The organism is Pseudomonas putida, from assembly GCF_016406145.1.
Classification (GTDB): domain Bacteria; phylum Pseudomonadota; class Gammaproteobacteria; order Pseudomonadales; family Pseudomonadaceae; genus Aquipseudomonas; species Aquipseudomonas putida_E.
The window spans coordinates 5,422,360-5,478,843 of the sequence record NZ_CP066306.1 but is presented as its reverse complement, the minus strand read 5'-3'; the positions used below and the strand labels follow the sequence as shown (position 1 = coordinate 5,478,843).

Sequence of the window (56,484 nt, the reverse complement as noted above, 5' to 3'; positions counted from 1 at the left end):
CAAGCCAACAACACCGTGTACACCGACCTGAGCGTCGATGAGCTGGTAAAAGAAGCGCTGCAACGCGGTGAAGGCGTGCTAGCCGATACCGGCGCACTGGTCGTCGAGACCGGGCACCGTACTGGCCGTTCGCCGGCTGACCGTTTCATCGTCGAAGAACCTTCCACCCAGGACGCCATCGCCTGGGGCCCGATCAACCGCAAGTTCCCGGCCGACAAGTTCGATGCCCTGTGGGACCGCGTCGAGGCGTTCAACAACGCCCAGGATCACTTCGTTTCCTACGTTCACGTAGGGGCTGCCGCCGAGCACTACCTGCCGGTGAAGATGACCACCCAGACCGCCTGGCAGAACCTGTTCGGCCGTTGCCTGTTCATCAACCCTGAGCAGTTCAACCCGGCAGGCCGCGACCAGTGGCAGGTCCTCAACGTTGCCAACTTCGAGTGCGTGCCTGAGCGTGACGGCACCAACTCCGACGGTTGCGTCATCATCAACTTCGCCGCCAAGAAAGTGCTGATCGCGGGCATGCGTTATGCCGGCGAAATGAAGAAAGCCATGTTCTCGGTGCAGAACTTCCTGCTGCCGGCTGCCGACGTGCTGCCAATGCACTGCGCTGCCAACATCGGTGAAGAAGGCGACGTCACCCTGTTCTTCGGCCTGTCCGGCACCGGCAAGACCACCCTGTCGGCTGACGAGAGCCGTTACCTGATCGGTGACGACGAGCACGGTTGGGGCGAAGGCGTTGTCTTCAACATGGAAGGCGGCTGCTACGCCAAGTGCATCGACCTGTCCGAGAAGAACGAGCCGGTCATCTGGAAAGCCATCAAGCATGGCGCCGTGCTGGAAAACGTCGTCCTGGACGGCAACAAGCACGCCGACTACGCCGATGTTAGCCTGACCCAGAACAGCCGCGCCGCCTACCCGCTGGAGCACGTCGCCAAGCGCGCCGAAGCCAACCTGGGTGGCGAGCCTAACGCAGTCATCTTCCTGACCTGCGACCTGACCGGTGTTCTGCCGCCAGTTTCGATCCTGAACAACGAGCAGGCGGCCTACCACTTCCTGTCGGGCTACACCGCGCTGGTCGGTTCCACCGAAATGGGTTCGGGCGGCGGCATCAAGTCGACCTTCTCCACCTGCTTCGGCGCACCGTTCTTCCCGCGCCCGGCTGGCGAATACGCCGAGCTGCTGATCAAGCGTATCAACGCCTTCGGCTCCAAGGTCTACCTGGTCAACACTGGCTGGACCGGTGGTGGCTATGGCGTCGGCAAGCGTTTCAGCATCCCGACCACCCGTGGCGTGATTGCTGCCATCCAGAGCGGCGCCCTGGTAGGTACCGAGACCGAGCACCTGGACATCATCAACCTGGACGTGCCGAAGGCCGTTCCGGGCGTCGAAACCGAGCTGCTCAACCCGCGCAACACCTGGGCTGACAAAGCTGCCTACGACGAAGCTGCAAAAGGCCTGGCCAAGCTGTTCACTGAAAACTTCAAGAAGTTCGAAGTGTCCGACGCCATCAAGGCTGCCGGCCCACAGCTGTAAGCTGTCGCCGGTTGCAACGAGAAAGCCGCCCCCAAGGGGCGGCTTTTGTGTTTCAGGGCCATTGCTGCCTTGCATGCAGGATGCGGATGATTTCCACGGCTTCCCTTGTAATCCGATAGACCATCACGTAGTTGGGGTGGATGATGATTTCCCGGGTCCCCGGATAGCGCCCGGGTTTGTACATGGAAGGAGTCTGCGCAGCGAGCCTGGCTTTTTCGGCAAATTTTTCGTCTAGTGAAATGGCGGCAGCGGGATTGTCCTGGGCTATATGGTCCATAATGCGAAAGCGATCATTGCGGGCCATCTCACGCCAAGCCAGGCGCATCAGCGGACTCTGGCTTTGAGTTCGCTGCGGCGAGCCGCGAACAGCAGCTCTGCTTCTTCATCCTCCATCGCGGGCGACGAATCATTCAGGCTTGCTTCGACTTGTTCTGCGAACCACGCCTCGTAAGCGGCTGCTTCATGAGCCCGCTTCAACGCTTGAGCGCGATCAGGACGTTGGTAAGTGCTCATCAGGCCAGGGTCAAAGGCTGAGGTGTCCACCTCGAAATGGTCGATGCCCATCTCACGCAGGTAGATGACCAAGGTTTCAAACTTTTTGAAAAGCCTTACATTGCCGCTACGTTGGGCAATCAGCAGGTGCTCTTGCTGATTGATATCGACCTGGATGGCCCAGCCACCTGGCTGGCCGACGATGTGCGTAGCGTTGATTCGGCCTGATTCCACCAGTCGGCTCAAGTTGGCATGATCTAATTGATGAGTTGGCATCGGTGTCTTTCTCAGTTTCATCAGATACACCATGGTATGCAATCTATAGTTGATTGCGACTATAGTCCTTCCTGTCTTGGTGTGGGAAGCTTCCTCACGGTGTAACCAATTGTGGATATCTCATGACCGAATCCCCTCAGCGCAGCGCGTTCTCCCACTTCCACCCCATCCTCACCCGCCCCCAGGACAACGACCATAACGGCCACATTGCCGGTGCCACGGTGCATGGTTTCTTCGAAACCGCCATTCAGGCCTTTCTGGTCGAGCAAGCTGAATTCGACCTGCGTGAAGGTGAGCTGGCGGCGTTCGTGGTCAGTTCGGCAGCAGACTTTTTCGCGCTGCCGGGCTTTCCGGACGTTCTAGAGGTGGGTCTGGGCGTAACTCGCCTTGCAGGCAGCACGGTGGAGTACCGGCTGGCGCTGTATCGCCCGGGGGAGGCCGATGCTTGTGCAGCAGGGACCGTGGTGCAGGTGTTCATCGAGCGAGCCAGCGGCCGGCCGGTACCGCTGCCGGAGGCGCTGCAAGTCATTTTGTCGGGCCTGCAGCTCGGTCCGCAGGCATGAAAAAGCCCCGCTGGTGAGGGCGGGGCTTTTGCTGCCTGAGGATGGTCTCAGGTATCAGTCGCGCCAGTGGCGCTTGTGCTTGCGGTGGCCGTAGTGGCGGCCACGGTCGTAATGACGGCGGTCGTCGTAGCCGCGACGGTAGCGGCGGTCGTCGTGACGGTCGTCATCATCGGCCTTGTTGCCCAGGTAGTTACCGAGCGCGCCACCGGCGCCGCCGCCTGCGGCTGCACCAATGTAGCTGCCGGTGGTACCGCCCACCGAGCGACCGACCACGTTACCGCCTGCAGCGCCCAGTGCGCCGCCGATAGCGGCCTCACCACGCTGGCGCTTGTCGGCACCCAGGGCACCACCGGCCGCACCGCCCAGGCCGGCACCAATGGCGCCGCCAGTGCTACCACCGATGGAGTTGCCCACTACGGAGCCGAGTACCCCACCCAATGCGCCGCCAATGCCGGCCTCGGTATTGCCACCGGCCATGGCAACGCCGCTGAGCAAGCTGAAAGACAACAACAGAATCGAGGAGTACTTCTTCATCAAGAGAGCCTCATAAGGATGACGAGGGCGAATTTGCAGTTCCTTGAGGCGGCTGGCAACGAAAATCCGACGAGTAGCACGAGTTGTACACAATTCTCTAAGTTACTGTTTTCACGATGAAACTTTATCGATTTTCGTGTGTCTGAGGTAATTGTGACAAAGCCCTGAACCCCTGTGGAACAGGGCTTTTTTGTTTTTACCCGTACGGTTCGATTACACGATTCGCCCGTCGTCGCGCGCCCGCTCCAACTTGATGGCGACGAACTTGGAGGTCGGTGTATGGCTGCCCTCACCGATGCTTTCCAACGGGATCAGCGGATTCACTTCCGGGTAGTACGCCGCCGCCTGCCCAGCCGGGATATCGAAAGCCAGCAGGGTGAAGCCCTGCACACGGCGCACATGCGAATCGCCCCACAACGAGACGATGTCGACCTTCTGCCCCGGCTGGAAGCCCAGGCGAATGATGTCGGCCTCGTTGACGAACAGCACGTCACGCTGGCCGCGCACGCCACGGTAGCGGTCGTCCAGGCCATAGATGGTGGTGTTGTACTGATCGTGCGAGCGCATGGACTGCATGATCAGGTCCGGTACCTGGCCGCTGGCGCGAACCCGCTCGTCGAGCAGGGTGTCCGGCAGCAGGTTGGCCTTGAAATTGGCGCGGCCGTTGGTGGTCTTCCACTGGCGGCTGGCTGCACTGTTGCCCAGGTAGAAGCCCCCTGGGTGGCTCAGGCGCTGGTTGAAGTCGGCAAAGCCTGCAATCGTGTCGCCGATCAAGTCCCGGATACGGTTGTAGTCGGCCACAAGCCAGTGCCAGTCGACCGGGTTTTTGCCAAGTGTGGCAGCGGCGATGCCGGCAACCACTGCCGGCTCTGAGCGCATCTGGGTCGATAGCGGCTTGAGCTGGCCGTTGGAGGCATGGACCATGCTGAAAGAGTCTTCAACGGTGACCGCCTGCGGCCCGTCGGCCTGCAGGTCGATATCGGTGCGGCCCAGGCACGGCAGAATCAGCGCCTGTTTGCCGTGGATCAGGTGGCTGCGGTTGAGCTTGGTGCTGATGTGCACGGTCAGCGCGCAGTTGCGCAGGGCCTGGGCGGTACGCTCGGTATCCGGGGTGGCCTGGGCGAAGTTGCCACCCAGCCCGATGAACACCTTGGCGCGGCCGTCGAGCATGGCGTGGATCGCTTCGACGGTGTTGTGGCCATTGTGCCGCGGTACCGGGAAATTGAAGCGTTTTTCGATGGCATCGAGCAGCGCCACCGGCGGGCGTTCATTGATACCCATGGTGCGGTCGCCCTGCACGTTGCTGTGGCCGCGTACCGGGCACAGCCCTGCGCCAGGCACTCCGATGTTGCCGCGCAGCATCTGCAGGTTGACGATTTCCTGAATGGTCGGCACCGAGTGGCGGTGCTGGGTGATGCCCATCGCCCAGCACATGATCACCCGTTTGCCACGGCAGTACATGCGTGCAGCCAGCTCGATGTCAGCAAGCTCAAGGCCCGACTGCTCCTGAATGTGCGCCCACGAGGTGGCGTCCACTGCAGCCAGGTACTCATCGACACCGTGACCATGCTCGGCGATGAATACGTGATCGAATACCGCCGGCTCGCCTTTGGCCTGCGCCTCACGCTCCCACTGCAGCAGGAATTTGGCCATGCCGCGCAACAGCGCCATGTCGCCGCCCAAGGCCGGGCGGAAGAACGCCGTGTTGGTCGGCCGGTCGCTGTTGGTCAGCATTTCCAGCGGGTTCTGCGGGTGCTGGAAGCGCTCCAGGCCGCGCTCCTTTAGCGGGTTGATGCACACCACCTGGGCGCCACGCTTTACGGCATCGCGTAGCGGGTCGAGCATGCGGGGGTGGTTGGTGCCGGGGTTCTGGCCCCAGACGAAGATCGCATCGGCGTGCTCGAAATCATCGAAGGTGACAGTGCCCTTGCCCACACCGATGCTTTGCCCCAAGGCTACGCCGCTAGCCTCGTGGCACATGTTCGAACAGTCGGGGAAGTTGTTGGTGCCGTATGCACGCACGAACAGCTGGTACAGGAACGCCGCTTCGTTGCTGGCCCGCCCGGAGGTATAGAACTCGGCCTGATCGGGGCTTGCCAGGTTGTTCAGCTCTCGGGCGATCAGGGCAAAGGCTGCATCCCAGGCGATCGGCTGATAGCGGTCGCTGGCCGGGTCGTAGACCATCGGTTCGGTCAGGCGGCCTTGGTATTCCAGCCAGTAGTCGCTCTGCTCAAGCAGCGCGCTGACGCTGTAGCGGGCGAAGAAGGCCGCATCGACTCGGCGCTTGGTGGCTTCCCAGTTGACCGCCTTGGCGCCGTTCTCGCAAAACTTGACCATGCCGCTTTCGGGCGAGTCGCCCCAGGCGCAACCGGGGCAGTCGAAGCCGCCATTCTGGTTGGTCTTGAGCAGGGCGCGAAGATTCTTCAACGCATTGTCGCTGCCGACCCAGGCCTTGGCCACGCTGCGCAAGGCGCCCCAGCCACCAGCGGGGCCGTGGTAGGGCTTGTAGCGTGGTGGGGAGGCTGGGGCGTTGTCTGGAAGAGGCTGGTACGAGGTCACGGCTATTACGACTCCGCCGCTGGGCTATAGACCCGCGGTGCACTGTGTTTGGGCAGATGAATGAGGTTGAGGTTGTGCTTGCGCGCCCATTGCAGGGCAAGCCCGGTAGGGGCCGAGAGGCTGACCAAGGTCTGGATGCCGGCACGCAGGACTTTCTGGATCAGCTCCAGGCTGCAGCGGCTGGTGACGATCGCCAGGCCGCCTTCGGTGGCGATGCCCTGGCGCAGCAGGGCGCCGATCAGCTTATCCAGGGCGTTGTGGCGGCCGATGTCTTCGCGGCCGAGCAGCAGTTCGCCCTGGGCGTTCATGAACAATGCCGCATGCACGGCACCACAGTGCTGGCCCAGAGGCTGGAAGGCATCGATACGCTCACGCAGGCCCACCAGCCACTGCGCCGGTGGCAATGGCGCGCCAGGCAGCTCGGCCAGCTCCGGCAGCGCCTGCTCCAGGGCTTCGACGCCACACAGGCCGCAACCGCTGGTGCCGGCCAGTTGGCGGCGCTGGTTTTTCAGGTTCCAGAATGCGCGGCTGGAAATCTCCAGGTCGGCGTACAACGCCGAGCCGCTGCCGGAGAGCTTCAGGTCGTAGATGTCCGCGGTACCTTCGACAATGCCGCTGCCAACGCTGAAGCCGACCGCAAAGTCTTCAAGATCGGTGGGGCTGACCAGCATCACGGCCTGGTTGAGGCCGTTGTAGACGATGGCCAGGGCGACTTCTTCGGCCAGCGGCGTGCTGGCGCGCGCAGCGTCGTCGAGCTGGACGTAATCGTAGGTGTTGCTGGCGGCAGGTAATGCCAGAGGCGTCGAGGCCGCGCAGACCGGAGGCTTGCTGTTCATCGGGGCTGGTTGTTCATCGGTGCTGACTACCGGCGGCTTTTTGATAGCACCAGCCTAGGCCTGTGGGCCGGTCACGTCTAATCGCTAGGGTCTATGCCTTGATAGACCGCGTCGATTGGTCGCAGTGGGGCGGGGTAGGAAATCCTGGCCTAGACTCGTGTTTCCGAGGTTATCGTCAACATGGAGAACGCAATGAGCCTTTTCAGTTTCGTGAAGGAAGCCGGCGAGAAGTTGATCGACCTGCTGACCCCAGGCAATGCCAATGCCGAGGAGCAGTTGAAGAAACACGTGGAGAGTGTCGGCCTGGGCAACCCGAACATCACCGCTACGGTCGAGGGTGACAAGATCATCCTCAAGGGCGAGGTGGCCAGCCAGGAGGAGAAGGAGAAAATCATCCTCGCGGCCGGCAACATAAGTGGTGTGGCCAGCGTTGATGATCAGATCACTGTAACAGGGCCGGTGGTTCAGGCTGCGCGGTTCGTAACCGTGAAAAAGGGTGACACGCTGTCAGCCATTGCCGTGGTCGTGTATGGCAACGCCGGCCAGTACAACAAGATCTTCGAAGCCAACAAGCCGATGCTCAAGCACCCGGACAAGATCTATCCGGGGCAGGTGCTGCGGATTCCGGACTGACAGATTTCTATCGTTTGCTCCGGCCAATCGCCGGCAAGCCGGCCCCCACAGGACAACCACAGCTCTGAATAGGTGTGGAGTACCTGTGGTAGCCGGCTTGCCGGCGATCTGGCCTTAAAGGCCTACCAGCAACTCCCGGTAATCCTCGACTGCCGCAAACTCCTGGGTATCGCGCGGCGCCGCCTGGCTATCGGGCTGGCGCACGGCCAGCAAATGCCCCACGCCAAACCGCCGGGCACTGCGCAGAATGGCCAAGGTGTCGTCGATGAACAGGCTGCGCCCAGGCTCGAACCCGATATCAGCCTGCAACGCATCCCAGAACTGCGGGCTCTCTTTCGGGTAGCCGTAATCATGGGAACTGATCAGCCGCTCGAAATACGGCGCCAGCTCCACCCGCTCCAGCTTCAACGACAGCGAATCGCGGTGCGCATTGGTGATCATGACCACGCGCTTGCCGGCCTGGCGGATCGCTGCCAGGAAGGTATCGGCGTCTGGGCGCAGGGCGATCAGGTCGGCGATCTCGCGCTTGAGTTCGCGGATCGGCAAGTTCAGCTCGCGGCTCCAGAAGTCCAGGCAGTACCAGTTGAGCGTGCCGGCATTGCGTTCGAACAGCGGCTGCAGCTCCATTTCGGCCATCGCCCGGCTTACGCCGTGCACCTGGGCGTAGCGCTGGGGCAGGTGCTCCAGCCAGAAGCGGTTGTCGTAGTGCAAATCGAGCAGCGTGCCGTCCATGTCCAGCAGGACAGTATCGATGGCAGACCAGGGAAGAACAGGCATGGGAAACTCTCGTTCAGTCGGCAAGCCACGGTATAGTAACCCGTTCACGCCAAGGAGCCGCCCCATGCGCCAGAAACCCACCGTTCTCAGCCGCGAGATCGTCGCCAGCAGCCGCTTGTTCCGCGTAGAGGCCGTGCAGTTGCGTTTCAGCAACGGCAACGAGCGTACCTACGAGCGCCTGGTCGGGCGCGGCAATGGATACGGCGCCGTCATGATCGTGGCCATGCTCGATGCCGAACACGCGGTGCTGGTGGAGGAGTATTGCGGTGGTACAGATGAATACGAACTGTCCCTGCCCAAAGGCCTGATCGAACCGGGCGAGGATGTGCTGGCAGCGGCTGACCGGGAGCTCAAGGAAGAAGCCGGCTTTGGCGCGCGTCAGCTGGAACACCTGACCGAGCTTTCGCTGTCCCCCGGCTACATGAGCCAGAAGATCCAGGTGGTGCTGGCCACCGACCTTTACGAAGAGCGGCTGGAGGGCGACGAGCCGGAGCCGATGCGGGTGGACAAGGTCAACCTTCGCGACCTCTCGGCGCTGGCCATGCACCCCCAGTTCAGCGAGGGGCGGGCGCTGGCGGCGTTGTACCTGGCGCGTGACTTGCTGATTCAGCGGGGGCTGCTCGAGGTATGAACGACCAGCAACTGATGCATGAAGTGGTGAAACTGGCCGGCTTGGCAGGGCAGGCGATCCTGCCGTTCTGGCGCGCCGACGTGGCGGTGACCAACAAGGCGGATGATTCGCCAGTGACCGCCGCCGACCTGGCCGCACACCGGGTTATCGCCGACGGCCTGCAGGCGCTGGCGCCGCAGATCCCTGTGCTGTCCGAGGAAGACTGCAATATCCCGTTGGCCGAGCGCCAGGGCTGGCAGCGCTGGTGGCTGGTCGACCCTTTGGACGGTACCAAGGAGTTCATCGCGGGTAGCGAAGAGTTCACCGTCAATATCGCGCTGATCGAAAACGGCGAAGTTGTGTTTGGCGTGGTTTCGATGCCGACCAGCGGCCGCTGCTATTTCGGTGGCCAAGGCCTGGGCGCCTGGCGGGCAGAGGCAGGCGGCGAGCCGCAACCGGTCCAGGTCCGTAACGCGCCACCTGCCGATGGTCGTTTCACCGTGGTGGCCAGCCGTCGCCATTCCAGCCCACAGCAGGAAGCGTTGCTGTCTGGGCTCGGCGCTGCTGTCGGTGAGCTGGAGCTGGCCAATATCGGCAGCTCGCTCAAGTTCTGCCTGCTGGCCGAAGGCAGCGCCGACTGCTACCCGCGCCTGGCGCCGACCTCGCAGTGGGACACCGCTGCGGCGCAAGGCGTGCTGGAAGGGGCAGGCGGCGAAGTGATCGGCGTGGACGGCCAGCCGTTCCGCTACCCGCCACGCGAATCCCTGCTCAACCCCTTCTTCCTCGCCTTGCCCGCAGCTGCCAGCTGGCGTCAGGCGCTAATCCAGCTCGCCTCAGCGATGTAACACATACTGCCCGCTGAACCTTACGGCGGGCTCGTCGCTGCCAGCATTGCAAACCGTGGTGTCCAGCGTCAGCCGCGCACGGCCGCGGCGCTGATACATCGCAATGAAACGCCCCCAGGTTTTTTCGTCCGGTGCGGCGCAGCGCGCCACTGCCGTGCCGGTGACCGGTAGCGGATAGCTGATCTGGCCTTCCTGAATGACGATATGCCCGTCGTCGATGCCCAGCTCGCGCAGGCGCAGGTGCAACCAGCCCCAGCCCACCAGCACGGCGGCGCAGTACAGGCTGCCGCCGAACATGGTGCTTTTGTGGTTGACGTTGGCGGCCAGCGGCAGCTGCAGGCGCAGGCTCTGGCCTTGCCAATCGATGACCTGCAGGCCCATTTCACGGGTCAGGGGAATGTCGCTGTGCAGGACGCCCTGCAGGTACTGGCTGTCGCTGTTCATGGGCGGTTGTCCTCGTGGTCGTCAGGCCCGCTGTGGCCACCGTCAAAACTGAGGCCGTGCTTGCGCAGCTTGTCATGCAAGGTTTTGCGCGGGATACCGAGTGCCTCGGCCAGGCTGCGCATGGAGCTGTGCGGCTGGCCCAGTTCGGCGGCAATCAACGAACGCTCGAACTGCTCTACCTGTTCGCTGAGGTTGCCCAGCTGAAGCGGGGCTGTGGGTGCTGCGGCAGCGGGGGCCTGGTGATCGAGCGCCAGCTCCAGGCCAAGGGCGAAACGCTCGGCGGCGTTTTGCAGTTCGCGCACATTGCCTGGCCAGGCATGGCGCAGCAGCATGGCCCGGTGCGCCGGCTGCAGGGTTTGCGGTGGCAAGCCGTGGCGTTGGCTGGCGGTATCGGCGAAATGCTGGAACAGCACCAGGATGTCATCCCCTCGCTCGCGCAGCGGCGGGATGCGCAGCGGTGCCACGTTCAGGCGGTAGTAAAGGTCGGCACGGAAGCGGCCTTGGTCGGCGGACTGGCGCAGGTCCTCCTTGGTTGCGGCAATGATGCGGATGTCCAGCGGGATCAGCTGGTTGCCGCCCAGGCGCTCGACTACTCGCTCCTGCAGCAGGCGCAGCAACTTCACCTGCACGTCCAGGCTCATGCTTTCGATTTCGTCGAGGAACAGCGTGCCGCCATTGGCGAACTCGAACTTGCCGATGCGGCGCTTCTGCGCGCCGGTGAAAGCGCCGGGCTCATGGCCGAACAGCTCGCTTTCGACCACCGACTCGGCCAGTGCGCCGGCATTGATGGCCACGAATGGCCCATCGCGGCGGCTGGACAGATCGTGCAGGGCGCGGGCCACCACCTCCTTGCCAGCGCCGGTTTCGCCGAGGATGAGCACGTCGGCGCGGGTACCGGCCAGGGCACCGATCTGTTCGCGCAGGCGCTGCATGGCGGGCGAATGGCCGACCAGGCGGGTGGCCAGTTGCTGGCGGTCGCTCAAGGCCAGGCGCAGGCTGCGGTTGTCGAGCACCAGCCGGCGCAGGGCCAGCGCGCGGCGCACGCTGTCGAGCAGAGCTTCACTGGCAAAGGGCTTTTCAAGGAAGTCGTAGGCGCCAGCGCGCATGGCCTGCACCGCCAGGGGCACATCGCCGTGGCCGGTGATCAGCAGCACTGGCAGTTCGTTGTCACGCCCGTGCAATTGTTCGAGCAGTTGCAAGCCATCGATGCCGGGCATGCGGATGTCGCTGACGACCACGCCAGGCCAGTCGGGCTCCAGGCGCTCGGCCAGGCCTTGGGCGTCGGCCAGGGCAACCACCTTGAGCCCCGCCAGGTCGAGGGTTTGGCTCAAGGCCTGGCGCAGGTGTGGGTCGTCGTCGACCAGCAGCACCTGGGCCTGGCTGTCGATCTGTATCTCGGGGGTCATGCCGAGGGGTCCTCCGATGGTTGCAGGTTGGCGCCGGGCGCTGCCACACGCATTTGCAGGGTGAGCAGGGCGCCGCCTTCCGGGTGGTTGGCCAGCAGCAGTTCACCGCCCAGGGCACGCATCAGGCTTTCGCAGATGGCCAGGCCCAAGCCCAGGCCCTGGGTGCGGGTCTTGGTGGTGAAGAACGGCTCCTTGGCGTGCTCAAGGGCCTGCCGGCTGAAGCCCGGGCCATTGTCGCGGATGAACAGGTAGACGTAGTCATCGCGTTTTTCGGCACTCAGCCACAGCCGGCGCGGGTTGGCTTTTTCAGTCAGGGCATCGAGGGCGTTGGCCAGCAGGTTACCGAGCACCTGGCGCAGGCGTGTCTCCCCGGCCTGCACCCACAGGGTGGCATCAGGCAGGTCACGGATCAGCTCAACGGCCATCGCTCGGCGACGTTTGGCCAGCAGAGCCAGGGCGTCATCCAGCGCCGGTTGCAGGGCCACGCTTTCCGGCGCATGGCGGTCCCGCCGGGCGAAGGCCCGCAGGTGAGCGATGATCGAGGCCATGCGCCCGGTCAGTTCGCCGATCAGCTTGAGGTTGCCGCGGGCATCTTCAGTGCGCTGGTGATCGAGCAGGATCTCGGCGTTTTCCGCGTAACTGCGGATGGCTGCCAAGGGCTGGTTGAGTTCGTGGCTGATGCTCGCCGACATGGTGCCGAGCACCGACAGCTTGCCCGCTTGCACCAGCTCGTCCTGTGCGCGCACCAGCTCCTGCTGGGCATTCTCGCGCTCCAGTACCGCGCTTTTCAGGCGGTTGTTGAGGCCTTCCAGGTCGGCGGTGCGCTGGGCCACACGATTTTCCAGCTCCTGGCGGCCCCGGGCTTCGAAGTCGATGCGGTCGATATAGTGCCGGCGGCGTTGCATCACCAGGCCGGCCAGCAGCATCAGCACCAGCAGTGTGCCGCCACCGATGGCCATGACGGTTTGCACCGAGCGGTCGACCAATATGCGCGGTGCGAGGATGCTGACCTGCCAGCCGGTCTCCTTGATGTCACGCGTCTGGGCCAGCCAGGCGTCCTGGTTGAGCACCAGCGGCTGTGGCGCCTGGGTCGGGTAGGGCTGGATGGCGATGATTGCCTGGCGCTCGGCCTCGGTCAGCTCGCGCGTGGCGCGAAAGCGCCAGTCGGGCCGCGAGGTGAGGATCACCACACCGTTATGGTCGGTTAGCAACAGTTGCTCAGGCGTATTGCCCCAGAGTGTCTCGGTGTGGTCCAGGTCGACCTTGACCACCAATACCCCGACGATGCGTTCACGGTCATGGACTGCTGCGGCAAAAAAATAGCCGCGCTTGGCCGATGTGGTGCCTTGGCCGAAGAAGCGCCCAAGTTGCCCGGCCATGGCCTCGTTGAAGTACGGGCGGAAGGCGAAATTACGGCCAACGAAGCTGTCGCGCTTGTCCCAGTTGGAGGCGGCCAGGGTATTGCCGCTGACGTCCATCAGGTACATCACCTCGGCACCGGTCTGGTGGGCGATGTCTTTGAGCAGGCGGTTGGCGTTGGTTACCGCTTCGAGCTTGAACGGGTCGGCCAGTACGCCGCGCAGCGCCGGCAATTCGCCAAGAATTTGCGGCAGGGTCTCGTAGCGGTGCAGGGTGCCGAGCAGGTTGGCGACGTACAGGTCCAGGGTCTGGCGATTCTGCGACGCCAGTTCGTCCTGATAATAGCGTTCGGCAAGGTGATGCAGCGGCCACAGCAAAGGGGCCAGGCACAGGGCCAACAGGGCCAGGCTGCGCCAGCGGGGACGGCGTGGGTGCGTGGGTTTTGCAATCATCGCGTAAATGCGCCAGAAGGGTCTGGCGCAATTATGCGCTACTTGAGGCAGTCGATCAGCGCCTGCTGCCAGTGCGGTAGCGTTACGTCCCATTCGCGGGCCAGGCGTGAGCAGTCCAGGCGCGAGTTGGCCGGCCGGCGCGCGGGCGTGGGGTATTCGCTGGAGGGTATCGGCAGCAGCTCGGCGCAGGGCAGGCCACGGGCCTTGAGCTGCTCGCCGATGGCCTGGGCAAAGCCGAACCACGAGGTCTGGCCCTGGGCTGTCAGGTGATAGGTGCCCCAGGCACCGGCCCTGCCGGCCTGCCAGCGCTCGATCAGCGCGCGAGTGCTGAGGGCGATGGTCGAGGCCCAGGTTGGCGCGCCGATCTGGTCGTTGACCACTCGCAGTTGCGGTTTTTCCTGCAGCAGGCGTTGCATGGTCAGCAGGAAGTTGCGCCCGTGCAGCGAGTACACCCAGCTGGTACGCAGAATCAGGTGTGCGCCGCCCACGGCAGCGATAGCCTGCTCACCGGCAAGCTTGCTGCGCCCGTAGACACCGAGCGGGTTGGGTACATCCTGCTCGGTGTATGGCGCGGCCTTTTCCCCGTCGAACACGTAGTCGGTGGAGTAGTGAATCAGCGGTGCGCCAAGGCGCAGCGCTTCTTCGGCAAGCACGCCAGGGGCTTGGGCATTGATCGCAAAGGCGGTGTCCGGCTCGCTTTCGGCCTGGTCCACTGCGGTGTAGGCGGCAGCGTTGATGATCAGCTCGGGGGCAAGCTGGCGCAGCGGTTCGCGCAAGGCCTCGGGCTGTGCCAGGTCCAGCTGGTCGCGGCCCAGCAGGTGTACCTCGCCCAGGCCGGCCAACTGCGTTTTCAGCGCTTGGGCGACCTGGCCATTGTGGCCACACACGAGCACCCTCATGGGAACAGGTCCGCGTCAGCCAGCAGCGCGCCGGCCTGGTCCTTGGCCGACAGCAGCGGTGCTTCCACGCCCCAGTCGATGGCCAGCTGTGGATCATCCCAGCGGATGCAGCGCTCGGCGGCGGGGTTGTAGTAGTCGGTGGTCTTGTACAGGAAGTCAGCCGATTCGCTCAACACCAAAAAACCATGGGCGAACCCTGGCGGGATCCAGAACTGGCGGTGGTCTTCGGCGCACAGGCGGGTGGCTACCCAGCGGCCGAATGTGGGTGAGCTACGGCGGATGTCCACGGCCACATCCAGCACTTCGCCCTGAACAACCCGCACCAGTTTCCCCTGGGGGTTATCGATCTGGTAGTGCAGGCCGCGGAGCACGCCGCGCTGTGAGCGGGAGTGGTTGTCCTGGACGAAATGGGCGTCAAAGCCTGTCAGCCTGGCAAACTCGCGGGCATTGAAGCTTTCGAAGAAAAAGCCGCGGCTGTCACCGAAGAGCTTGGGCTCGATGATCAGTACGTCGGGTATGTCTGTAGCGATTATGTTCATGGCAATTTTCTGACCAGTGTACTCAGGGGTGGACCGTACCGGCCTCGTTCAATGTAGCCGCCTTGGCGCTTTGCAGCCCGGATTGCCATCATGACCGAGCGTGGACGCACGATCATCATTTCATCATTGCCACTTGTGTATCGGCCTTGGCAGTGGCGAGATAAGCGAAAAGTAAAAGAGGTTCCATCTTCATGCCCCTCAGCACCCTGATCCAGCGTTCCAGCCTGCCAAGCCCTTCGCTCAGCGAAGCCCAGGCGCATGCCTTGCTTCAGGCGCATTACGACCTGGCCGGCAGCCTGTCCAGGCTGGGTAGCCAGCAAGACCTGAACTTGCGTCTGGATACTGGGCAGGAGCGGTTTGTGCTCAAGGTTTGCCACGGCAATTATGCCCAGATGGAACTGGAGGCGCAGCATGCGGCGCTGGCTTACCTGCGCGAGCAAGGGTTGCCGGTACCTGCCGTACGCCCGGCACGCGACGGCCAGTCGCTGTTGGCACTGAACATCGATGGCCAACCGCTGCGCGCCCGTCTGCTCGATTATATAGAAGGGCAGCCGCTGACCCGCCTCAAGCACATGCAGCCTCGCCTGATGGCCGAACTGGGCGCGCTGTGCGCCCGGGTCGACAAAGCCTTGGCCGATTTCGACCACCCAGGCCTGGTGCGCACCCTGCAATGGGACCCGCAGCACGCCCAGGCGCTCATCGAGCATTTGTTGCCAGTGCTGCAGGATGCCGGGCAGCGCACCCGCCTGGAGCAGGCTACCCGCCTGGCCGCCGCGCACCTGGCACCGTTGGTCGACGACCTGCCGAGCCAGGCCGTGCACCTGGACATCACCGATGACAATGCCGTCTGGGCCCGCGATGAGCAGCGCCAGTGGCAGCTGCAGGGCATCATCGATTTCGGTGACCTGGTGCGTACCTGGCGCATCGCCGACTTGTCGGTGACCTGCGCGGCCTTGCTGCACCATGCCGAAGGCGACCCGCTGCGCATCCTGCCGGCCGTGCGCGCCTACCATGCCCTCAACCCGCTGAGCGAAACCGAGTTGCGCGCCCTGTGGCCGCTTGTGCTCAACCGCGCTGCCGTGCTGGTGCTCAGCAGTGAGCAACAACTGGCCGTGGACCCCGGCAACCAGTACACCCGTGACAACATCGCCCATGAGTGGGAGATCTTCGATACCGCTACCGCCGTGCCATTCGCGCTGATGGAAGCGGCCATTCTGCAGGCCGCCGGCATCGAACCGAGCCGACCGGACCTGGCCGATTGCGCCCTGTTGCTGCCAGACCTCGCCCGTGAGGCGGTCACGCGCGTCGACCTGGGCGTGCTGAGCCCCCTCTGCGAGGCCGGTAACTGGGAGCAGCCCGGCTTCGATCAGCGTCAGCTGACGGCCCAGCCCGCGCCTGCTTGCAGCCTGCATGGCCAGTATCGCCTGTCGCAAACCCACATCGACCGCCCTGATGAGCCGGCCACCTGCGCCCTGGGCGTCGAACTGCACGTGCCTAACGGCAGTGCGGTACAGGCCCCGCAAGCCGGGACCTGGCAGCGCCATGGCGATGGCCGTGGCTGCTTGCGCACGGCACAGTGGGCCTTGTGGCTCAGTGGCCTGGAAGATACCCCCGCAGATGGCCAGGCCGTGGCCAAGGGGCAGGCGCTGGGCAGCAGCTGTGGTTTTCTCAGTGTGCAGCTGTGCCTGGACGCCAGCATCCAGCCGCCACTGTTCGCTGCACCTTCCCAGGCTGCCGCCTGGCTGGCGCTGTGCCCCTCGCCTGCAGCTTTGCTGGGTTTCGACTGCGATGCCGAGCCGCTGGCCGACCCCCAGGCATTGCTGGCCCGCCGCGACGCCAGCTTTGCCCGCTCGCAGAAGCACTACTATGCACAGCCACCACACATCGAGCGCGGCTGGCGCAACTACCTGATCGACATGCAAGGCCGCTCCTACCTCGACATGCTCAACAACGTCGCGGTACTCGGCCATGGTCACCCTCGCATGGTGGCCGAGTCGGCACGGCAGTGGTCGTTGCTCAATACCAACTCGCGCTTCCATTACGCGGCCATTGCCGAGTTTTCTGAACGCCTGCTCAAGTTGGCGCCGGCGGGCTTTGACCGAGTGTTCTTGGTCAACAGTGGTACCGAGGCCAACGACCTGGCCATTCGCCTGGCCTGGGCCTACAGCGGCGGTCGCGACCTACTCAGCGTGCTGGAGGCCTACCATGGCTGGTCGGTGGCGACCGATGCCATTTCCACCTCTATTGCCGACAACCCGCAAGCCCTGGAAACCCGACCCGACTGGGTGCACCCGGTCGAGGCGCCGAATACCTTCCGTGGCCGCTACCGTGGCGCAGACAGTGCCGGTGACTATCTACGCGACGTCGATGCTTTTCAAGCTCGCCGACCTCGATGCCCGTGGCCGTCAGCTGGCCGGCATGATCTGCGAACCGGTTTATGGCAACGCCGGTGGCATCTCGCTGCCTGCGGGTTACCTGAAAGAGGCGTATGCCAAGGTCCGTGCCCGCGGCGGTGTGTGCATCGCCGATGAAGTGCAGGTGGGCTATGGCCGCCTGGGTGAGTACTTCTGGGGCTTCGAGGAGCAGGGGGTGGTGCCCGACATCATCACCATGGCCAAGGGTATGGGCAACGGCCAGCCACTGGGTGCGGTGATTACCCGGCGCGAGATTGCCGAGGCGCTGGAGGCGCAGGGCTACTTCTTCTCCTCGGCTGGCGGCAGCCCGGTGAGTTGCCGTATCGGCATGGCGGTGCTGGACGTGATGGACGAGGAGGGGTTGTGGCAGAACACCCGCGAAACCGGGCGGTATTTCAAAGCGCGCCTGCAAGCGTTGGTCGATAAACATCCGCTTGCCGGTGCCACGCATGGTTCGGGGTTCTACCTGGGCCTGGAGCTGGTGCGTGACCGCCAGACGCTGGAGCCGGCCACCGAGGAAACCATGGTGCTGTGCGACCGCCTGCGTGACTTGGGGATCTTCATGCAGCCGACCGGCGACTACCTGAACATCCTCAAGATCAAGCCGCCGATGTGCACCACGCGCGCCAGCGTGGACTACTTTGTGAACAGTGTGGACCGCATCCTGTCCGAAGGGTTGTAAGCACAAACGATGCCGCCCATGCCGATTGTTATCGGCATGAGCGGCATTTTTATCTGCCGTTCAGCGTTTTCATCCTTTTAATGCCGATATATATCGGTTATAAAATCGGCATCCAAATTGACCATCGGCCTAGGGCCTTTGCAGAGGTTACCCATGAAAACCCTCAACTCCACCCCCCGCGCCGACGGTTTCCACATGCCCGCCGAATGGGCGCCGCAAAGCCAGGTGTGGATGGTCTGGCCCGAGCGTTCGGACAACTGGCGCCTGGGAGGCAAGCCTGCCCAGGCTGCCCACGTCACCCTGGCCAAGGCCATCGCCCGCTTCGAGCCGGTTACCGTTGCTGTTTCTGCCGGCCAGTACGAAAACGCCCGTCGGCAGCTCGACCTGCCCAACATCCGTGTGGTGGAAATCAGCAACGACGACGCCTGGGTGCGTGATACCGGCCCGACCTTCGTCATCAACGATTCGGGCGAAGTGCGCGGTGTGGATTGGGGCTTCAACGCCTGGGGCGGCTTCGACGGCGGCTTGTACGCGCCGTGGAACCGCGATGAGGAGCTGGCAGCCAAGGTGCTGGAGATGGAGCGTTGCCAGCGCTACCAGACCGAAGGCTTCGTGCTTGAGGGCGGATCGATCCATGTGGATGGTGAGGGCACCCTGATCACTACCGAAGAATGCCTGCTCAACCGCAACCGCAACCCGCACCTGAACCGTGAGCAGATTGAAGAGATCCTGCGTGAGCACCTGGCGGTGGAGACCATCGTCTGGCTGCCCGATGGCCTGTACAACGACGAAACCGACGGCCACGTGGACAACTTCTGCTGTTACGTCAGCCCAGGCGAAGTGTTACTGGCCTGGACCGATGATTCCAACGACCCCAACTATGCGCGCTGCCATGCCGCCTATGAGGTGCTGAAAAACAGCCGCGATGCCAAAGGCCGCGAGTTTGTGGTGCACAAGATGCCCATTCCTGGCCCGCTGTTCGCCACTGAAGAAGAGTGCGCCGGCGTCGATCACGTGGTCGGTAGCCAGGAGCGAGACCCGTCGGTACGCCTGGCCGGGTCCTACGTGAACTTCCTGATCGTCAACGGCGGCATCATCGCGCCAAGCTTCAATGACCCGGCAGATGCCCAGGCCAGAGCCATTCTGGCCAAAGTATTCCCGGACCACGAAGTGGTGATGATCCCCGGGCGTGAACTGCTGCTGGGGGGTGGCAACATTCACTGCCTGACTCAGCAGCAACCGGCGCCGGTCAAGCGCTGAAGCAACGCTGCAGAAAAAGCCCGTCGCCTGACGGGTTTTTTTTTGGCCGCGACGTCCGGCATGTCGAAATGGCATATGTTTTGTATTGTTTTCAGGGAGTTAACTCAGCAGTACGGTCACTCCGTTCTGTAACAATCAAGACGTAGATTAGCCGCTCACGGGGTAAGGAGTACGTGTAGACATGAACACAGCAAGTGAGACGGCTTTGCGCCCATCGGCAGTAAATCACCAAGCGCTGAAAACCTTGGCACATTGGTTGAAACACCATGGAAGCAATCGGGTCAGGACGACCGACCCACGACGTTTGCTGGATGGCCGCTACCCGCAGGGCCTGATCAGCGATGCGGAGCTGGAAGCGCTGCTGGGCGTGTGGCACTGAACAGGGCAGGAGCCCGCACCACCCTTGAGAAACGCCACCGCATTTGCGGTGGCGTTTTCATTTCTGGGGGCCAAGGCCGGGCTTGTAACACTTAATCCCAGAATTGCCCTACGCGACAAAGCGATTTATCCAACCAAAGACAAAATGCCCGCTGATAGCGCGAACATGCAAGGAAATGCCCTGTTCGATCGCATTATTTTGGTTATATCGACCTGCATTTCACGAGTTTTTGACATTTGTAATCGCACGCGGCTAGGATTCGGCCAACGCCTGCTGGCCATGACCTGGCCATGCTGCTGCACAAGGCCCGCCACACGACCACCGGCGGGCCTTTCAGTTCGGATCCGCATAGCGTCGAACCTACGAAGGGGCGTTGGTTCCTGGCGTCATATTGCAGAGCGTTTTTGATTACGAAATAAGGAAAACAAGATGTTGAAAACCAGGATCAGCCTGGTCGCTTTGGCGATGATCGCCGCGACCCAGGCCCAGGCCAACGAGCAGGCCGAGAGCAAGGGCTTTATCGAAGACAGCCACGCAAACGTTCTTCTGCGTAACGCTTACATCAACCGTGACAAGAAACACGGTACCGATGACCAGATCGAATGGGGCCAGGCGGCAATCGCCAACTTCTCCTCCGGCTTCACCCAGGGCACCGTGGGCGTGGGCGTTGACGCGTTCGGCCTGTATGCCGTACGCCTGGACGGCGGCAAGGGCCACAATGGTGGCGCTGGCGTTGACTTCTTCAAGCCAGGAAACACCAAGAACGCCGACGGCAACGCCAGCGGCCCGCATGACCTGGCCCGTGCCGGCGCGGCTGTGAAGTTCCGCATCTCCAACACCGTGCTCAAGTACGGTGACCAGATGCCGTCCCTGCCAGTGCTGCAGTACGATGATGGCCGACTGCTGCCAGAAAGCTTCACCGGTACCCTGATCACCTCCAAGGAAATCCAGGGCCTTGAGCTGAACGCCGGCCGCTTCACCCAAGAAGCGCGCAAGAGCGCCGAGCGTCGTGACGGTGGCGGCCTGAAGTCGATCAACGTCTTCGGCGGCAGCTACAAGTTCACCGACAACTTCACCGCTTCGCTGTACACCGCAGACAACGAAGACGTGATGAAGAAGCACTACCTGGGCCTGAACTACGTCTTCCCGATCGCCAACGACCAGTCCCTGACCCTGGACTTCAACGGCTACAAGTCGGACATCGACAAGCAGTACGTCCAGGCCGCCGGCCTGAACGGCGACTCCAACACCATCTGGAGCCTGGCCGCGACCTACGCCTACGGTGCACACTCGTTCACCCTCGCGCACCAGCGCAGCACCGGCAGCACCGGTTACAACTACGGCTGGTACCAGAACGAAGGTGGCGTGGGTGACGGTGGTTCGACCATCTACCTGGCCAACTCCTACTGGTCCGACTTCAACGCCGAAGACGAGCGTTCCTGGCAGCTGGGCTACGGCCTGGACTTCGGTGCCTACGGCATCCCGGGCCTGACCTACAAGTTGGCCTACGTGGTGGGTGACAACATCAACACCCGCAACAACGCTAACCCGCAAGGTTTCGGCGAAGGCAAAGAGCGCGAGATCTTCAACCAGATCCGCTACGTCGTCCAGGACGGCCCGGCCAAGGACCTGTCGATCAAGCTGCGCAGCTCGTTCCTTCGCACCAACAACGCTGTACAGCAAAACGGCTACAACGACGACGGCAACGAAGTCCGCGTATTCGTCGAGTACCCGATCAGCATCTTCTGATACTGATCTGGCAGAGGGCTGCCCTGCAGCCCGTTCGCCGGCAAGCCGGCTTCCACTGGGTTTTGAGCTGAGCTTGAGAGCAGCGGGGTACCTGTGGGAGCCGGCTTGCCGGCGATGAGGCCGGTGCAGATGCCCGGCAATTCTGCCCTTCAAGCAGGCTCTGCTTCTTTTGTGCGAGCCGTTTTCGTTACAACCACTTCCCCCGTCTCCGGTGCAAAGCTGTCGCTGCGCGCCATCCGCCACATCCGCGCATAGAACTCGCTTTCGATCGAGCCGCTGAGCAATTCGCCGGGCTTGAGGAACTGATGCAAATCCGAAAACAGGCTGATCTCGCTGGTGCTGATGCGCCGTGCCAAGTGCTTGGGCTTGAGCTCCGACGGGTGCTCCAGGCCGGCGGCCGCCAGCATCTCGGCCAGGGCATGTAGGGTGTTGCGGTGGAAGCTGGCGACCCGCTGGGCCTTGTCCGGCACCACCAGCGCACGCTGGCGCAACGGGTCCTGGGTGGCCACACCGGTCGGGCACTTGTTGGTATGGCAGCTCTGCGACTGGATGCAACCGATGGCGAACATGAAACCGCGCGCCGAGTTGACCCAGTCGGCGCCGATGGCAAGCACGCTGGCGATATCGAAGGCGCTGACGATCTTGCCCGCCGCACCGATACGGATGCTCGAGCGCAGGTTCAGGCCTACCAAGGTGTTGTGCACGAACATCAGCCCTTCGCGCATGGGCACGCCCATGTTGTCACTGAACTCGCGCGGCGCCGCGCCGGTGCCGCCTTCCTTGCCGTCGACGACGATGAAATCCGGGGTGATGCCGGTGGCCAGCATGGCCTTGGCGATGCCCATGAATTCCCACGGGTGGCCCAGGCAGAACTTGAAGCCCACGGGTTTGCCACCGGACAGCTCACGCAATTGAGCGACGAAGTGCAGCAGCTCCAGCGGCGTGCGAAAGGCACTGTGCGCGGCCGGTGAGATGCAGTCCTCGCCCACACGCACGCCACGGGTGGCGGCGATTTCAGCGCTGACCTTGTGCCCTGGCAGAATGCCGCCGTGGCCGGGTTTGGCGCCCTGGCTGAGCTTGATCTCGATCATCTTCACCTGCGGGTCGCGGGCCTGGGCGGCGAAGCGCTGCGGGTCGAAGCGGCCTTGCTCGGTACGGCAGCCGAAGTAACCACTGCCAATTTCCCAAATCAGATCGCCGCCATGCTCACGGTGGTAAGGGCTGATGCTGCCTTCACCGGTGTCATGGGCAAAGCGGCCCATGCGCGCGCCGCGGTTCAGCGCGGCGATGGCGTTGGCGCTGAGTGCGCCGAAGCTCATGGCCGAAATGTTGAAGATCGACGCCGAGTAGGGCACCCGGCACTGCGGCCCGCCAATGGCGATACGGAACGAGGCAGGGTCCGGGGTTGCCACCGGCACCATCGAATGGCTGATGAATTCGAAGCCGGGTTTGTAGGCATCGTTGAGAGTGCCGAAGGCTTTCTCGGCGCTTTCGTTCTTGGCCCGGGCGTAGACCAGCGACCGTTGCGAACGGGAGAAGGGCAGCTTGTCGTCATCGCCTTCTATCAGATACTGGCGGATCTCCGGGCGGATGGTTTCGATCAGGTAGCGGATGTTGCCCAGGATCGGATAGTTGCGCCGTACTGCGTGATGGCTCTGGCGCAGGTCGTTCAGGCCAACCAGGCTGAGCAGGGCGGTGATCACCGTCAGCGGCCAGAGCCAGGTGAGCGTGGCAAGCAGGGGAAGGCTGGCGCAGGTGAAAATCAGGCAGATGGCCAGGCAGGCGTAACGGCTGGGTAGAGAATGTTTCATGGGTCCATCGCAGGCAGGATGACCGGGGCAAGGATAGGGAAACTGGGCGCGCGGAAAACCATGGCAATTGGTAAAACACTGTTACCTGATGATGGGCTGGGGTGTGGCTTTGTGCACGATTACTGGAATTAAATGGACTCTGGGTTGGGAGTAACGGGGTGAGTGCTGGGCAACGGACGTGGACGGGGCCGGCTATGCGATCGGGGATGCCAATGGTCGCGTACGAATGATTCTTATCTGTCGCAAGGGCATCATGGATACCTTGACTGATGGACAGAAAGCGCAGCTTCGCGCAATCAAGAAAGGGTGGAAGTAATGGAAAAGAATCTCTTCGACCGTCTAGTGGAAAGCATGACAAAGATGGATGAGATCGATCGCGGTGAGCGCCAGCCTTCGCGCGAATTCCACGTTGATGCGGTTCAGGTCAAAAAAATCCGCCAAGCAACTGGTCTGTCCCAGGCTGCCTTCGCCAAACGCATCAATGTTGCTGTAGGCACCCTACGGAACTGGGAACAAGGGCGCCGCGCGCCGGAAGGCCCCGCTCGTGCTCTACTTCGTGCAATACACAAAGACCCTGAGCATGTACTTGCAGCACTGAGCTGACGTCTTCGGGGGCAGGTTCAAGCTGGTCCCGCCTCCTCAAGTTAGTGCCAAGGCGGAAATATACGACGGAAGGTGGGTTTTTCGGGGGCACAGATTATGAAAGCTTTCTATGGAGCCTTGGATGGGGCACCAGGAGTCGAAAATTTCCATAAATACATGATTTAATTGGGAATATTTTTTGAATTAAGAAGCTTCTATCCCTATAGCTATCCTTACCTATTTCTATAATCCGGGCGAGGTAGGTTTTGTGGGTTCCGTGTTTGTTTTCACTGCGGATGGAAATGCAATCGGTTTTGAAGATGAAAGTGTTTAGCGATGGATTTGTAGTTGTGGCATCGCTTTGGGATGATAAGTCTTAGAGGGATGCTGCCAGCATCAGCCGGCAGCGAACTTGTTTTTAGCGGTCAGGTTGAGTTTGCATCGCAGAGATCCGCTTCTTTACAGTATCCGAGAGATTGCGAATAAGTACAATGTATTTCTCGGCTTCACGTTTGTTCTTGTGATGATAAAAGTCATTGGTGTGCCTGCTCTTAGTTGACTGTACTACTAGCAGTTCTGCCTCTTTCAAGATTCTGACGGTGCGCCCGCTGTAAACTTCTTGTTTGGCAGCGTGATAGCGAGCAATCCCTTTTCTCAACGCGCAAAGTTGTTCGGTTTTTCCGAATTTTAAGGATTTCTCAATGGCCCGGTCGCCGCCCTCAAGGTCACCTTGTTTGTATTTTATCAGCCCAAGTGTTAGCCATGCATCTGCGCTGTGCTCGTCCAATGTCGTGGCTCGTTCGGCATAGGGGTAGGCTACGTCCGGCTTACCCAAAGATCTAAATAGGAACGAGGCATAACGTTCATGTAGGGCAGCATTCAGCGGCTCTTCGAGTAACGCCAACTCAAAATTCTCGCAGGCAGCGAGATGATCTTTTTTGATCATGGCAATTTTGGCGGCTTTTGCGTATTCATTCCTGAAACCATCAGCGACTCGGTCAGTGCGATAACTTTTTTCTATTTCAAATCGAGCTGTAGCCTGTTTATCTACCTTCAGAGCAATCTTGTCGATGAGCTCCGAAACGTCAGTTGGTAATTTCTTCTTCTTTTGACGGAAGAATTCCTTAGCTAATTCCACAATCTCTAGATCGTAGCTGTCGCCTCGGTCCACGATGGTAGCGAAGTAAGTTTCACCGAGGCTTCCTTGGAACTCGGCGTGCAATACGCCTAACTGAGTGCATACATCCCCTACACATTTGCCGTCTAGAGGGCTGGCTAACGAGACCAGTGTCATGAATACTTTCTGCACTGAAGTATTCATACGTGCCCAAGCATCTTCGTACAAGAACTCCAAGAGCTCGTCATTGGTTTTTTTTAGGATTTGATCAAGGCCATCTTGGATGCTAGAAGACGATCGTGCAATGTAGCGAACCAGCGTGTCGATCAATAGTGGCTTGCACATTAGTTGAGCGCACACGTTGCGCAGTCGAGCTTCACCGGCTTGAGTAACTGCACGCGCGCCGTACTCAGATCCTAGTTTTTGTAATAGCAAATAAGAACGCTTCCGACTCAGGAAGTTGACTGACAGGAAGTGGTTCCGCATTGAGAATTTCCCGGCGTCTAGAGGTTATGACTACTCGGCCAATCTTTTTGGCGACCATGTAAATAAAGTCACCGAGTTCTTGCGCATCAACCTGTGATGTAGCCAAGGTCTCTGTATTGTCGATGATCAATAGTACGTCATTACGCGTAAACCCTTCATCGGCAAACGCTTGGGCCGCTTTGTCAATGAGTGATCGACCGTCATGCTTGTACCACTCTTTGCCTAGAATAGGAGTAAGGCTATACAGTAACTCCCTTACGCTGTCCTCCATTGCCTCGGAAATACCTTTGAAATGTATGAGGCCTTGTTCAGTCCATTTGGTTCGTTTCGCTGTGTAAAAACTGATGATCGAAGGCAGCGGAAAGTCTGCCTCGAGAGAGCCCTCTAGTAAGCTGTTGAAGAACTCAAGTACAAGAGTCGTTTTTCCAAAGCCACCGTCACCAAATACCAAGCAGGCCCTGGAGTCAACTATGTCGCCCATCCACGCCTTAAGCTTATCTAGTTCTCTACTTCGGCCAACAAACGTTGAGGTTTGCCTGCCTGGAATGTTATTAAGCAATAAGAACGAGCTATTTTGAGTGGGGATTTCTGTCCATCTAAATTTTTCCACAGTTTGGCTTTCAGCAGAGAAAACGCTGCTTTGCTGTAAGTCGCTGGTGAATTCGCGTGCATCAGTCCACGACAGCAGATGACCTTGAGCCTTCAATACACCTTTACGCGAAACGATACGTTTGATTACCACAGCATGCCCGGTCACGAGCAATGGTGTATTGATCGGCACCAACAGATCACCAATCTGAACAGCCAATCCCGATTGCTTCGCAGTGGGTAGCACGCCATCTGCGCGGGCTAAAATTCGTCGGATTAGATCTGCTGTTTTGGTAGACCAGTGATCGGTAGTAGGCGCGTCTAGGACGCCGTGCGCCGGTCGGCCGTTGCGGAAAGCAACCCACTGCTGCAATTCCTCAACCAAGCTACTCTGGCTTTCTGGCAAGGTTTCGTACCACCCATTGAAGTAGTTGCGAAACACCAGACTGCGAATCCGAGGTACCAGTGCATCTAGGATTTCTACCGGCAAACCGTCAGACGGCTGACTGAAGCGGTCCAGAAACGGCTTCAGATCTACGTCCTCATCCACAGAGGGAGTGGCTTGGATGACCGTTTCTAATGCACTGATCGAGAGGCATTGCAGGAGCGAACGCATTATAGAGCACAGATAACTCAACGATTCGCCTGGGGAGGAAAGTGAAACAGCTTTCTGCAGTTGCTCCTGATAGACCTTACGCACGTCTTCTTCCCTGTTTTGGTGGCATTGGGCCATGATGGTGCTTTATAGCAAAGTTATCCTCAATGAGGAAATGATCTGTTGGGCAGAATCCAGCCATGCGCAAGCTCAGTCACCGACCCGACCTGTCCGGTCTTAGGGGTATAGAAGGTTTCCCTCAGAGATTGAAAATCCACGATTTTACTAATCGTCGAGTAAGCAGCCTGACCGTCAGTAGGTAGTAATACCGTGTTGCTTCCTTTCGGTGGCTAATGCGATTTTCGAGAAACCAGGCCACATGCTTTTTCTGCCAACCCCAAGGTGTTTCTCGCTGCCAGCGCTCTGCAATTTCAGCCTGGATGATTTTCGCCTGCCGCAAATGACGTCGTCGCGTCGCGTGCGACCCGATTAGCACGCCAGCCAAGAACAACTCCATATCGAATGGTTTGCTCATGCTCGTCCCCCGATATAAGCCGCGGCCACTTCGATTCGACCATGCCCAAGCTCGTAGCTAATTTGCATCCGTGCATCACGATCAGTTTTCCTATCTGCTAGGCAACATTGGCCGCCGTTGATAGGCGCCCGATGCTGGGTGATTTGTTCATAGCGCTCACATGCGTACGCCGCTCGTAGCTCATGGAAGCCCTTGAGGTTGTGTGCATGCAGGATGACCCGCGCCGGGCGGATTTTTTCTTGCAGAAAATTCAGGTAGCTTTCGTGTGGCGCAATTAGGTTGCGGCTACCCAGAGGCGACACCTGCCGTGCCAACTCAAGCGCCTCTCGAATATGGTCATCCACCGCAATCCAACGTGGCGCCGAGGCGCCAGCGCGGCCACCTTTGGTGCCATCCTGAATGTTAATCCTGCCTAGGTCGTTAGCCTCACGGCTTAGCCGTGGCAGGTCAGCCAAGATGGCCTCACGCAAGCGCATGCCGGTGGCTCGCGCCAACAAAACAATCGCGGCGGCCCGTAGTTGATGTTGGTTGCAAAGCGCATCGACGATCTGCTTAACCTGTTCGCGGTCTTGGCCCTGTGGCACCGACTGTCGAACCCCGGTGCGCTGCATAAAAACCCAAAGCCTTGCTCGGGCTGTGCAATTTCACGTACTGATCACCGCGAAGCGCCGCCATGGTCCTGTTAACACTGGATAGCCGGTTTTGTGCGGTGCTAACGGCGAGGTCACCGCGCCCAACCAGGTCGCGCAGATACGCCGCATAGTCGGCCAACACTTTGCGATCAATCTGCTGCGCATCATTGATACCGGGGCCCTGTTCGGAGCGACACCACTTCACGAATGCCTGCCACCGATCACAGTGCGCTTTCACCGTGCCGTAGTGACCGCCGCCGAACATGTCTTTCAGCGCCTGGGGCCCTGCGTAGCTCAATTGTCTGCCGTAGCCGAAATTGCACCCGTCGCGTCTACCCACCAATGCCATATCGGTCACCTCTTCTTAGGCTCTCCAGTCCTCGTCCCACGTCATCCCGCCAAGAATGCTGAGTGTTATCAGGGATCAAGGCCCCTGCGACCTGTGGGGATGTCCTCTAACGCGGGACTGGCGGCTCCTTACGTCCGGGAGCGAGGGCATCTCATGATCTGGCCTCCTGAGCACCGTTACCGGTGGGCGGGTGGAGGCTGCATTGGCTGACGAGACCAGTGCCGCGAGATCCTGAGCAGGGTGAATGCAGCAATGCGATGACCGGGGCATGCCTGACTGTCAGTCAGGTGCAGTCCATTCCCTGGTCTGCGGCACCATCATCTACATCGCTGTTGCTGGTGGCATCGGCGTTTGTCACGCCAATTGTCACGAGGGGAATCGCCGCTGAGCCATGTGCGATCAGGGCTGCAGCAGTGTTAGAAGCGCCCGTCTCTTTCCGGTGAAAGAGACGGGCGCAGGTTGGCGCACGCGAAATGGCCAAGCGGATAGGTTGCTGCTGAGCAGATGGGTAGGGTGGTTGCCGCAGGGGCAACGATATTGAGTTGGCATCCATCACATGGGTAGTGACCGTACGAGCTGCCGGACGCGAATCGTACTTGCGGGTGAACCACCGCGGGAGCGGCGTGACCTCCAAGGTTCGGGTCACCTGGGGTGCTGTCATCGACAGCTCTTGCGACTCCCGGTCTACGCTTGTGGACAATATTCGTCAAGCAGCGCGATATCGGGGATTTAGCGCCTGTGGATAAAACTATCCCCCGATGGACATCAGTGGTTTTCCACAGACGTACGCTGTGCCAACAGTTTTTTTCTTAGGTATGGTCCTTTCAAACGGGGCGGCTTTGCAGCCCCGTTTGAAAGGACCCGCGCGGAGGAGCTTCATGCGGTGCTGTGGGTAACTTCACAGCGAGTTTGAGGTGGTGGTGCGGCGGGTTACTCGGTCCGCTTGGCACTGCGAAGCCGCGTGACGTTTTCGCCCGTCTGCCTGGCAAACTCATGCGGCGTCACATGGTCCTCGCGGTTCGCCTCTAGAAACCGGCTCCACCAGGTCATGATCATCCGGCGCTCTTCGAGGAACTCGGCCTTGTGGGTGTAGGCGGCGCGCACGTTGTTGCGTTCCTTGTGGCTCATCTGCCGCTCGATAGCCGTCTCCGACCACAGCCCGGACTCGACCAGCGCACTGCACGCCATGGCTCGGAACCCGTGGCCGCAGATATCCACCTTGGTGTCATAGCCCATCGTCCTTAGCGCGGCGTTCACCGTGTTCTCGGACATCGGCTTCCACGGTTTGGCATCCCCCGCGAACACCAGCTCGAACTTGCCGGTGATCGCGTGGATCTGCTCAAGCAAGGCCACTGCCTGCGGCGATAAGGGTACAACGTGGATATCCCCGGCCATTTTTGTACCCCTTGTGGAAAAGGGTACTCCGTCCAGCGCCGGGCGGGTGTCGGGGATCTCCCAGATGCCACGCTTGAGGTCAAACTCGTTCCAACGGGCGAAGCGCAGTTCACTGGAGCGCACGAACACGTGCAGCGATAGCATCACCGTGAGGCGCGTGAGTGGGCGACCTTTGTAGCCGTCGATACGCGCCTGTAGCTCAGGCAACCGCGATAAGGGTAGTGCGGGTCGATGTGTAACCCGTGGCGTTTTGATCGAGCCATCGAGATCGTGAGCCGGGTTCGCCGTGATCAGTCGCAGCCGTTTGGCTTCGCGCATGATGCTTTGCAGGTAGTTCTTGATCCTCAGCGCCACGTCGATGGTGCCGCGCTTCGTCACAGCCTCCAGTGGCTGCATGAGGTCGTGGGTATCCAACTCAACGATTGCCCTGGCACCTAACAAAGGGAATACGTGAGTCTTCAACCGGCTGAGCACAGTCTTAGCGTGGCCCGGCGCCCACTTCGGCACCATCCCGGCATACCAATCGAGCGCAACGCTTTCGAAGGTTCGGCCATTGATCACGGCTTGCACCTTGGCCTGCTGCTTGGACTGGATAGGGTCAATGCCGTTGGCGAGCTGCTGTTTGAGCTCGAAGCGCTTGTGGCGAGCGTCAGCCAGCCCGACCACCGGGTAATTGCCGAGTGAGGTCAGGCCCTCGCGACCATCGGGCTTCACATACCTGAGCCGCCAGCCTTTGCGACCGTTGGGTTTCACGAGCAGGTAAAGGCCATCGCCGTCAAAAAGCTTGTACTCACGTTCGCGAGCCTTTGCAGTGCGGCAGGCGTTGTCGGTAAGGGGAGCCGTTGTGCGAGCCATAAGGGTACTTTCCAATGTCGAATTGGTAGGTATCCTTAAAAGTACCCTTATTAACGCTGGCTACCCTCGGAATCCGACGGAACGCCAAAACGAAAAAACCCGCCAGAAGGCGGGTTTTTCGGGGGTTCCAGAGATTTTGAAAGCTTTCTCTGGAACCTTGTATGGTGCCGGCACCAGGAATCGAACCCGGGACCTACTGATTACAAGTCAGTTGCTCTACCATCTGAGCTATACCGGCAATGGGGCATCATTATAACGATCGGTTGGCGCCTGTAAACCACTTCCTTGCGATTGTTTGAAAATGGCCTAAGTCACCGGCTTAAAAGGAGAAATTTCCTACCAGCCGCGGTGGATGGTGTTGACGTTTGGTTCGGTCTTGGCGGGGTTGAAGAACAGCTTGTCGTTGTCGCAGCCACGCTTGCGGCAGGGGCTTTCTACGCGAAGGGGCAGGCCGTTGTCGCCACCCAGCTGCATGCCGGGGGTGTTCCAGTCCAGGTTGCTGGTGTGCTGTGGCGTGGTGCCGCTGCCGTTGGAGCAGGCAGTCAGGGCCAGGGAGAGGGTCAGCAGGGCAAGGGATTTGGCGTGGGGCACGATGTCGAGGTCCGTTAGTCCATGTCGAATCTGGCGCAACGCCAGACGGTCGCGTGGCTGGCGGGGCAGCGCGCGACGTAGCTTTTTAATGATTTGGGGGACGGATCATACACCGTTGTGCCGGACTCGCGGTGGATCGGCTTCGCATTGTGATGACTGTGCAGGCGTCTTCGCGGGTAAACCCACTCCCAAAGTTGCGGTGGTGCTCTTTCGCTCGGAGCGCAGCTGTAAGGTATTTCTGAATCTGAAACCAAATGCTTCAGTAACGGAGCACTTGGGAATTATCCTACGCAGCTTGCCGAAGCTTCACTGTTGGCGGGGAAGTGCCCCAGGGATACCGTTCCTGGGTCGCCAATACCCTGGTGACCGGGTGTGAGAAACCCGTTGTGGAGCTACTTGGCTAGCCTGTTATGGCGGTCGTACGCGGGCAGACTTCGGTCTGGCCGAGCTTTGTAGCTCCCTCGGTTTTCTCACCCCGCGTATGACTGCCACCTAGATCTGTGAGAAAGATCCGCGTGGCGGTTTCCAACTCAACGGAGCTGCTGCCATGAAGAAAATCGTTCCAGACCCACCTCGTCCTCTCATCTCCACCCCTTACTTCACCATCCACAGCGACATCTCCCCTCCCGACGCCATCGCCCACGCCGGCCAGCTTTTGCGTGTCGTAGTCGAAACCCTGGACGACCACTGCCGTGACCACGTAGGCGAGCCCGGCCTGAACCTGCTGGCAAACGCCAACCATGCGGCGTATTCGGCCTATGTGCTGATCCAGCATGCGAAGGGGCGTTTGGACGATGCGCAGGATGGGAGTCGTTCACATGAGTCTTGAAAAAAAGCCTGTCACCACAGCCGGTATCGAGACGTTTCTCGAAGTCGGCAACCCGCCCGTGAATCTCTTGCGCGTACAACCCGGCATCCCTGTGGACGACGCCTACGAACAGGTTTCGATATTGCTGGGCTACATCAAGCATCTGGTGCGCGAAGGCGATATGGAAGATGACCACAAGCTTCTGGGCGCCGCCGATTACCTCAGCGTGTTGGCCAAGTCACTGATGAACGATATCGAGATGGCGAAGAACAAGTTGCACTGAGTTGGAACGCACCTGTGGGGGCCGGGAAGCCGGCGCCCACAATCAGGCAGCGGCCGCACCAATCCAGCGCTGTTTGCCTAATCGAATTTTTGTTTATGCACAAGAGGCATCAGCGCCGTGCGCGAAAGGCGTGCCGATACGACGCACCGCTGGTCTTTGCGCAAAGGCCTGTTTTTACTGGGGTTGCAGCGGCAGCGGGAATAAGCCGAACGTTTGAAATAACGCTTGGATCCAAACATTCATCACAAGCTTGTTCACAGACTTATCCACAGGTTGTGCTGTGGCTAACGGTCGCGCTCGGCAAGCAGCAGCAGGTTGCGTGGGGTGAGTGGATAATCGCAAAAGGTGCCCAGGCGTACGGCGTAGCCTTGCTCTTCAAGAAACAGTGCGCGGTCGAGCACCAGCCACATTTCCAGTGGCCTTCTGAACAGGTTGCGTACCCGTTCCAGGTTGCGCACCTGGGCAAGGCGCTGCCAGCCCTCTGCTTCCAAGGCATCCCAATCGGGGTTGATGGTCAGTTCCAGCTCGCGCAGTTCGGCCAGATCGCGGCAGTACTGCTCGAAAGGTTTGGCCAGCCAGGCAACCGGCAATGACGGTGTGGGCAGGTATTCATCACGCTGGCGTTGGCGGCGCTGCAGCAGGTCGAAGCCCAGGCGCCTGGCCATGGAGCAGTCGCGCTGGTGGCGAACCCGGGCGCCGGCGGTCACGGTTTCGCTCAGCGGCAGGCCCAGGTCGAGGAGCGACAGCTGCAGCGCCGAGCGCTGCGCAGCTGTGGATAACGGCTGGTACTGCTCGCCCTGGATGCGGTTGTAGCAGCAGGGCGCCACGGCGAGATGGCGGCAGCCTTGCTCACTGGCCACCCGCAGCAAGTGCACATGCAGGTCGCCGCAGGCATGCAGGGCCACCACGCTCTTGTCGCTGCCCAGGTGGCGGCGGCTGCCCGCTGCCATGACATCCTGGTGCACGTGGGTTGCCGGCAGCTGGTGGTGGTCACTCAGGGCCTGGCCGGCGGTGACCAGTTGGGCGTCGTACTCCAGGCAGGTCAGCTGCTGGCCGGGCTGCAGCAGGCGGCGGCCGAGGTAGCCTTTGCCTGAGCACCAGTCCAGCCAGTGGTGGGTCTGCGTGCGAAAGTTCAGGCGGCGGCTGAAGGCCTCGATCTGCTGCCACTTACGGCCCGGGACGTTGACGTCCAGGCGGTGTGCGGCGGGGGGCAGGCCGGTGTCGGGCAGCTCGCCCAGGGCGCTGAGCTGTTGGGCTTGCCGGGCGAGGTGCGGAAAAGGTGCGGGCACGCCCTGGGGGTCAAGGTTGGCTTCGGCATCGCTCAGGCTGCATTGGCGCAGGTGGGCGGACAGTGCGGGGTGTTCGGCTTCCCAGTCCAGGCGCAGGGTGGTGAAGGGCCTGGGTTTCCACAGCTGCTGGTGCTCGGTCAGGAACTGGTCGAGGGCCAGGAAGCGTTCGCGTAGGTGGTGGCTGTGGAGGAAAGGGGGCATGGGGCTTGGCACTGGTTGAGGTGAAGGGCCCCACCGCCATCAAGCCGGCTTGACGGCGGTGGGTTGCAGAGCAGCCCGTGGGGTTTTAACGCCCTTGGCAGGCATCCACCCGCAACCAGCGCTCCAGCAGCTTGAAGCCTTGCACCAGCAGGAACGAGATCACCAGGTAGAACACCCCGGCAGCAAAGAAGATCTCCACCGGCAGGTAGGTACGGGCAATGATGGTCCGTGCCATGCCGGTCAGCTCCAGCAGGGTCACCGTACTGGCCAGTGCGCTGGCCTTGAGCATCAGGATCACTTCGTTGCTGTAGGCCGGCAGGCCGATGCGCGCAGCGCGGGGCAGCATGATGTAGAACAGCGTCTTGCCACGGGACATGCCCAGCGCTCGCGCCGCTTCAATTTCACCTTTGGGGATAGACTGCAGCGCGCCGCGCAGGATCTCGGCGATGTAGGCCGCAGTGTGCAGGGTCATGGTCAGCACCGTGCACCAGAACGGATCGCGCAGGTAGGGCCAGAGGCTGCTCGAACGCACTGCGTCGAACTGCGCCAGGCCGTAGTAGACCAGGAACAGCTGCACCAGCAGGGGTGTGCCGCGGAAGAAGAAGATGTAGCTGAAGGGCAGGGCGCGCACGTACCAGTGCCGCGATGAGCGGGCGATACCCAGCGGGATCGCCAGGATCAGCCCGGCAACGACCGCGATGGCTACCAGCTCAAGGGTCAGGGTGGCACCCTGGGCCAGGCGCGGCAGCCACTTGATGATCACTTCCCAGTTCATTGTTCGGCCCTCGCAAAGCCGCGAGCGGCGCGTTTTTCCATGAAGTGCATGCCGGTCATGGCGACCACGGTCAGGCCCAGGTAGATGCAGGCCGCGACCATGTAGAAGGTGAACGGCTCTTTGGTCACGGTCACGCCGATCTGCGCGTGGCGCATGATTTCTTCCAGGCCGATCACCGACACCAGGGCGGTGTCCTTCATCAGGATCATGAACAGGTTGCCAAGGCCCGGCAGGGCGATGCGCCACATTTGCGGGAGGATGATCCGCGACAGGATGCGCGCTTTGGACAGGCCCAGCGCCAGGCCGGCTTCACGGTGGCCCTTGGGGATCGCGAGGATGGCGCCACGGAATACTTCAGTGGCGTAGGCGCCGAAGCACAGGCCCAGGGCGATCACGCCGGCGGCGAAGGCACTGAGTTCCAGGCCAGGCATGTTGAGGGCTTCGCCGAGGCTGTTCATCAGGCCGACGGTGCCGAAATAGATAAGCAGGACCCAGAGCAGTTCGGGCACGCCGCGAACCAGGGTCGAGTAGAAGCCGCCGAGCCATTGCAGTGGCTTGAGCGGGGAGGTTTTGGCCAGGGCGCCGAGCAGGCCCAGGACCAGCCCCAGCAGCAAGGCGCAAAGCGCCAGTTTTACGGTCATCAGGGTGCCAGCCGCCAGGGCCGGACCGAATCCGTGCAGGTCGATATTCATGGGCAGGGTCGTTCTAGGGACCGGCGCGCCGCAAGGGCGCGCTGGTCGGGGCGAATCATTCGATGCTGAATGGGAAGTACTTGTCGTTGATCTTCTTGTACGTTCCGTCAGCCTTGATTTCTGCCAGGGCTTTGTTCAGCTTCTCGCGCAGCGGGTCACCCTTGCGTACGGCGATGCCGATCTTGTCGCTGTCGACCACAGGTTCGCCTTTGAACTCGAAGTTCATGCCGTCCTTGCTCTTGAGCCACTCGTACTGCACGTACTTGTCGGCCAGGATGCCGTCCACTCGGCCAGAGATCAGGTCGAGGTAGGCGTTTTCCTGGGTGTCGTACAGCTTGATGTCGATGTCGCTGCCGTAGGTGTCTTCCAGCCAGGTACCGGCCAGGGTGGCGCGCTGGGTGCCGATGATCTTGCCTTTGAGGTAGCCCGCGTCGGTCTTGAAGTCGACGTTCTTCGGCGCGATGAACTGCAGCTTGTTGGAGTAGTACGGGTCGGTGAAGTCGACAGCCTGCTTACGCTCGTCGGTGATCGACAGCGACGACACCAGGAAGTCAAACTTCTTGGCGTTGAGGGCCGGGATGATGCCGTCCCAGTCGGAGGTGACGACCGAGCATTCGACTTTCATCTTGGCGCACAGGGCGTCGCCGATGTCTTTGTCAAAGCCGACCACGTTACCGCTGGCGTCCTTGTTGTTGAACGGCGGGTAGGCCGCCTCGATACCCATGCGCAGTTTTTCTGCAGCCATGGCGTTGGCCGAAAACACCAGCGTGGCGGCAGCTGCCAGGAGGAATTTCTTGTAAGTCTGCATGTGTTGCTCCGTTAGCGGTGGCTGGACATGAATTGCTTGCAACGCGCCGAGGTCGGGTTTTCGAAGACCTGCTGCGGCGATCCTTGCTCTTCAACCAGGCCCTGGTGCAGGAAAACCACTTCACTGGACACCTGGCGGGCAAAGTTCATCTCGTGCGTCACCAGCAGCATGGTACGGCCTTCTTCGGCCAGTGCGCGGATAACGTTAAGCACTTCCTGGACCATTTCCGGATCGAGCGCCGAGGTTGGCTCATCGAACAGAATGACTTTAGGCCGCATGGCCAGGGTGCGGGCGATGGCAGCACGCTGCTGCTGGCCACCGGAAAGCTGGGCGGGGTAGCTGTGGCGCTTGTCGTAGATGCCGACCTTGTTCAGCAGCGCTTCGGCGGCTTCGGTGGCTTCGGCCTTGCTCTGGCCGAGCACGCGGCGTGGCGCCTCGATGATGTTGTCGAGGATCGACATGTGCGGCCACAGGTTGAAATTCTGGAAGACGAAGCCGATCTCGCTGCGCAGGCGATTGATCTGGCGGTTGTCGGCAGCGATCAGGTCGCCGTTCTTGGCGGCCTTGAGCTTGAGAGCCTCACCGGCAACCAGGATTTCGCCCTGGTGCGGGTTTTCCAACAGGTTGATGCAGCGCAGCAGGGTGGACTTGCCGGAGCCGGACGATCCCAGAATGGAGATCACGTCACCGTCACGCGCGGTCAGCGAAATGCCCTTGAGAATTTCCTGGTCGCCGTAGCGTTTGTGCAGGTTGCGGATTTCCAGCGCGGGCGTGGCCTGGGCCATGTGCGGTCCTCATGTGTTCGGGTGCGTTCCCAGCTGTTGGCGGCCTTCCTGGCGTGCGCCAAGCTAGCATAGCGGCATCAGGGCGGCCAACAGGGTCGCAAGGGGCTTTGGGCAATGCTGGGGCAGTTTGTCGCATCGCTGCAGCGCAACGTCGCGCAGATGTCCGCGAGGGTCTCGCCCAGCTCCATAGCCTTGATGAAAAAAGGCGCGATGGTGCCAGCTTTGGGCAGCACTGGGAAGCGCTTTTGGGCCATTTGCGGCTAAAGGCGCTGTCGCTGGCGAGTATTCGGGGTTACCCGACAACAGTCCCATCCAAGTGAAGGGTTGTACCACAGGGTTGCACTTTGATGCCTTGCAACAGTGCAAAGGTGTTACCGAGGAGCACCTTTGGTGCGATTGTAAGTGGGTATTTCTGTAATCTGGCCTTTGCTATGGCTTTTGATGGCCTTTCGGTCAGGGCTTGGCCGAATGCCCTGCAAGCCGCTTGTTTTGCGGCCTGCCAACTTCGGCTGATGAATGTATGGGATAGGTGGCCCGCTTATTGCCCTATGGAAACCGCCGATTGCAGCGACGCCTAAATCAACCCCCAGGCGCGCTTTTACTGACAGTCGGGCGGTCCACTCCTTACAAAGGTAGTTTTATGAGCGGTAACAATTCCAATGACCTCGCTCAGGGGCTCAAACAACGGCATGTGACCATGCTGTCCATTGCTGGCGTTATCGGCGCCGGCCTGTTCGTCGGCTCCGGCCACGCCATCGCGGCTGCAGGCCCTGCCGTGCTGCTGGCCTACGCCGCTGCCGGTACCCTGGTAGTGCTGGTGATGCGCATGCTGGGTGAAATGGCGATCGCCTCGCCGGATACCGGTTCGTTCTCCACCTACGCCGACCGCGCCATTGGCCGCTGGGCCGGTTTCACCATCGGCTGGCTGTACTGGTGGTTCTGGGTGCTGGTGATCCCGCTGGAGGCCAACGCCGCTGCAGCAATCCTGCATGCCTGGTTCCCCGCCGTCGACCTCTGGGCCTTCTCCCTGCTGATCACCTTGGCGCTGACCCTGACCAACCTGTGCAGTGTGAAGAACTACGGTGAGTTCGAGTTCTGGTTCGCTCTGCTGAAGGTGCTGGCGATCATCGGTTTCATCGTCGTTGGCTGTGTCGCCATGTTCGGCCTGATGCCGAGCAGCCAGGTGAGCGGTGCCAGCCACCTGTTCGACACCCAGGGCTTCATGCCCAATGGCTTGGGCGCCGTGCTGGCGGCCATGCTGACCACCATGTTCTCGTTCATGGGTACCGAGATCGTCACCATCGCTGCTGCCGAATCGAAAGACCCGGGCAAGCAGATCAGCCGTGCCACCAACTCGGTGATCTGGCGTATCTGCCTGTTCTACCTGGTGTCGATCTTCCTGGTCGTGGCCCTGGTGCCGTGGAACGATCCGGCGCTGGCCGAGGCCGGCTCGTACCAGACCGTGCTGAGCCGCATCGGCGTGCCGAATGCCAAGCTGATCGTCGACATCGTGGTGTTGATCGCTGTAACCAGCTGCCTGAACTCGGCGCTGTACACCTCGTCGCGCATGCTGTTCTCGCTGAGCAAGCGCGGTGATGCCCCAGCTATCGCACAGCGCACCACCAAGGCGGCGACCCCGCATGTAGCCGTGTTGCTGTCCACCGCTGCGGCGTTCCTGTGTGTGTTCGCCAACTACGTGGCGCCTGCCCAGGTGTTCGAGTTCCTGCTGGCAAGCTCCGGCGCCATCGCGCTGCTGGTTTACCTGGTGATCGCCATTTCGCAGCTGCGCATGCGTAGCCAGCGTGAAGCGCGCGGTGAAAAGATCGACTTTAAGATGTGGCTGTTCCCGGGCCTGACCTGGGCGAGCATTGCCTTCATCGTTGCCGTGCTGGTGGTGATGGCGCTGCGTGAGGACCACCGTGCGGAGATCATCGCGACGGCGCTGCTGAGCATTGGGGTGGTGGCGGCTGGCTTGCTGGTGCATCGTAAGCGCCAGGCTGCCGGGCGGGTGGCGCTGGATAACTGATCCGCGCTGGCTGCAATGAAAAGGCCGCGCCCTGTGAAGGGTGCGGCCTTTTTTGTTTGCCTGGTCTGGCCCTATCGCCGGCAAGCCGGCGATAGGGCCGGTGAGCATTCAGCCGAACTGTTTCTGCTGCTGTTGCTGCTTGGCCACCAGTTCGGAAGCAGCGATGTAGGCTTCCTGGAACTCGTCGCTTTCCAGCCAGGCCATGGTGGTGTCTTCGTCGGCACCATCGAGCCAGGTGCGGTAGGCGTTGAACACCAGCACGATGTAGTCGGTGGCGTGCACTTCCTTGTGGCCCTTGAGCACCAGTGCCAGCAGCGGGTCGACCAAGAACACCGAGATCATCGAGACCAGGCTGGTCTCCTGGGCGGCCTTCATCTTCACGAACAGCTCTTTATAGCTGTCGGTCTCCATGGCCTTGTTGAACACCTGCTCGATGCTGGCGCTGTCACCGGCGCTGGCTTTCACTGCCTGGCCACTGCGTACCATGCGGTTTTGCTTGGCTTTGCTGGCGGCGCGTTTGGCGCGTTTCTGTTGCTTGGTATTGGTGGCCATGGGGCTGGAAATCCTTGGGGGCGAAAATGTGCGTATTGAATCGCACTTGCCGAGCAAACCCAAGCGTTGCTAGCGCCCGGCAGACCGGAGCACCCCTTGTAGGCCCCGGCCTTCAACTGTCGAGCGCAGGCCCTTCATCCTCCTCGAACCCGCGCGAAGCCCGGCCAACCAGCAAGTCATCCGGCGCGAACGCCACGCTTGGGTCCTTGCCCGGGTAATCCAGCGAATGCAGGAAATGCCGGATGCAGTTGATCCGTGCGCGCTTCTTGTCATCGGACTTGATCACCGTCCACGGTGCATCGCCAGTGTCGGTATGGAAGAACATCGCCTCCTTGGCGGCGGTGTAGTCCTCCCATTTATCCAGCGACTTGATGTCGATGGGCGAGAGCTTCCAGTGCTTGAGCGGGTCGTCCCGGCGCGAGATGAAGCGGCGCAACTGCTCTTCACGGTTCACCGAGAACCAGTACTTGAACAGCAGGATGCCGCTGTTGCACAGCATGCGCTCAAGGTCCGGCGCCTGGCGCATGAACTCCAGGTACTGCAGCGGTGTGCAGAACTCCATCACCTTCTCGACCCCGGCGCGGTTGTACCAGGAGCGGTCGAAGAACACCATTTCACCGGCCGTGGGCAGGTGCTGGATATAGCGCTGGAAATACCACTGGCCCTTTTCCTGCTCGGAAGGCTTCTCCAGCGCAACGATGCGCGCACCCCGCGGGTTCAGGTGCTCCATGAAGCGCTTGATGGTGCCACCCTTGCCTGCCGCATCTCGCCCTTCGAACAGCACTACCACGCGCTGGCCAGTGTCCTTGACCCAGCTTTGTACCTTCAGCAGCTCGATCTGCAGCGCGTGCTTGGCCTTCTCGTATTCCTGGCGGCGCATGCGGGTCGGGTAGGGGTAGCTCGCCGGCAGGCGGGCAGAGGTGCTGTCCTCGTTGCTGCCTTTCGGCGCACTGGCCACTTCCAGTGCTGCGGGCTCCTGGCTGACCTGGGTGATGGATGGCTCAGGTTTGCGCTGACGGGCGCGGCGGGCTCGAGGCTTTGGTGTGGTGCTGGGCGTCGGTTCGGCGGGGGCGGGGGCGGGGAGCAGTAGGGGGGATTCTTCGCTCATGGAGGTCCTTGCGAGGTCGATTCGAATGTTCGCCTGCAATTGTGGGTTTGAGCGAGAGGGGGTTAGTTGATGCGGGTCAACTATACGGGGTAGGCATAACAGGATGAGAAATCCCAGACAACAAAAAACCCGCACTAGGCGGGTTTCTTGTTGTCGCTTCGGGTAACTTTGCAACCACCAGAAGCTGAAGGTGGTGCCCAGAGACGGAGTCGAACCGCCGACACGAGGATTTTCAATCCTCTGCTCTACCGACTGAGCTATCTGGGCGACGAGGTGAATTAAATAGATTTCCAGACCGCTCGTCAACGACTTTTTGAAAAAATTTTAAATTAATTCCGTCGCTTACGATTTTTGGGGTCATTCGGCCGGTGGAACGTAACCTTCCGCCTGCGCGTAATCTTCGCCGGCGAAAAACTTGTCCATCTCGCCCTGAAGGTACTTGCGGTCCTCGGCGTTCATCATGTTCAGGCGCTTCTCGTTGATCAGCATGGTCTGGTGCTTCTGCCAGTCGGCCCAGGCTTGCTGCGAGATGTGCTCGAAGATGTCCTGGCCCTTGGCGCCGGGGTAAGGCGGGCGCTCCAGGCCTGGCAGTTGTTCTTTGTATTTGCGGCACATCACGGTGCGGGTCATCGGGCATCTCCTGCAATCAGTTCGTCGGCCGCGCGTTTGAGCAGCTTTTTGACCGGGGCAGCGAGGCCCAGGCGCGGCGGGGTGGCGAGGTTATACCAGAGCCAGTCGGCCTCGGCCACGTGCTGGCCGACCGGGTCGACACGCACCAGCCATGGCTCGATCGCCAGCTGGAAATGGCTGAAGGTATGGGTCAGGCCGTCCAGTGCGCGGCTTTCGGCCAGGCGCAGGCCATGCTGGTAGGCCAGGTCATCGAGCTGCTCGATGGCGTCCAGCTCGGGCAGGCTCCACAGGCCGCCCCAGAGGCCACTGGACGGGCGGCGGTAAAGCAGGATCGCGCCTTCATGGTTGGCCAACAGCGGCATCAGGGTGCGCCGCTGGGGCAGGGCCTTGCGCGGTTTGGGCTCGGGGTAACGTGTTTCTTCGCCGTGCAGGTGCGCTTCGCAGCCGCTGCGCACGGGGCACAACAGGCAACTCGGCTTGCTGCGGGTGCACAGCGTGGCGCCCAGGTCCATCATCGCCTGGGTATAGTGGTTGGCGCGTTGTTGCGGGGTAAAGCGCTCGGCAGTGGCCCACAGGGCATTGGCCACCTTCGGCTCGCCCGGGTAGCCGGCCTGGGCGGTAAAGCGGGCCAGCACGCGTTTGACGTTGCCGTCCAGGATCGGCACACGGATACCCATGCTGATGCTGGCAATGGCACCGGCCGTGGAGCGGCCTATACCTGGCAGCTCGGTAAGCTGTTCGACACTACGCGGGAACTCGCCGCCGTGTTGCTCGACGACGATCCTGGCGGCCTTCTGCAGGTTGCGTGCACGGGTGTAGTAACCCAGGCCGGTCCACAGGTGCAGCACCTCGTCCTCCGGGGCCTCGGCCAGCGCCTGCACAGTGGGCAGGGCCTGCATGAAGCGGTCGAAGTAGTTCAGCACGGTGCTGACCTGGGTCTGTTGCAGCATGATTTCCGACACCCACACCCGGTAAGGGTTAATGCCCTGTTGCCAGGGCAGGTCGTGTCGGCCGTGCTGGTCGTACCAGTCCAGCACGGCGCTGGAGAACTGCGCAGGGCTCATCGCTTGAACAGCCCCTTGAGCGCGTCTTTCAATTCTGGGCTCACTTTGTCTCCGAGTTTTTCATCGAGCTTTTCATCGATCTTGTCTTTGAGGCGGTTGCCGGCCAGTTTGGCGGCAACCTTGCCCAGGCCGTCCTGGTCCAGGCGGCAGGCCTTGGCGCCAAGCTCCAGCGGGCCACGGCAACGCAGCGGCAGTTCGACGCCGACGTAACGCTCGTTGACCTGGCAGGCCGGGTCGGGCATGGCACGCTGGTCACCTTCGACGATTACGCCGACGTTGTAGTCCATGCCCAGCACGCGCAGGTCGAGGTCGCCGTGGCCGTTGACGGTGAGGCCTGGGATGCGCGCCTTGAGGTCCGGATTGCTGGCCACGCCGTTGCGCACCACCAGGCTGCCGCGCAGTTCTTCGAACGGCGTGTCCTTGCCGCGTGGTTCGCCGCTGAGCGTCTTGCGGTTGAGGGTGGCGATGGCCTGGCAGAGCTGCTGTTCCAGGTTGGCGTTGACCAGCACGCCGTCGTTGATGGTGAAGTTTGCGTTGCCGTTGAGGGTGTCCACCAGTGCCTTCTGGCTGTTACCGGTGGCTGTCAGGTCGCTGGTCAGGGTCAGCAGGCCTTTGACCGGCGGTGCCTGGTCTTTGTCTTCAGCCTTGATGAAGTGCTCCACCGGCACCCGGTTGATCTTGGTATTGACGCCGATCTGCGGCACGGCTGGGCGCACATCTACGGTGCCCTTGGCTTCAAAGCTGCCGTTGTAGAGGCCACCGCGCAGGGTCTGCAGGGTGACCAGGCCGCCCTGGCCGTTCGCTTGCAACTGCGCGTCGCTGATCGGCAGCTTGTCCAGGGTCAGTGAGCCGAAGGCCAGGTCGGCCTGCAGGTCGAGCGTGCGAAGACGGTCCACCGGCAGCAGCTTGTCGTTGCTCCAGGCTACCTGGGTGGGCGCGTTTGGCAGCGGCGAACTGCCGGCACCGGCGATGGCGCTGGCTTCCTGTTGCTTGACCTCGTTCTGGCGCGCTGCGGTGGCACCCTTGGCTGCTTCGCTCTTGGCCGGCATGTAGCGGTCGGCGTCGAACTTGTCGGCCTTGAGCTGCACGCGCAGGGCTTGCTTGGCAAAGTCCTCGACGGCAACGCGGCCGCTGAAGGTGCTGTCGTCGAGTTTTACGGCGAGGTCTTCCAGGGCCAGGCTGCTTGGCGTGCCCTGCAGGCGGCTGACCAGCTCCAGCTTGTTGAAGGCGGCGGGGTCGTTGGTGGCCGGCAGCGGATGGCCGACGCCATCGAGGAAGGTGCGCAGGTCGAACTGGGCGATGGACAGCCCACCGCTGAGCTGCGGCGTCTTGTCCAGGTCGCGCAGGTTCAGCTCGCCAAGGGCGCGCAGCTGGTTGGCCGAGATTTTCAGGCCGTTCCAGGAGGCGACGTTGGCTGCCATGTCGACCAACAGCTGACCTTGGGCCGCGAAGGTCATGGTTTTGCCGGCCAGAGGCTCGCCCGAGGTTTCGCCGGACAGGCGCATGTCCTCGAAGTTGTAGCGCTTGAGCTTGCGGTCAAAGCGCAGTTCGCCGGCAAGTTCGGTGCGTGCCTTCATGTTCGGCTGGCTGGCGCTGAGGAAGGCGCTGGCCTTGAGCGGGATGTTCGCGCCCTCGTGGACCGGGCCGGTGCTCAGCTGGATGCTTTCGGCGGTGTAGCTCTGGCCGGTCTTGGCATCGGTGTAGTGCACACGGGCGTTGTTCACGGTCAGGCTGTCGATGTCGAGCTTGACCGAACGTTCGCTGCTGCCCTCTGCAGGTGCGCTGGGCTGTTCGGCAGGCGCAGGTGCACTGGCAGTTGGGTCGGTTTGCGCAGGCAGCGGCTTGCCGATGTCTTCCCAGTTGCCATGGCCCTGTTCATCACGGTTCAGGGTCAGGTTCAGGCCTTCGACGCGCACATCGCTCATCTGCACTTCACGGCGCAGCAAGGGCAGCACGCGTACCGACAGGCCAAGCATCTGCAGGTCGGCGAACGGTTCCTTGGGCTTGTTCAGGGTGGCGATGCTGGCTTCGTGAAGCTCCAGGCCCAGCCACGGGAACAGGCTCCAGCCGATGTCGCCATTGAGGGTCAGCTCGACGTGGGCTTTGTCGCGCGCCAACTGGCGGATCTCGTCTTTATAGTCGTTGGGATCGAAGAGGTGGGTCAGGGCGAAGCCCAGCGCCACGATGATCAGCAGCAACCCGAGAAGCCCCAGTCCCAGGAGTTTGCCGAACGCTTTCATGGGCGAGTCCTTGTAGTCCGTATTTGATTTTCAAGCGCCAGAGTATAGCGCCGCAGTGGTATGCCCAGAGTATTCGACAAGAGATACAGAGCATTTCCTACCAATTGATCAGGTGTTGTGGCTTTCGACAGTTGTGGTTTGGGCAGTTCCTTTTTGCTGACCTGGCAGCAATACCGATTCAGCCGAGCAAAAAATAACGATATCAGATTGCTTTCATGTCATAGGCGAACTGGTACTCTTTCGCCGCCTGCGAAGCGGCCGCGACGTATTGTCGCGGGACGTTGCCCTGAAACGGCCGAGCCTTACGTGCAACCAGAAGAGCCGGGCATTCAATGCGCACGCATCGTCTACCTACATAAGGATCACATCCATGAACAGCAGTATCACGGCAGGAGCAGTGGCCAGCGCGCCAAGTTTCCTGTCGAAGGAGCGCATCATCGCCCGCCCGGGCTTCAACCGCTGGTTGGTACCCCCGGCCGCGTTGGCCATCCACTTGTGTATCGGCATGGCCTACGGTTTTTCCGTCTTCTGGCTGCCGCTTTCCCAAGCCATCGGCATCACGGCCCCGGTAGCGTGCTCGGCGGACATGGGCTTCATTGCCCGTATGTTCAGCGCCGAGTGCGACTGGCCCATTTCCATGCTGAGCTGGATCTACACCCTGTTCTTCGTGTTCCTCGGTTGCTCGGCGGCGGTGCTGGGCGGTTGGCTGGAACACGCTGGGCCGCGTAAGGCTGGCCTGGTGTCGGCCCTGTGCTGGTGCGGCGGCATGCTGATTTCGGCAATTGGCGTGAAGACCCATCAGCTATGGCTGATGTGGCTGGGCTCCGGCGTGATCGGCGGTATTGGCCTGGGCCTGGGCTACATCTCGCCGGTTTCGACCCTGATCAAGTGGTTCCCGGACAAGCGCGGCATGGCCACTGGCATGGCGATCATGGGCTTTGGCGGCGGCGCCATGGTCGGTGCACCGTTGGCCACTGCGCTGATGGGGCACTTCGGCAATGAGCATGAAGTGGGTGTGTGGCAGAGCTTCGTGGTGATGGCGGCGATCTACTTCGTGTTCATGACCGCTGGCGCCCTGGCGTACCGCGTGCCGCCGACCGGCTGGAAGCCTGAAGGCTGGACCGCGCCGGTGAAGAAAGCCAATGCGATGGTCACCGACCGTCACGTGCACGTCAGCGTTGCCTGGAAAACCCCCCAGTTCGCGCTGATCTGGCTGGTGCTGTGCCTGAACGTTTCTGCGGGCATCGGCATCCTGGGCATGGCGTCGCCGCTGCTGCAGGAGGTGTTCGCCGGCAAGCTGCTGGGCAACGAGCTGAGCTTCAGCGAGCTGAACGCTGCACAATTGGCGCAGATTGCCGCCATTGCCGCTGGTTTCACCGGCCTGCTGAGCCTGTTCAACATCGGCGGGCGGTTCTTCTGGGCATCGTTCTCGGACTACATCGGCCGCAAGAACACCTACTTCGCCTTCTTCGCCCTGGGTGTGGGCCTCTACAGCCTGGTGCCGAACATGGGTCACCTGGGCAACGTGGCACTGTTCGTGGCGGCGTTCTGCATCATCCTGTCCATGTACGGCGGTGGTTTCGCCACGGTGCCGGCCTACCTGGCCGACCTGTTCGGTACGCAGATGGTCGGTGCCATCCACGGTCGGCTGTTGACGGCCTGGGCCGCTGCCGGTGTGCTGGGCCCGGTGCTGATCACTTACCTGCGTGAGTACCAGCTGGCGGCGGGTGTGGAGCGTGCGGCGGCTTATGACATGACCCTGTACATCCTTGCTGGCCTGCTGGTGCTGGGCTTCGTCTGCAACCTGTTGGTGCGCCCGGTGGCCGACAAGCACTTCATGAGCGATGCCGAGCTTGCGGCCGAGCGTGCCCTGAGCCACGACAAAGGTGCCGACGGCGCGCGTTCGCTGGAGTGGCATGCTGCGCCTGGCAGCCTGCCGCTGGTGCTGATCGCCTGGGCAGTGGTGGTGATTCCGCTGGCCTGGGGGGTTTGGATTACCCTGCAGAAGACGGCGGTGCTGTTCCACTGAGGTGCATGACAGCCAGCTGACTGGCTGGCTGTGATGGCCTCATCGCGGCAAGCCGGCTCCTGCAGGTTGCTCCACCAAGCATGAGTTTTGGGGAGGCTTCTGGGGGCCGGCTTGCCGGCGATAGGGCTGCAGAGCAGCCCCTTGCAATGCCATATGTCATCCGCGTTCCAAGCTTGAGCGTTCTGGGCCTATAATGGAGCCCTTTTCGCCCAATGATTTTGCGGAGCTGGTGATGGTCGAACGTAAGGCTTCCGTCGAGCGCAATACCCTGGAAACCCAGGTCAAGTGCTCGATCAACCTCGATGGCAGTGGCAAGGCCCGATTCGATATCGGCGTGCCTTTCCTTGAACACATGCTCGACCAGATTGCCCGACACGGGCTGATCGATCTGGATATCGAGTGCAAGGGTGACCTGCATATCGACGATCACCATACCGTCGAAGACGTCGGTATCACGCTGGGCCAGGCATTCGCCCAGGCCATCGGTGACAAGAAAGGCATCTTCCGTTACGGCCATGCCTATGTGCCGCTGGACGAAGCGCTGTCGCGTGTGGTCATCGACTTCTCCGGCCGCCCAGGCCTGCAGATGCACGTGCCGTACACCCGCGCCACCGTTGGCGGCTTCGATGTCGACCTGTTCCAGGAGTTCTTCCAGGGCTTCGTCAACCATGCCTTGGTTACCCTGCACATCGACAACCTGCGTGGCCACAATACCCACCACCAGATCGAAACCGTGTTCAAGGCCTTTGGTCGTGCCCTGCGCATGGCCGTGACCCAGGACGAGCGCATGGCCGGGCAGATGCCATCCACCAAGGGATGCCTGTAAATGCAGACGGTAGCCGTAATCGACTATGGCATGGGCAACCTGCACTCGGTGGCCAAGGCGCTCGAGCATGTCGGCGCCGGCAAGGTGCTGGTCACCAGCGATGCTGCGGTGATTCGCGAGGCTGACCGTGTGGTGTTCCCGGGCGTGGGCGCGATTCGCGACTGCATGGCCGAAATCCGCCGCCTGGGCTTCGACAGCCTGGTGCGTGAAGTCAGCCAGGACCGCCCGTTCCTGGGCATCTGTGTCGGCATGCAGGCCCTGCTGGACCACAGCGAAGAAAACGACGGTGTCGACTGCATCGGCCTGTTCCCTGGCCAGGTGCGCTTCTTTGGTAAAGACCTGCAGGAAGGTGGTGAGCACCTGAAAGTGCCGCACATGGGCTGGAACGAAGTCACCCAGGCCGTCGACCACCCGCTGTGGCACGACATCTCTGATCGTGCGCGCTTCTATTTTGTGCACAGCTACTACATCAATGCCGGCAAGCCGGGCCAGGTGGTCGGCCGCGGCCATTATGGCGTCGACTTCGCTGCCGCGCTGGCCGAGGGCTCGCGCTTTGCCGTGCAGTTCCACCCGGAGAAGAGCCATACCCATGGCCTGCAACTGCTGCAGAACTTCGTCGCCTGGGACGGGCGCTGGTAAATGAGCAGGTCGAAGACCAAGGCCCCCGTCATCACCCTGGCCCCCGAGCAGGAGCGCGAAGCGCTCGACACCCTCAAGCGCTTCCTCGAAGACCGCTTCGAGTTGCAGCTGGGGTCGTTCGAGGTGGCTGAGGTCCTCGACGTGTTCAGCAAAGAGATTGCACCCCATTACTACAACAGGGCGATTGCCGATGTTCAGCTGCACCTCAAGGAGCGGTTCGAGAGCATCGAGAGCGACCTGTGGGCGTTGGAAAAAAGCTGAAAGCTTCAAGCCTCAAGCTGTAAGCCAAAGCTGGACCGCCATCGAAAACACGACGCGCATGCTTGCAGCTTGTCGCTTGCAGCTTGCCGCTTGAATTGACGAAGGAAAGAGCATGCTGATTATCCCCGCTATCGATCTGAAGGACGGTGCCTGCGTGCGCCTGCGCCAGGGCCGCATGGAAGACTCCACGGTATTTTCCGACGACCCGGTGAGCATGGCCGCCAAGTGGGTTGAGGGTGGTTGCCGTCGCCTGCACCTGGTCGACCTCAACGGCGCCTTCGAAGGCCAGCCGGTCAACGGTGAGGTGGTCACTGCCATCGCCAAGCGTTACCCGAACCTGCCGATCCAGATCGGCGGCGGCATCCGTTCGCTGGAAACCATTGAGCACTACGTCAAGGCTGGCGTCAGCTACGTGATCATTGGCACCAAGGCGGTCAAGCAGCCTGAGTTCGTCGCCGAAGCCTGCAAAGCCTTCCCCGGCAAGGTCATCGTCGGCCTGGACGCCAAGGACGGTTTCGTCGCCACCGACGGCTGGGCTGAAGTGAGCTCGGTGCAGGTCATCGACCTGGCCAAGCGCTTCGAGGCCGATGGCGTCTCGGCGATCGTCTACACCGACATCGCCAAGGACGGCATGATGCAGGGCTGCAACGTGCCATTCACCGCGGCGCTGGCAGCGGCCACCTCGATCCCGGTGATCGCCTCGGGCGGCATCCACAACCTGGGTGACATCAAGACCCTGCTGGACGCCAAGGCCCCAGGCATCGTCGGTGCAATCACTGGCCGTGCCATCTACGAAGGCACCCTCGATGTCGCCGAGGCCCAGGCCTTCTGCGACAACTATAAAGGCTGAGGACTGAACCATGGCACTGGCCAAGCGCATCATCCCTTGCCTGGACGTGGACAACGGCCGGGTGGTCAAGGGCGTCAAGTTCGAGAACATTCGTGATGCCGGCGACCCGGTGGAAATTGCCCGTCGCTACAACGAGCAGGGTGCCGATGAAATCACCTTCCTCGACATCACTGCCAGCGTCGATGGCCGCGACACCACCTTGCATACCGTCGAGCGCATGGCCAGCCAGGTGTTCATCCCGCTGACCGTGGGCGGTGGCGTGCGTACCGTGCAGGACATCCGCAACCTGCTCAATGCCGGTGCCGACAAGGTTTCGATCAACACCGCCGCGGTGTTCAACCCAGAGTTTGTGGGTGAGGCTGCCGACCGTTTCGGTTCGCAGTGCATCGTGGTGGCCATCGATGCCAAGAAGGTGTCTGCGCCCGGTGAAGCGCCGCGCTGGGAAATCTTCACCCATGGCGGGCGCAAGCCGACCGGGCTGGACGCCGTCGAGTGGGCGAAGAAGATGGAAGGCCTGGGTGCCGGTGAGATCCTGCTGACCAGCATGGACCAGGACGGCATGAAGAACGGTTTTGACCTGGGTGTGACCCGCGCCATCAGCGATGCGCTGGGGATTCCAGTGATCGCTTCGGGTGGTGTGGGTAACCTGCAGCACCTGGCTGACGGGATTCTGGAAGGGCATGCCAGCGCGGTGCTGGCGGCGAGCATCTTCCACTTCGGTGAGTACACGGTGCCGGAGGCCAAGGCCTATATGGCTGCACGCGGTATCGTCGTTCGCTGATGGATTGTTGGGAGGGCTTTGCCCTCCTTTCGCGACACAAGGCCGCTCCTACAGATACGCTTTTGTAGCAGCGGCCTTGTGTCGCGAAAGGGCCGCACAGCGGCCCCGGTTGCATCACCCGTGGTTCTTGCCAAGCAACGCGTGGTAGAGCTCGGTATCCCCAAGTATCCCCACCACCTTGTCGTTATCCTGCAGCACCAGCTTGTTGCCTGTCTGGTAACGGATCTGCAGCGCCTCGCGCATGCCGATATCGGCGTTGACCAGCGTAGGCCGGCGTTCCAGCAACTCGACATCCTCCCCTGGCGCCCAGTTCTGCAGGTCCAGCCCGTTCTGCCCTTGGCGTGCACGCTTGAGCGAGCCCCCTTCGCCCAGGTCCAGCCACGAGTCGATGCCTGGGTCCAGGCACACCGAACCGTTGATCCGCTTGCAGTTGTCCAGGGTGCGCATCAGGCTGCGGCCGCAAAGCACGTTCAGTGGGTTGGTGTGGGCCACGAAGGTGCGCACATACTCGTCCGCCGGGTTGAGCACGATCTCCTCGGGCTTGCTGTACTGGATGATCCGCCCGTCCTTCATGATGGCGATGCGGCTGCCCAGCTTGAGCGCTTCGTCCAGGTCGTGGCTGACGAACACGATGGTCTTGTTGAGCTTGCGCTGCAGCTCCAGCAACTCGTCCTGCAAGCCCTGGCGGATCAGCGGGTCGAGGGCCGAGAACGGTTCATCCATCAGCAGGATGTCGGCGTCCATGGCCAGCGCCCTGGCCAGGCCCACGCGCTGCTGCATGCCGCCGGAGAGTTCGTCCGGCTTCTTGTTGCGCCATTGGGTCAAACCCACCAGCTCGAGCTTCTCGTCCACCAGCTTGCGCCGTTCCTTTTCAGGGCGGCCCTGCATTTCCAGGCCAAAGCTGATGTTCTCGCGCACGGTCAGCCAGGGCATCAGTGCGAACTTCTGGAAGACCATGGCGATGCGCTTGGTGCGCATCATCTTGAGCTCCGCCGGGGTGCAGTGAGCGATGTCGATGTGCTTGCCTTCGTGCTCGACGAACAGCTTGCCGCGGCTGACGGTGTTCAGGCCGTTGATGCAGCGCAGCAGGCTCGACTTGCCCGAACCGGACAAGCCCATCAGCACGCAGATCTCGCCCTTGTTGATATCCAGGTTGGCCTTTTCGACACCCACCACCAGGCCGGTCTGCTTGAGGATCTGCTCGCGGGTTTTGCCCTGATCGAGCAATGCCAGCGCTTCCCGCGGCTTGTTGGAGAAGATGACGTCGACGTCTTCGAAACGAATGATGCTCATGCTTCACCCCTTACCGTGACTTCCGGTTGCTTGCAGATACGGTCGAGCATGATGGCCAGCAGTACGATCGCCAGGCCCGCTTCAAAGCCCAGGGAAATATCAGCGGTGTTCAGTGCGTTGACCACGGGTTTGCCCAGGCCGTCGGCGCCCACCAGGGCCGCGATCACCACCATCGACAGCGACAGCATGATGCACTGGGTAACACCGGCGGCGATGCTGGGCATCGCGTGGGGCAGTTCGATGCGGGTCAGCAACTGGCGTCGTGAGCAGCCGAAGGCCTTGCCGGCGTCCAGCAGCTCCTGCGGCACGTCGCAGATGCCCAGGTAGGTCAGGCGAATCGGTGCGGCGATGGCGAACACCACCGTGGAGATCAGCCCAGGCACCACGCCCAGGCCGAACAGTGTCAGGGTAGGGATCAGGTAAACGAAGGTCGGTACCGTCTGCATCAGGTCGAGCACCGGGCGCATCGCGGTGTAGAACATCGGTTTGTGCGCGGCGACGATACCCAGCGGCACGCCGATGGCCACACAGACCACGGTGGCAAAGGTGACTTGCGCCAGGGTTTCCATGGTCTCCTGCCAGTACCCCAGGTTGAGGATCAGCAGAAAGGAGAGGGCGACGAACACAGTCAGTGCCCATTTGCGCTGGATCAAGTGCGCGAGGGCGGCGAACAGGGCGATGAGGACGAACGGGTTGAACCAGGTCAGGGTGCTGGTGACGCCATGGATCATGAATTCCAGGCCTTGGGCGATGGCGTCGAAGTAATCGGCGCCATTCTGGGTCAGCCATTCGACGAATGACGCGATGTACTGACCCAGGGGTATTTTCTGATCGATAAGCATGATAGCGAGCTTCCACCTGCAAAGATTGAAATCAGTCCGGGGCGAGCACGGTCCCGCCCCGCGGTGTTGCCTTGGCGTCTTGCGTTATTGCGTCAGTTTGGCTTTGGCCGCCTCAAGGCCGGGTTTGCCGTCCACGGTGGTCACCCCGGCGAGCCAGGCGTCCAGCTTGCCTGGGTTGTCCTTGAGCCACTTCTTGGCAGCTGCCTCGGGTTTCATCTTGTCGTCCAGGACATAGCCCATCATGGTGCTTTCATCCTTGAGCTCGAACGACAGGTTCTTGAGCAGTTGGCCTACGTTGCTGCACTCCTGCACATAGCCCTTGCGGGTATTGGTCAGCACGGTTGCCTTGCCCAATTCGGGGCCGAAAAAGTCGTCCCCGCCGGTCAGGTACTGCATCTTGAAGCGGGTGTTCATCGGGTGAGGCTCCCAGCCGAGGAACACGATCGCGTCACCGCGCTTCTGCGCCCTGTCGACCTGGGACAGCATGCCGGCTTCACTGGACTGCACGATCTTGAAACCGGCGTCCTTCAGGCCGAAGGCGTTCTTGTCGATCATGCTCTGGATGGTGCGGTTGCCGTCATTGCCGGGTTCGATGCCGTAGATCTTGCCGTCCAGCTCCTTCTTGAATTTGGGAATGTCGGCAAAGTCCTTGAGGCCCTTGTCGTACAGCGACTGGGGCACGGCCAAGGTGTACTTGGCGTTTTCCAGGTTGGCGCGCACGGTTTCGACAGTGCCGGCGTCACGGTACTGCTTGATGTCGTTCTCCATGGTCGGCATCCAGTTGCCGAGAAACACGTCCAGGTCCTTGCCGGTGGCCAGCGACTTGTAGGTCACCGGTACCGAGATCATGGTGGTGTGAGTCTTGTAACCCAATGCTTCGAGCACAACGCTGGTGGTCGCGGTGGTTACCGTGATGTCGGTCCAGCCGACATCAGAAAAACGTACCGTCTGACACTGCTCGGGTTCTGCGGCCTGGGCCAGCAAGGGGGCGGACAGCAACGCGGCCAGCAACAGCGAGGGTGAACCTTTCATGGATGGACTCCTGTGATTTTATCTTCGGGTTCGCGAGGGCTGCCGGGCTTTCTCAGGGTCCGGTCAACCAGGCCTGCAGAGGGCAGGATGCGAGGCCGTGCAATACGAGTCGCTTTTGATAATCCACCAGCGCCGGGCAATCGCCTACTGGTGGGGTCGTAACCAGTACGGAACGGGTCGCTTTGAGTACTGGCGATGTCGCATATGGCTTTTTCCTCCCTTGCCTGCGTATTTTTCCGTCATCAGAGCGCCCGAAAGCGGCGCACATGCAGGTGAAACAGCGCGGCGCTGCTGGACAAAAGTACGTCGGTTGCAGACGGCGAGGGGGGGCGTAAAAGCCCGATGATGCGTGCATTCGTGGCGGCTCGCAGCTTCAGCCTAGCAGTTGCCCCGCCCTGCGCATGGCGCGCAGAGACAAGCCCAGCAAGAGGTGTAGCGACAATGGCCATCAGCGTGTTCGACCTGTTCAAGATCGGAGTCGGGCCCTCCAGCTCCCATACCGTCGGCCCCATGCGTGCGGGCGCCCTGTTTGTCCAAGGCCTGCGTGAGCGCGGCGAGCTGGAGCAGGTGAAAAGGGTGCAGGTGCGGTTGTACGGTTCGCTGTCGGCCACCGGTATTGGCCACGGCTCCGACCACGCCACCATCATGGGCCTGATGGGCGAATGGCCGGACGCCATCGACCCGGCCCAGATCATCCCACGCATCGCCGACCTGCGCGAAACCAACACCCTGAAGCTGGATAACCGGTTGCCCATCGAATTCGTCTGGGCCCGCGACATGCTGCTGCTGGACGAGAACCTCCCGTACCACCCTAATGCCATGACCCTGATCGCCGAAGGCGAGCAGGGCGAGCTGCACCGTGACACCTACTACTCGGTGGGTGGTGGTTTCGTGGTCGACGCCGCCCAGGCCGCCAGTGGTGTGCTGGATGCCGACCAGACGGTGCTGCCGTACGATTTCAACAGTGCCGCAGAGCTGCTGCGCCTGTGCAAGCAAAACGACCTCAGTGTGTCGCAATTGATGATGGCCAACGAGAAGGTCTGGCGCAGCGAGCAAGAGATCCGCGCCGGCCTGCACACGCTCTGGCAAGCCATGCAGGAATGTGTGCACAACGGTCTCAAGCATGAAGGTACGCTGCCCGGCGGGCTGAACGTGCGCCGCCGCGCCGCCAGGCTGCACCGCAGCCTGCAGGAGATCGGCAAGCCCAACGTGATCGGCTCGACCATGAGTGCCATGGAGTGGGTCAACCTGTTCGCCCTGGCGGTCAACGAAGAGAACGCCGCGGGCGGGCGCATGGTCACTGCGCCCACCAATGGCGCGGCAGGCATCATCCCGGCGGTGCTGCACTACTACATGCGGTTCAGCGATGCGGTCGACGAGTCCAACGTGGTCGACTTCTTCCTGGCCGCCGCCGCAGTGGGCATCCTTTGCAAAAAGAACGCATCGATTTCAGGTGCCGAAGTGGGTTGCCAAGGTGAAGTCGGTTCAGCGTGCGCCATGGCGGCGGCGGGCCTTGCCGAAGTGCTGGGGGCGACCCCGCCGCAGGTGGAGAACGCCGCCGAGATCGCTCTTGAGCACAACCTGGGCCTGACCTGCGACCCGGTCGGTGGCCTGGTGCAGGTGCCGTGTATCGAGCGTAATGCCATTGCGGCAGTAAAAGCCATCAACGCTGTACAGATGGCCCTGCGCGGTGATGGCGAGCACTTCATTTCCCTGGACCAGGTGATCCGTACCATGCGCGACACCGGCGCCGACATGCATGACAAGTATAAAGAAACCTCGCGCGGCGGCCTGGCGGTCAGCGCCATCGAATGTTGACGCGCTGACTATGCGCTACGCTCGTCAGGACGCCCCGTTTTGGGGCGTCTTCGCATCAGCCGATCGTCGGGTGTCGCGATCAGTGTGGCCATTGTCGGTGACACTAAACAGTGTCGTTTCTGGGCAACCTGCCTTGAGCGTGTCACCAAATTGCTCATAAGTGACACGCAAAGGCGCTGGCCCGCCGGTTTGGGTTTGTTCCATAACCCGATTGCCGAGCCCGAATTGCTGAAAAAAGGCGTCGTTTTTGGGTTTTTTTGGATAGCCGTTCAATTTCAGGCACGGCCCTTGCGTTGAGATTGGTAAAGCCCCTGCAAATGAATTGGGGCCATGACAAAAAATCAGTGCCCGCCTGAGGCACACCCTGTTTTTGTGTGAGGAGAAATCGCGATGACGTCGTACACCTCCGGGAATCCAACCCAGAACCGCACAGCACCCCAGTCCATCGGGTTTCTCCTACTGGACAACTTCACCCTGATTTCCCTGGCATCGGCCGTCGAGCCGCTGCGCATGGCCAACCAGCTTTCGGGCCGTGAGCTGTATCGCTGGCACACGCTGACCGTCGATGGCGGCCAGGTCTGGGCCAGCGATGGCTTGCAGATCACCCCGGACGCCGCCATCGCCAACGCTCCTCCCATCGACACCGTGATCGTCTGCGGTGGCGTCGGTATCCAGCGTTCGGTCACCCGTGAGCATGTCACCTGGCTGCAGGCCCAGGCCCGTCAGTCGCGCCGTTTGGGCGCTGTGTGTACCGGCAGCTGGGCGCTGGCCTGTGCCGGCTTGCTCGATGGCTTCGACTGCAGCGTGCACTGGGAATGCCTGGCGGCGATGCAGGAGGCGTTTCCGCGGGCAAACATGAGCACTCGCCTGTTCACCCTCGACCGTAACCGTTTCACCAGCTCTGGCGGCACTGCGCCGCTGGACATGATGCTGCACCTGATCAGCCGCGATCATGGCCGTGAACTGTCTGCGGCGATCTCTGAGATGTTCGTCTACGAGCGCATTCGCAACGAGCAGGACCACCAGCGCGTGCCGCTCAAGCACATGCTGGGCACCAACCAGCCGAAGCTGCAGGAAATCGTCGCGCTGATGGAGGCCAACCTGGAAGAGCCGATCGACCTCGACGAACTGGCCGTGTACGTGGCCGTGTCGCGTCGCCAGCTTGAGCGCCTGTTCCAGAAGTACCTGCATTGTTCGCCGTCGCGCTATTACCTCAAGCTGCGTCTGATTCGCGCGCGGCAGCTGCTGAAGCAGACGCCGATGTCGATCATCGAAGTGGCCTCGGTGTGCGGCTTCGTGTCCACCCCGCACTTCTCCAAGTGCTACCGCGAGTACTTCGGCATACCGCCGCGTGATGAACGAGTAGGTTCAAACACCGCACAGCAAGTGGCAATGATGCCTATTCCGCAAGCCATGACCCTGTCCCCGCACAGTGGGCCGATGGCTGCACTGAGCCAGGCGCGTAACGAGTCGACCTTTGCCAGTGTGAGGCTCTGACGCCCAGGGGCTGCTTTGCAGCCCAATCGCCGGCAAGCCGGCTCCCACAGATTCACCACCAGGCCTGAGAGCGGTGTGGAACCTGTGGGAGCCGGCTTGCCGGCGATGAGGCCCGTTCAGAAATACGCGATCAGGCGCGCTTGTTGAAACTCGCAAGTGCCGGCAGCAACTGCTTGTCGATCGCTTGGCGCACCGCCGGCAGAATCGTCGCACTGCCGGTGTACATCTGCTCGACCATGCCCTTGAGCGCCCGCGCATTAGGCTCGGTCAGCCCACGCACGACCGCTTCGCAAGCCTGCTCGGCACTGGCACCCGCCGGAATCTCGAACCCGCGCGCGCGCAGGTGGCCTGCCAGGTCGTCCTGATCAATCAAATCCGCATGCATCATGGCTGTTGTCCCTTTTATCGCTAAGAGAGTGCTGCTGTGATTTACGACCGATTCTGTGTCCATGACGACATGCCCGCAAGGGCTGAATGTCGCCATGGCTGCTTTGGCTAAGAACAGGTCGTATACGGCTAAATCCAGGGGCAGGGAAGGCCGCACACTGCAGTCATTCACGGCACCGGAGGGTTGG

51 protein-coding genes, 2 tRNA genes and 2 pseudogenes (1 of these 55 only partly in view) are annotated in these 56,484 nt (G+C 61.4%); 21 read left to right on the top strand and 34 right to left on the bottom strand.

Going from position 1 to position 56,484, the window contains the following annotated elements; genetic code table 11:
• Positions 1-1,536: the 3' portion of a phosphoenolpyruvate carboxykinase gene (locus JET17_RS25300; RefSeq protein WP_012316716.1), read on the top strand. Its footprint begins 6 nt before the window's first position; only the last 1,536 of its 1,542 coding nucleotides appear in the window; its start codon lies beyond the left edge, outside the window; the stop codon is at positions 1,534-1,536.
• A gap of 52 nt (positions 1,537-1,588) precedes the next feature.
• Here the strand turns inward: JET17_RS25300 and JET17_RS25295 are convergent, their stop codons facing one another.
• Both JET17_RS25295 and JET17_RS25290 read right to left on the bottom strand, forming a co-directional pair.
• Entirely contained in the window at positions 1,589-1,861 is a 273-nt protein-coding gene (locus JET17_RS25295) for a type II toxin-antitoxin system mRNA interferase toxin, RelE/StbE family (RefSeq protein WP_012316715.1), read from the bottom strand.
• A complete protein-coding gene (locus JET17_RS25290) occupies positions 1,861-2,325 on the bottom strand; it encodes a hypothetical protein (RefSeq protein WP_223255173.1) in 465 nt (154 codons plus the stop codon). The genes JET17_RS25295 and JET17_RS25290 overlap by 1 nt, the downstream gene beginning before the upstream one ends.
• A 101-nt stretch (positions 2,326-2,426) precedes the next feature.
• On the opposite strand from JET17_RS25290, the gene JET17_RS25285 reads away from it, so the two are divergent.
• Positions 2,427-2,867, top strand: coding sequence for an acyl-CoA thioesterase (locus tag JET17_RS25285; RefSeq protein WP_012316713.1), 441 nt, complete (start codon positions 2,427-2,429; stop codon positions 2,865-2,867).
• 54 nt (positions 2,868-2,921) lie between these two features.
• On the opposite strand, the gene JET17_RS25280 is transcribed toward JET17_RS25285, so the two are convergent.
• The 3 genes from JET17_RS25280 to fdhD form a co-directional block, all read right to left on the bottom strand.
• Positions 2,922-3,401 carry a glycine zipper domain-containing protein gene (locus JET17_RS25280; protein ID WP_012316712.1) on the bottom strand — a complete coding sequence of 160 codons (480 nt, stop codon included), beginning with the start codon at positions 3,399-3,401 and terminating at the stop codon, positions 2,922-2,924.
• A gap of 213 nt (positions 3,402-3,614) precedes the next feature.
• The gene (locus JET17_RS25275) at positions 3,615-5,960 is read right to left on the bottom strand and encodes an FdhF/YdeP family oxidoreductase (protein ID WP_012316711.1); all 2,346 of its coding nucleotides are present in this window, start codon (positions 5,958-5,960) and stop codon (positions 3,615-3,617) included.
• A 5-nt stretch (positions 5,961-5,965) separates the two neighbouring features.
• Positions 5,966-6,796 (bottom strand): formate dehydrogenase accessory sulfurtransferase FdhD, encoded by an 831-nt coding sequence (gene fdhD / locus JET17_RS25270; RefSeq protein ID WP_012316710.1) that lies wholly within the window; start codon positions 6,794-6,796, stop codon positions 5,966-5,968.
• Between the two features lie 192 nt (positions 6,797-6,988).
• On the opposite strand from fdhD, the gene lysM reads away from it, so the two are divergent.
• A complete protein-coding gene (gene lysM, locus JET17_RS25265) occupies positions 6,989-7,429 on the top strand; it encodes a peptidoglycan-binding protein LysM (RefSeq protein WP_042111826.1) in 441 nt (146 codons plus the stop codon).
• Between the two features lie 114 nt (positions 7,430-7,543).
• Here lysM and yrfG read toward each other — a convergent pair whose 3' ends face one another.
• Positions 7,544-8,206: a GMP/IMP nucleotidase gene (gene yrfG / locus JET17_RS25260; RefSeq protein WP_012316708.1), complete on the bottom strand. Its 663-nt coding sequence runs from the start codon at positions 8,204-8,206 to the stop codon at positions 7,544-7,546.
• Between the two features lie 64 nt (positions 8,207-8,270).
• On the opposite strand from yrfG, the gene nudE reads away from it, so the two are divergent.
• Together nudE and cysQ are read left to right on the top strand one after the other, a co-directional pair.
• Positions 8,271-8,837, top strand: coding sequence for an ADP compounds hydrolase NudE (gene nudE / locus JET17_RS25255; RefSeq protein WP_012316707.1), 567 nt, complete (start codon positions 8,271-8,273; stop codon positions 8,835-8,837).
• A complete protein-coding gene (gene cysQ, locus JET17_RS25250; RefSeq protein WP_012316706.1) occupies positions 8,834-9,661 on the top strand; it encodes a 3'(2'),5'-bisphosphate nucleotidase CysQ in 828 nt (275 codons plus the stop codon). The genes nudE and cysQ overlap by 4 nt, the downstream gene beginning before the upstream one ends.
• Here the strand turns inward: cysQ and JET17_RS25245 are convergent.
• The 5 genes from JET17_RS25245 to rfbC are packed head-to-tail and all read right to left on the bottom strand — an operon-like array spanning position 9,650 to position 14,760.
• Entirely contained in the window at positions 9,650-10,105 is a 456-nt protein-coding gene (locus tag JET17_RS25245; RefSeq protein WP_012316705.1) for a YiiD C-terminal domain-containing protein, read from the bottom strand. The genes cysQ and JET17_RS25245 overlap by 12 nt on opposite strands.
• Positions 10,102-11,511 (bottom strand): sigma-54-dependent transcriptional regulator, encoded by a 1,410-nt coding sequence (locus tag JET17_RS25240; protein WP_012316704.1) that lies wholly within the window; start codon positions 11,509-11,511, stop codon positions 10,102-10,104. The genes JET17_RS25245 and JET17_RS25240 overlap by 4 nt, the downstream gene beginning before the upstream one ends.
• On the bottom strand, positions 11,508-13,322 hold the full coding sequence (locus JET17_RS25235; RefSeq protein WP_012316703.1) for a sensor histidine kinase: 1,815 nt from the start codon (positions 13,320-13,322) through the stop codon (positions 11,508-11,510). Before JET17_RS25235 ends, JET17_RS25240 begins: the two co-directional genes overlap by 4 nt.
• 38 nt (positions 13,323-13,360) lie before the next feature.
• Positions 13,361-14,221: a dTDP-4-dehydrorhamnose reductase gene (gene rfbD / locus JET17_RS25230; protein WP_012316702.1), complete on the bottom strand. Its 861-nt coding sequence runs from the start codon at positions 14,219-14,221 to the stop codon at positions 13,361-13,363.
• The gene (gene rfbC / locus JET17_RS25225) at positions 14,218-14,760 is read right to left on the bottom strand and encodes a dTDP-4-dehydrorhamnose 3,5-epimerase (RefSeq protein WP_012316701.1); all 543 of its coding nucleotides are present in this window, start codon (positions 14,758-14,760) and stop codon (positions 14,218-14,220) included. The genes rfbD and rfbC overlap by 4 nt, the downstream gene beginning before the upstream one ends.
• A gap of 191 nt (positions 14,761-14,951) precedes the next feature.
• Here rfbC and JET17_RS25220 point away from each other — a divergent pair.
• The 4 genes and pseudogenes from JET17_RS25220 to JET17_RS25205 all read left to right on the top strand — a co-directional run bounded on the left by JET17_RS25220 (position 14,952) and on the right by JET17_RS25205 (position 21,244).
• Positions 14,952-17,856: pseudogene (locus tag JET17_RS25220) on the top strand (aminotransferase).
• A 153-nt stretch (positions 17,857-18,009) separates the two neighbouring features.
• The gene (aguA, locus tag JET17_RS25215; RefSeq protein ID WP_012316699.1) at positions 18,010-19,116 is read left to right on the top strand and encodes an agmatine deiminase; all 1,107 of its coding nucleotides are present in this window, start codon (positions 18,010-18,012) and stop codon (positions 19,114-19,116) included.
• Between the two features lie 181 nt (positions 19,117-19,297).
• Entirely contained in the window at positions 19,298-19,495 is a 198-nt protein-coding gene (locus tag JET17_RS25210) for a hypothetical protein (protein WP_012316698.1), read from the top strand.
• Between the two features lie 429 nt (positions 19,496-19,924).
• Positions 19,925-21,244 (top strand): OprD family porin, encoded by a 1,320-nt coding sequence (locus JET17_RS25205; protein WP_012316697.1) that lies wholly within the window; start codon positions 19,925-19,927, stop codon positions 21,242-21,244.
• Positions 21,245-21,393: 149 nt separating this feature from the next.
• Here JET17_RS25205 and JET17_RS25200 read toward each other — a convergent pair whose 3' ends face one another.
• Complete coding sequence (locus JET17_RS25200) at positions 21,394-23,055, bottom strand: FMN-binding glutamate synthase family protein (RefSeq protein WP_012316696.1); 1,662 nt, start codon at positions 23,053-23,055, stop codon at positions 21,394-21,396.
• 315 nt (positions 23,056-23,370) lie between these two features.
• Between JET17_RS25200 and JET17_RS25195 the strand changes: the two genes are divergently transcribed.
• Positions 23,371-23,658: a helix-turn-helix domain-containing protein gene (locus JET17_RS25195; protein WP_012316695.1), complete on the top strand. Its 288-nt coding sequence runs from the start codon at positions 23,371-23,373 to the stop codon at positions 23,656-23,658.
• Between the two features lie 397 nt (positions 23,659-24,055).
• Here the strand turns inward: JET17_RS25195 and JET17_RS25190 are convergent, their stop codons facing one another.
• The 7 genes and pseudogenes from JET17_RS25190 to JET17_RS25160 form a co-directional block, all read right to left on the bottom strand.
• Positions 24,056-25,084, bottom strand: a complete 1,029-nt coding sequence (locus JET17_RS25190; RefSeq protein WP_198823185.1) for a tetratricopeptide repeat protein — start codon at positions 25,082-25,084, stop codon at positions 24,056-24,058.
• A gap of 79 nt (positions 25,085-25,163) precedes the next feature.
• Positions 25,164-26,528: an ATP-binding protein gene (locus JET17_RS25185; RefSeq protein ID WP_198823184.1), complete on the bottom strand. Its 1,365-nt coding sequence runs from the start codon at positions 26,526-26,528 to the stop codon at positions 25,164-25,166.
• Positions 26,529-26,682: 154 nt separating this feature from the next.
• Positions 26,683-26,958, bottom strand: coding sequence for a hypothetical protein (locus JET17_RS25180; RefSeq protein ID WP_080516504.1), 276 nt, complete (start codon positions 26,956-26,958; stop codon positions 26,683-26,685).
• Positions 26,955-27,939: pseudogene (locus JET17_RS25175) on the bottom strand (integrase domain-containing protein). The gene JET17_RS25180 and the pseudogene JET17_RS25175 overlap by 4 nt, the downstream one beginning before the upstream one ends.
• A gap of 930 nt (positions 27,940-28,869) precedes the next feature.
• Positions 28,870-30,189 carry a tyrosine-type recombinase/integrase gene (locus tag JET17_RS25170; RefSeq protein WP_012316692.1) on the bottom strand — a complete coding sequence of 440 codons (1,320 nt, stop codon included), beginning with the start codon at positions 30,187-30,189 and terminating at the stop codon, positions 28,870-28,872.
• Positions 30,190-30,351: 162 nt separating this feature from the next.
• Positions 30,352-30,427, bottom strand: a tRNA-Thr gene (locus tag JET17_RS25165).
• A 98-nt stretch (positions 30,428-30,525) separates the two neighbouring features.
• Entirely contained in the window at positions 30,526-30,780 is a 255-nt protein-coding gene (locus tag JET17_RS25160) for a hypothetical protein (RefSeq protein ID WP_039604502.1), read from the bottom strand.
• Between the two features lie 547 nt (positions 30,781-31,327).
• Here JET17_RS25160 and JET17_RS25155 point away from each other — a divergent pair.
• Both JET17_RS25155 and JET17_RS25150 read left to right on the top strand, forming a co-directional pair.
• Positions 31,328-31,609 (top strand): hypothetical protein, encoded by a 282-nt coding sequence (locus JET17_RS25155; RefSeq protein WP_012316690.1) that lies wholly within the window; start codon positions 31,328-31,330, stop codon positions 31,607-31,609.
• Positions 31,599-31,871: a DUF3077 domain-containing protein gene (locus JET17_RS25150; RefSeq protein ID WP_012316689.1), complete on the top strand. Its 273-nt coding sequence runs from the start codon at positions 31,599-31,601 to the stop codon at positions 31,869-31,871. Before JET17_RS25155 ends, JET17_RS25150 begins: the two co-directional genes overlap by 11 nt.
• A gap of 284 nt (positions 31,872-32,155) precedes the next feature.
• Here JET17_RS25150 and JET17_RS25145 read toward each other — a convergent pair whose 3' ends face one another.
• The 5 genes from JET17_RS25145 to JET17_RS25125 all read right to left on the bottom strand — a co-directional run bounded on the left by JET17_RS25145 (position 32,156) and on the right by JET17_RS25125 (position 36,421).
• Complete coding sequence (locus tag JET17_RS25145) at positions 32,156-33,361, bottom strand: methyltransferase (protein WP_012316688.1); 1,206 nt, start codon at positions 33,359-33,361, stop codon at positions 32,156-32,158.
• A gap of 85 nt (positions 33,362-33,446) precedes the next feature.
• A complete protein-coding gene (locus JET17_RS25140; RefSeq protein ID WP_012316687.1) occupies positions 33,447-34,136 on the bottom strand; it encodes an ABC transporter permease in 690 nt (229 codons plus the stop codon).
• Positions 34,133-34,828 carry an ABC transporter permease gene (locus JET17_RS25135; RefSeq protein ID WP_012316686.1) on the bottom strand — a complete coding sequence of 232 codons (696 nt, stop codon included), beginning with the start codon at positions 34,826-34,828 and terminating at the stop codon, positions 34,133-34,135. The genes JET17_RS25140 and JET17_RS25135 overlap by 4 nt, the downstream gene beginning before the upstream one ends.
• A gap of 55 nt (positions 34,829-34,883) precedes the next feature.
• Positions 34,884-35,636: an ABC transporter substrate-binding protein gene (locus JET17_RS25130; protein ID WP_012316685.1), complete on the bottom strand. Its 753-nt coding sequence runs from the start codon at positions 35,634-35,636 to the stop codon at positions 34,884-34,886.
• Positions 35,637-35,647: 11 nt separating this feature from the next.
• A complete protein-coding gene (locus JET17_RS25125; protein WP_012316684.1) occupies positions 35,648-36,421 on the bottom strand; it encodes an ABC transporter ATP-binding protein in 774 nt (257 codons plus the stop codon).
• Between the two features lie 640 nt (positions 36,422-37,061).
• Here JET17_RS25125 and gabP point away from each other — a divergent pair.
• Positions 37,062-38,447 (top strand): GABA permease, encoded by a 1,386-nt coding sequence (gene gabP / locus JET17_RS25120; protein WP_012316683.1) that lies wholly within the window; start codon positions 37,062-37,064, stop codon positions 38,445-38,447.
• Between the two features lie 108 nt (positions 38,448-38,555).
• Here gabP and JET17_RS25115 read toward each other — a convergent pair whose 3' ends face one another.
• The 6 genes from JET17_RS25115 to JET17_RS25090 form a co-directional block, all read right to left on the bottom strand.
• Positions 38,556-38,999, bottom strand: a complete 444-nt coding sequence (locus JET17_RS25115) for a hypothetical protein (RefSeq protein WP_012316682.1) — start codon at positions 38,997-38,999, stop codon at positions 38,556-38,558.
• Between the two features lie 112 nt (positions 39,000-39,111).
• Complete coding sequence (gene ppk2, locus JET17_RS25110) at positions 39,112-40,107, bottom strand: polyphosphate kinase 2 (RefSeq protein WP_012316681.1); 996 nt, start codon at positions 40,105-40,107, stop codon at positions 39,112-39,114.
• A gap of 191 nt (positions 40,108-40,298) precedes the next feature.
• Positions 40,299-40,374, bottom strand: a tRNA-Phe gene (locus tag JET17_RS25105).
• 90 nt (positions 40,375-40,464) lie between these two features.
• Positions 40,465-40,737 carry an oxidative damage protection protein gene (locus JET17_RS25100; RefSeq protein WP_012316680.1) on the bottom strand — a complete coding sequence of 91 codons (273 nt, stop codon included), beginning with the start codon at positions 40,735-40,737 and terminating at the stop codon, positions 40,465-40,467.
• Complete coding sequence (mutY, locus tag JET17_RS25095) at positions 40,734-41,801, bottom strand: A/G-specific adenine glycosylase (RefSeq protein WP_012316679.1); 1,068 nt, start codon at positions 41,799-41,801, stop codon at positions 40,734-40,736. Before mutY ends, JET17_RS25100 begins: the two co-directional genes overlap by 4 nt.
• The gene (locus tag JET17_RS25090; RefSeq protein ID WP_012316678.1) at positions 41,798-44,041 is read right to left on the bottom strand and encodes an AsmA family protein; all 2,244 of its coding nucleotides are present in this window, start codon (positions 44,039-44,041) and stop codon (positions 41,798-41,800) included. The genes mutY and JET17_RS25090 overlap by 4 nt, the downstream gene beginning before the upstream one ends.
• Positions 44,042-44,411: 370 nt before the next feature.
• Between JET17_RS25090 and JET17_RS25085 the strand changes: the two genes are divergently transcribed.
• From JET17_RS25085 to hisF, 6 genes are all read left to right on the top strand, one after another.
• Complete coding sequence (locus tag JET17_RS25085; RefSeq protein WP_012316677.1) at positions 44,412-46,070, top strand: OFA family MFS transporter; 1,659 nt, start codon at positions 44,412-44,414, stop codon at positions 46,068-46,070.
• Between the two features lie 232 nt (positions 46,071-46,302).
• A complete protein-coding gene (hisB, locus tag JET17_RS25080; RefSeq protein WP_012316676.1) occupies positions 46,303-46,896 on the top strand; it encodes an imidazoleglycerol-phosphate dehydratase HisB in 594 nt (197 codons plus the stop codon).
• A complete protein-coding gene (gene hisH / locus JET17_RS25075; protein ID WP_012316675.1) occupies positions 46,897-47,535 on the top strand; it encodes an imidazole glycerol phosphate synthase subunit HisH in 639 nt (212 codons plus the stop codon).
• Entirely contained in the window at positions 47,536-47,796 is a 261-nt protein-coding gene (locus JET17_RS25070; protein ID WP_012316674.1) for a DUF2164 domain-containing protein, read from the top strand.
• Positions 47,797-47,908: 112 nt separating this feature from the next.
• The gene (hisA, locus tag JET17_RS25065; protein ID WP_012316673.1) at positions 47,909-48,646 is read left to right on the top strand and encodes a 1-(5-phosphoribosyl)-5-[(5-phosphoribosylamino)methylideneamino]imidazole-4-carboxamide isomerase; all 738 of its coding nucleotides are present in this window, start codon (positions 47,909-47,911) and stop codon (positions 48,644-48,646) included.
• Positions 48,647-48,656: 10 nt separating this feature from the next.
• Positions 48,657-49,427, top strand: coding sequence for an imidazole glycerol phosphate synthase subunit HisF (gene hisF, locus JET17_RS25060; protein ID WP_012316672.1), 771 nt, complete (start codon positions 48,657-48,659; stop codon positions 49,425-49,427).
• A gap of 114 nt (positions 49,428-49,541) precedes the next feature.
• Here the strand turns inward: hisF and choV are convergent, their stop codons facing one another.
• From choV to choX, 3 genes are all read right to left on the bottom strand, one after another.
• Positions 49,542-50,720, bottom strand: coding sequence for a choline ABC transporter ATP-binding protein (choV, locus tag JET17_RS25055; RefSeq protein WP_012316671.1), 1,179 nt, complete (start codon positions 50,718-50,720; stop codon positions 49,542-49,544).
• Positions 50,717-51,565, bottom strand: coding sequence for a choline ABC transporter permease subunit (choW, locus tag JET17_RS25050; RefSeq protein WP_190273347.1), 849 nt, complete (start codon positions 51,563-51,565; stop codon positions 50,717-50,719). The genes choV and choW overlap by 4 nt, the downstream gene beginning before the upstream one ends.
• An 81-nt stretch (positions 51,566-51,646) precedes the next feature.
• Positions 51,647-52,594: a choline ABC transporter substrate-binding protein gene (choX, locus tag JET17_RS25045; RefSeq protein ID WP_012316669.1), complete on the bottom strand. Its 948-nt coding sequence runs from the start codon at positions 52,592-52,594 to the stop codon at positions 51,647-51,649.
• Positions 52,595-53,035: 441 nt separating this feature from the next.
• Between choX and JET17_RS25040 the strand changes: the two genes are divergently transcribed.
• Positions 53,036-54,412 (top strand): L-serine ammonia-lyase, encoded by a 1,377-nt coding sequence (locus tag JET17_RS25040; protein WP_012316668.1) that lies wholly within the window; start codon positions 53,036-53,038, stop codon positions 54,410-54,412.
• Between the two features lie 390 nt (positions 54,413-54,802).
• On the top strand, positions 54,803-55,909 hold the full coding sequence (locus JET17_RS25035; protein ID WP_012316667.1) for a GlxA family transcriptional regulator: 1,107 nt from the start codon (positions 54,803-54,805) through the stop codon (positions 55,907-55,909).
• A 130-nt stretch (positions 55,910-56,039) separates the two neighbouring features.
• On the opposite strand, the gene JET17_RS25030 is transcribed toward JET17_RS25035, so the two are convergent.
• Positions 56,040-56,297 (bottom strand): hypothetical protein, encoded by a 258-nt coding sequence (locus JET17_RS25030; protein WP_012316666.1) that lies wholly within the window; start codon positions 56,295-56,297, stop codon positions 56,040-56,042.
• Positions 56,298-56,484: the final 187 nt, after the last annotated feature.

Coding starts and splice junctions, on each gene's coding strand:
- JET17_RS25295 (WP_012316715.1), bottom strand. CDS start 1,861: ATGCGCCTGGCTTGGCGTGAGATGGCCCGCAATGATCGCTTTCGCATT.
- JET17_RS25290 (WP_223255173.1), bottom strand. CDS start 2,325: ATGAAACTGAGAAAGACACCGATGCCAACTCATCAATTAGATCATGCC.
- JET17_RS25285 (WP_012316713.1), top strand. CDS start 2,427: ATGACCGAATCCCCTCAGCGCAGCGCGTTCTCCCACTTCCACCCCATC.
- JET17_RS25280 (WP_012316712.1), bottom strand. CDS start 3,401: ATGAAGAAGTACTCCTCGATTCTGTTGTTGTCTTTCAGCTTGCTCAGC.
- fdhD (WP_012316710.1), bottom strand. CDS start 6,796: ATGAACAGCAAGCCTCCGGTCTGCGCGGCCTCGACGCCTCTGGCATTA.
- lysM (WP_042111826.1), top strand. CDS start 6,989: ATGAGCCTTTTCAGTTTCGTGAAGGAAGCCGGCGAGAAGTTGATCGAC.
- yrfG (WP_012316708.1), bottom strand. CDS start 8,206: ATGCCTGTTCTTCCCTGGTCTGCCATCGATACTGTCCTGCTGGACATG.
- nudE (WP_012316707.1), top strand. CDS start 8,271: ATGCGCCAGAAACCCACCGTTCTCAGCCGCGAGATCGTCGCCAGCAGC.
- cysQ (WP_012316706.1), top strand. CDS start 8,834: ATGAACGACCAGCAACTGATGCATGAAGTGGTGAAACTGGCCGGCTTG.
- JET17_RS25245 (WP_012316705.1), bottom strand. CDS start 10,105: ATGAACAGCGACAGCCAGTACCTGCAGGGCGTCCTGCACAGCGACATT.
- JET17_RS25240 (WP_012316704.1), bottom strand. CDS start 11,511: ATGACCCCCGAGATACAGATCGACAGCCAGGCCCAGGTGCTGCTGGTC.
- JET17_RS25235 (WP_012316703.1), bottom strand. CDS start 13,322: ATGATTGCAAAACCCACGCACCCACGCCGTCCCCGCTGGCGCAGCCTG.
- rfbD (WP_012316702.1), bottom strand. CDS start 14,221: ATGAGGGTGCTCGTGTGTGGCCACAATGGCCAGGTCGCCCAAGCGCTG.
- rfbC (WP_012316701.1), bottom strand. CDS start 14,760: ATGAACATAATCGCTACAGACATACCCGACGTACTGATCATCGAGCCC.
- aguA (WP_012316699.1), top strand. CDS start 18,010: ATGAAAACCCTCAACTCCACCCCCCGCGCCGACGGTTTCCACATGCCC.
- JET17_RS25210 (WP_012316698.1), top strand. CDS start 19,298: ATGAACACAGCAAGTGAGACGGCTTTGCGCCCATCGGCAGTAAATCAC.
- JET17_RS25205 (WP_012316697.1), top strand. CDS start 19,925: ATGTTGAAAACCAGGATCAGCCTGGTCGCTTTGGCGATGATCGCCGCG.
- JET17_RS25200 (WP_012316696.1), bottom strand. CDS start 23,055: ATGAAACATTCTCTACCCAGCCGTTACGCCTGCCTGGCCATCTGCCTG.
- JET17_RS25195 (WP_012316695.1), top strand. CDS start 23,371: ATGGAAAAGAATCTCTTCGACCGTCTAGTGGAAAGCATGACAAAGATG.
- JET17_RS25180 (WP_080516504.1), bottom strand. CDS start 26,958: ATGAGCAAACCATTCGATATGGAGTTGTTCTTGGCTGGCGTGCTAATC.
- JET17_RS25170 (WP_012316692.1), bottom strand. CDS start 30,189: ATGGCTCGCACAACGGCTCCCCTTACCGACAACGCCTGCCGCACTGCA.
- JET17_RS25155 (WP_012316690.1), top strand. CDS start 31,328: ATGAAGAAAATCGTTCCAGACCCACCTCGTCCTCTCATCTCCACCCCT.
- JET17_RS25150 (WP_012316689.1), top strand. CDS start 31,599: ATGAGTCTTGAAAAAAAGCCTGTCACCACAGCCGGTATCGAGACGTTT.
- JET17_RS25145 (WP_012316688.1), bottom strand. CDS start 33,361: ATGCCCCCTTTCCTCCACAGCCACCACCTACGCGAACGCTTCCTGGCC.
- JET17_RS25140 (WP_012316687.1), bottom strand. CDS start 34,136: ATGAACTGGGAAGTGATCATCAAGTGGCTGCCGCGCCTGGCCCAGGGT.
- JET17_RS25135 (WP_012316686.1), bottom strand. CDS start 34,828: ATGAATATCGACCTGCACGGATTCGGTCCGGCCCTGGCGGCTGGCACC.
- JET17_RS25130 (WP_012316685.1), bottom strand. CDS start 35,636: ATGCAGACTTACAAGAAATTCCTCCTGGCAGCTGCCGCCACGCTGGTG.
- JET17_RS25125 (WP_012316684.1), bottom strand. CDS start 36,421: ATGGCCCAGGCCACGCCCGCGCTGGAAATCCGCAACCTGCACAAACGC.
- gabP (WP_012316683.1), top strand. CDS start 37,062: ATGAGCGGTAACAATTCCAATGACCTCGCTCAGGGGCTCAAACAACGG.
- JET17_RS25115 (WP_012316682.1), bottom strand. CDS start 38,999: ATGGCCACCAATACCAAGCAACAGAAACGCGCCAAACGCGCCGCCAGC.
- ppk2 (WP_012316681.1), bottom strand. CDS start 40,107: ATGAGCGAAGAATCCCCCCTACTGCTCCCCGCCCCCGCCCCCGCCGAA.
- JET17_RS25100 (WP_012316680.1), bottom strand. CDS start 40,737: ATGACCCGCACCGTGATGTGCCGCAAATACAAAGAACAACTGCCAGGC.
- mutY (WP_012316679.1), bottom strand. CDS start 41,801: ATGAGCCCTGCGCAGTTCTCCAGCGCCGTGCTGGACTGGTACGACCAG.
- JET17_RS25090 (WP_012316678.1), bottom strand. CDS start 44,041: ATGAAAGCGTTCGGCAAACTCCTGGGACTGGGGCTTCTCGGGTTGCTG.
- JET17_RS25085 (WP_012316677.1), top strand. CDS start 44,412: ATGAACAGCAGTATCACGGCAGGAGCAGTGGCCAGCGCGCCAAGTTTC.
- hisB (WP_012316676.1), top strand. CDS start 46,303: ATGGTCGAACGTAAGGCTTCCGTCGAGCGCAATACCCTGGAAACCCAG.
- hisH (WP_012316675.1), top strand. CDS start 46,897: ATGCAGACGGTAGCCGTAATCGACTATGGCATGGGCAACCTGCACTCG.
- JET17_RS25070 (WP_012316674.1), top strand. CDS start 47,536: ATGAGCAGGTCGAAGACCAAGGCCCCCGTCATCACCCTGGCCCCCGAG.
- hisA (WP_012316673.1), top strand. CDS start 47,909: ATGCTGATTATCCCCGCTATCGATCTGAAGGACGGTGCCTGCGTGCGC.
- hisF (WP_012316672.1), top strand. CDS start 48,657: ATGGCACTGGCCAAGCGCATCATCCCTTGCCTGGACGTGGACAACGGC.
- choV (WP_012316671.1), bottom strand. CDS start 50,720: ATGAGCATCATTCGTTTCGAAGACGTCGACGTCATCTTCTCCAACAAG.
- choX (WP_012316669.1), bottom strand. CDS start 52,594: ATGAAAGGTTCACCCTCGCTGTTGCTGGCCGCGTTGCTGTCCGCCCCC.
- JET17_RS25040 (WP_012316668.1), top strand. CDS start 53,036: ATGGCCATCAGCGTGTTCGACCTGTTCAAGATCGGAGTCGGGCCCTCC.
- JET17_RS25035 (WP_012316667.1), top strand. CDS start 54,803: ATGACGTCGTACACCTCCGGGAATCCAACCCAGAACCGCACAGCACCC.
- JET17_RS25030 (WP_012316666.1), bottom strand. CDS start 56,297: ATGATGCATGCGGATTTGATTGATCAGGACGACCTGGCAGGCCACCTG.